This window comes from Nocardia sp. CA-145437 (assembly GCF_050956485.1).
In the GTDB taxonomy this organism is placed as follows: Bacteria; Actinomycetota; Actinomycetes; order Mycobacteriales; family Mycobacteriaceae; genus Nocardia.
Map to the genome: position 1 here is coordinate 4,596,925 of NZ_CP191204.1, position 57,671 is coordinate 4,654,595.

Here is a 57,671-nt window from a genome sequence, read left to right on the forward strand (position 1 = left end):
AAGCTCAATATGACCAATGTCGACGACCCTCGGGCCGGGAATCACGAGCGGTATCGCGCCGCACTCGAGATGGCCGAGTACGCCGAGCGGGTCGGGTTCGCGGTGGTGAATGTCGAGGAGCACCACGGGTCGGGCACCGGGTGGCTGCCCGCGCCGCTGCTGATGGCGGCGGCGGTGGCGGCCCGTACCGAGCGGATCCGGATCAGCATCGGGGCGTTGATCGTGCCGCTGTACGACCCGGTGCGTCTGGCCGAGGATCTGGCGGTGCTCGACAATCTGGCGGGCGGGCGGCTCACCGTTCTCGCCGCGATCGGGTACCGGCCGTCCGAATACGCCGCGCTCGGAAGGGATTTCACGCGGCGCGGCACGCTCATGGACGAGGCGCTGGAGATCATGCTCGCGGCCTGGCGGGACGAGCCGGTGCGGCGAGGCGGGCAGTCCTTCGAGGTCACGCCCAAACCGTTCAGCAAGCCGCATCCGCAGCTGCTGGTCGCCGGAATGAGCCCGGCGACCGCGCGGCGGGCCGCGCGCTTCGGGCTCGGGCTGGCCCTGCCGTTGCCCGCGCCGGAGGTGGAAGAACTCTACGAGCGGGAGCTGATCCGCTGCGGCACAAGCGGTTACATCCACAAACCCGAGCCCGACAGCCGCCACACCCTGCTGCACGAGGATCCGGATCGGGCCTGGCACGACTTCGCCCCGCACATTCTCACCGAGATCCGCGAGTACGCGTCGTGGGGGCGCGAGGGCATTCACCGCCCGCACGACGCCGTGCCGGATTCGGTCGAGTCCCTGCGCGCCCACGGCTATCTGGAGATCCTCACCCCGGCGCAGCTGCGCGACCAGATCGCGGCCGGGCGCACCGAGATCCTGATGAACCCGCTGATCGGCGGCCTGCCGATCGAGGCGGGCTGGGACAGCCTGCGACTGCTCGGCGAGGACGTGCTGTCCCTCACCACCGTTCGATGACCCGACAACCGGCAAGAGGAAATTCATGACAGATCTGCGCCCCGGGCGGCTGACGGCCGCCGCCAGGAAATTCCTGACCTGGGACGAGAATCCCGCCGTCTTCGGCGTCACCATCCCCTGCCCGGTCCCGGTCGGCATGGGCCTCGAGGACGCGCGGAAGCTGATCAACACCCTGATCGACACCCACGAATCGCTGCGCAGCCGATACAGCTACGGCGAGAACGCGTCCTGCGAGATCGAGCCCGAGTCCGGCGGCGTCATCGACCCCGGCCGCGTCGACGTGCGGACCATCGACATCGAGCACCTCGACGCCGAGGCGCTCACGACCCTGATCCAGGAGCAGTCCGCCGCGGCCAATCTCCGGCTGGACCCGACCGCCGGGAAGATCGTCACCGCGGTACTGCTCACCCGCTCCTTCGACGTGAGCATCCTGCTGTTCACCGCCCACCACATCGCCATCGACGGCATCTCCATGTGGGTCCTGTGGGAGGACATCGCCACCTACGCCCGGCAATGGGAGGCGGGCGAGGAGATCGCGCTACCGCCGGAACCGATCACCGGATCGGAGTGGGCGGAATTCCTCGACGAGTACGCGAAGACCCGGGTCGGCGAACGCGACTACTGGCTGGCCGCCTCGGATATCGAACCGACCACCCTGGACCGGCCCGCCACCCCGAAATCGGCGCACTTCGACGGCGTCATCGACGGCGCGCTGGCACAGCGGCTGCTGGTCGAACTGCCCGCGGCGCTCGGGGCCAGCTACACCCGGATCCTGCTCGTCACACTGGGTTTGGCCATCGAGGACGCGACCGGCGTGGCCCGGCCCATCACCGTGCAGAAGCACGGCCGCTACAGCCGCTTGCGGCCGGGCACCGACCTGTCGCGCACGGTGGCCTGGATCTCCGACGACTACCCGTGGCTGTTGCGCCCCGCCACCGGCACCCTCGGTGACCGGCTGCACGATGCCCTCGACGGATATCCCACGCACCCGGAGGATTTCACGCTGCTGCGCTGGCATCATCCCGAAAGCTGGTCGCATTTCCTGACTTTCAACTCGCCGAAGTTCTATTTCAACTTCCTCGGCGACGTGGGCGTGTGGATTCCCGACGCGCATTCGCGGGAGCAGGCCCGGCTCAAGATGTTCGACATGAGCCTGTTCCTGGGCACCAGCAAGCCCGAAGGCGTCGAGCAGGTGCACTATTCGGTGCACTCCCCCGACGGCGGGATCGGCGCGGACCGGATGCGGGCCATCGTCACCCGCTGGCTCACCATTATCGAGAGTGTGGAGGTCCGATGAGCAGGATCATTCTGGTCGGCATCGGCAGTCGCGGCGATATCGCGCCGTTGACCGGGCTGGGCGTGGGGCTGCGCGACGCGGGCCACGAGGTGGTGGTGGCCGCGCACACCCTGTTCGCGGAGCAGATCACCGGATGCGGGCTCGAATTTCGGGAGATGACCCACGATATCGACATCGACATGACCGATCCCGATGTCAATCGGCTCTCCGCGGGATGGAAGTTCTCCTCCCCCAAGGGAGTTCGCAGCCTGGGTCTGGGCATGATCCGCGCGCTGATCGACGAGCCCGCCGATGTCCTGCTGCTGCCGCCCCCCACGGAGTACGCGGGCCTGGCATTGGCCGAGGCCAAGGGCATCCCTTCGATCGGGCTGCGATTCCAGCCGTTGTCCGCCACCGCCGAGCACGCGCCGTCCGCGTACGGCGCTCACGATTTCGGCGCGCGCGGCAACCGGCTGGCCGCCGATTTCGGCGCCTGGTTCAACGACCGCTTCTACGCGAGCACCGTCGCTTTCTTCCGCCGCGAACTCGGGCTGCCCCCGATCTCGGTGTACGACCTGCGCCGGGCTCGGACCGCGGCGGGCTGGCCGATGCTCAACGGCTACTCCCCCAGTGTCGTTCCACGCCCGGCCGATTGGCGGCCGGGTCTGGAGGTCACCGGCTACTGGTGGCCGCCGCGCCCCGACGGCTGGGAACCGCCCGCCGAACTGACCGACTTCCTGGCCGCCGGCCCGCCGCCGGTGTTCATCGGTTTCGGCAGCATGGCCGACAGCACGGAAGGCACCGCCCGCACCGGCCGGATCATCGCCGCGGCCCTGCGCCGGGCGGGTGTGCGCGGCGTCGTGCAGAGCGGCTGGCTCAATCTCGACGTCAGCGGCGACGATGTGCTGACCATCGGTGAGGCCCCGCACGATTGGCTGTTCCCGCGCATGGCGGCGGTGGTCCACCACTGCGGCGCGGGCACCACCGCCGCGGGCCTGCGCGCCGGCGTCCCGGCCATCGGCGCGCCCGTCTACGCCGATCAGCCGTTCTGGGCGCAGCGCCTCATCGATCTCGGCGTGAGCCCGGCGACCATCCCGTACTCGAAGATGTCCGAGGACCTGCTCACCGACGCCCTCCGCCGCGCCACCACCGATACCGCGCTGCGCGACAATGCGACCCGGCTGGCCGCCCGGATCGCCGCCGAGGACGGGGTCGGCCAGGCCGTGAAGGCCATCGAGGCACACCTGGGCGCGCTGCGGAAGGGGTGACGTTGTAACTCGCCCCGCCCGGTCCACCCGCCTCCGCCGGGTCCAGCGGCCCGACTGTGGTTAGATAGCGCGCAGTTTCGCCTGGTAGTTGCTGTGCATCGAACCCTATTGGCTGCTATTCAGCGGTGGAGGCGGGCCTCTTGAGCGTGCTGCGCGGACATAAACTGCTCTACTCGAATCTGGCTCTGATCCTGCTACTCGCGGTCGGAGCCGGATATCTGTTGATCACTGTGGCGCGGGTGCAGAGACCGGGCAACACCTACTCGGTCATCGTGCAACTGGATCGCTCCGGCGGTTTGCAGGCCGGTAACGATGTGACCTGGCGCGGGTTCCGGGTCGGCTCGGTCCGATCGGTCGACATCATCGACGGCGGGGCCGGGATCGCGGCGACGGCCGACATCGAGAAGAAGTACCGGATTCCGGCCGACACCGAGATCGCGGTGGCGGCGCTGTCCGCCGCGGGCGAGCAGTACATCGATTTCCGGCCGCACACCGACGCGCCGCCGTTCCTGCACGACGGGCAGGTGGTGCGGTTCGACCCGAGCAAGATCAGCACCCCGACGCCGGTGTGGCAGACGCTGACCAACAGCAACGAGCTCATCGCCTCGATCGATCCGGACAAGATCGGGGTGATCCTCGATCAAATGGACATCGCGCTCGGCGGCGGACCCGATCAACTGCGCGGGCTCATCGAGGGATTGAGCGTGGCCACCACCGGATTGGACAACCGGCTCCCGCAGACCGTCAGCCTGCTGCAGAATCTGCAGGTCATCGCGGGAACCACCTCGCACGCCCAGCCGGATCTGGCCACGGTGACCCGCAATTCGTCGATCCTGGTCGAACAGGCCCGCGCCGCCGACGGCGAACTGCGCGGACTGCTCGATCGCGCGCCCGAGCAGATCGCCGTCCTGGACGGCACCCTGGACCGGAACATGGATCCGATCCAGAGCCTGGCCACCACCATGCGGGCCATCGTGCAAGCCGCGCTGCTGCGGCTGCCCGCGGTGCGGGCGCTGTTCCCGGCCCTCGTCATCGGCACCTCCGCCATGGGCGTGCCCGCGCACGACGGCGAGTTCTACACCATCCTCGACATCTGGAGCCGGCCGTGGTGCCAGTACCCGGTGCCGGCGCTGGCGGCGACCATCGCCACCGACCGCACCTTCGGACGCTGGAACTACTGCAACAATCCGCCCGACGACCAGCAGATTCGCGGATCCGCCAACGCGCCACGCCCGAACATTCCCAATAATGGCGCGCACCGGCCGACCGGCGTCGACCCGCAGGAACGCACGCTGCCCCCGGTCAAATGAACCCGCCGCCACACCCGGGAGCGGGGCGGATTCGGCGCGCCGTGCATTTCGAACGGGCGTGTCGGCGCGCCTGATGCGGTTTGTCCCGCCAATCGCTCTCGGCACCAGTCAGAATGATCTACCGGTACCCCTTGGTCCCGTGCTTGTGTCAACGGAAGAGTCCCTTCGCCCTGGCAGGCGAGTTCGAACAGGGCGGTGGGCAAGGCTAGGAGAGGGTCGAACGCGATGAGCAGCAGAAGTTCCCTCGGTTTGGCGGCGCGATCGGCGGTCTTCGCCGGTGTGGCGGCCGCAGGACTCGCGGCGGCGCCCGCGCAGGCCGAACCATTGTGGCCCGGTGGACCGGACGTGCCCGGTATTCCGGCGATCATCCCCGGCATCGCCCCCGGCGATGTCAACGCGCCCTGCGCGACGGCCGGCGCGCGCGCCTGCCTCAAGCTCAGCACCAACGAGGCGTGGCTGATGGACAACGGCAAGGTCATCTTCGGCCCGACCCCCATCTCCCACGGCATGCCCGGCTACGAGACTCCGCCGGGCGTCTTCCACGTCGCCTTCAAGAAGCCTTTCCACTGGAGCACCATGCACAACGCCCCCATGGAGTACGCGGTCTTCTTCAACGGCGACATCGCCTTCCACATCGGACCGGTCGACAAGAAGTCGCACGGCTGTATCCGGATGACCCCGGACGGCGCGCGGGAGTTCTTCAACTACCTGAACCCCGGCGACATCGTGGAAGTGGTTCCGTAGCAACACCTTCCGGTGGCACATCGGCGCGGGACCTCCCGCGCCGGTGTGCCACCGTTCTTTTCGGGCGAGGAATCAGGCGGCGCAGTTGTGGTACGCCGTGATCAGCCAGCGGTTCTCCCGGCGGACCAGGGTCCAGGTCGCGAGCACCCAGCGGTCGGCCGGGGTCTCGGTCTCACCGGCCATGAGAATGGCGGCGCGGCTGACCACCACGGCGGTGTCCGGGGCCGGGAACCGCACCTGCTGGGGTTCGTCCAGGACGCTGGAACCGCGCAGCGGGCCCGCGAATCCGGCGGCCATGCCGTCCCGGACCGCCGCGCGGCCGCTGCGGAACACGCCGGGCAGGATCGAGGTGGCGTCGGGGTCGTAGTCGGCGACGAACGTGTCGGCGTCATTGGCGGCCCAGGCGATGTAGAGGTCCTTCAGGACGGTCAGGACGGCGTCGCGGTCGGTGGTCTCGCGGACGGCGGTGTCGGTCATGGTTACTCCTCGGTCGGCGGCCGCCCGGTGTGGCGGCTCACGAGTACCTACCGGCGAGGCGCGCCCGATTCATCGCTCGCGGTGTAGAAAGTTCGGCAGGGCCCTGTTTCGACCGGTGGGGGCCGGGTTTCGAGGAGTGAGAGCATGGCGGACGCCGACTTCGCGGCGCGCACCGACCGATATCGGCGCGAATTGCTGGCCCATTGCTACCGCATGCTCGGGTCGGTGCAGGACGCCGAGGATCTGGTGCAGGAAACCTATCTGCGGGCCTGGCGCTCCCGCGACAGCTACGACGAGACCCGGGCCGGGATGCGGACCTGGCTGTACCGGATCGCCACCAATGCCTGTCTGACCGCGCTCGAACAGCGTGGGCGGCGGCCCATGCCGTCGGGGCTCGGGCACGCACCGGGCGACGATCCGCGCGAGGAGCTCGTGCATGGCGGGGAAATCCCGTGGCTGCAACCGATTCCGGATGTCCTGCTCGGCGATCCCTCCGATGCCGCCGTGGCGCAGGGCAGTCTGCGGCTCGCCCTGGTCGCCGCCATGCAGCAGTTGCCCGCGCGTCAGCGGGCGGTGCTGGTGCTGCGCGAGGTGCTCGACTGGCCCGCCGCCGACGTGGCGCAGGCTCTCGACATGACCCCGGCGGCCGTGAACAGCGCGTTGCAGCGGGCGCGGAAAACTCTCGGCCAGAACGGTATTCGCGAGGACGAGGTGACCGAGCGGGCCGAGCAGCGCGCCGTGGTGGACACCTACGTCACCGCCTTCCGCAATGCCGACCTGAGCGCCCTGGAGAAGCTGCTGTCCCACGACGTGATCATGGAAATGCCGCCCATGCTCAATTGGTACCTGGGCCGCGCGGCCTATGTCGGGTTCATGGCGCGGGTGTTCGAGTGGAAGGGCTCCGATTGGCGGCTGGAGCCGGTGTGGGCCAACGGCCAGCCCGGCCTGGCGGCCTATTCCCGCGACGGCGACGGGTACGAGCGGCACACCCTGCAGGTCTTCACCGTGCGCGACGGTCTCATCACCAATCTGATCGTCTACCAGCTCGACGAGATCTTCGACCTGTTCGGCATGCCGCCCCGGCTGACCTGAGGCTCAGTCGTTGTCACCCGCGGTCAGCAGGCCGTGCTCGTGCGCGAAGGCGGCGGCCTCGGTCCGGCTGGCGACGCCCAGCTTGGCGAGAATCCGCGAGACGTGCACCCCGGCGGTATTGGCGCTGATGAACAATTCCGCCGCCAGCGCGCGATTGCTCAGGCCCTTGGCAACCAGGCGCAGGACGTCGAGTTCACGTGCGGTCAGGCCGTGGCGCCCGGACATGGTGCCGCGCTTGGCTTTCGGGGCGCGCTCGGCGGATCCGTCGAGCGGGAGGCGGGCTCGCTCGGCCACCGCTGTGGCCGCAGTGGCCAGCGGGACCGCGCCCAGCGCGGCGGCGATGTCGAGCGACTCCCGCAGCGCCGACGCCGCCTCGATCCGATTGCCTTCGGCCGCTGCCGCTTCCGCGAGACCCAGCAGGGCGATGGCCACATCGTAGGGCCGTCCGACGCCGCGCCACGCCGCGACGGCCTCCGACCAGCGGGCCGCGGTGCCCGCCAGGTGCGCGGTGAACGCGGCACGCTGGGCGGCGTCCACCGGCGACGCTGTCGGGAGCGTGTCTCCCAGCGCGAGCAGTTCCGGTGGCGCTCCGGTGATTCGGGCGCCGAGCACCACCAGCGGCCACGCCTCGTGCGGATGCGCGAACAGCGTCCCGACCCCGTCGCCGCCTTCGAGTACCCGGATCAACTCCATCGCCGCCGCGCCCTCGTCGTCTCCCACCAATGCCAGTGTGGAGTTCAAAGCCGCCAGTTCGAGTCGATACTGCGCCGCCCACCGACTGTCCCCCAGCAGCCGCGCGGCGGTGACGGCCCCTTCCCGAGCCGCCACGAAATCCCCGGTGGCCAAGGAGATCCGCCCGAAGCACACCAGCAACGCCGCCCTGCTCAACGGCGGCAACTGCGCGAGCTGCGTCTCGTCGACCACCGCCCGCGCCTCGTCCCACCGCCCCAGGGCCGCCAGCGCCTGCCCCCACTTCACGAACAGAATCGGCGCCGACTCCGCGAACCGGAACGACTCGTGCGCCGCCCGCAACCCCTGCCGCACCGCGGCGATGGCCGCCTCGTACCGCCCCGCCCCCACCAGCACCGCCGACTCCCAGGTGGCCACATCCACCACGATCCGCGCATCCCCCGCGAGCGCCGCCGCCCGATGCGCCCGCGCGAAATGCTCCAGCGCCCAATCGGTGTCACTGGCCGCGCCGGCCTTACCGTCATCGGTCGTGTCGGCCGCCAGGGAGCCCCCGGCGGCCGCAGCCCCCGCCAGGCCCAGGTGCGCGTGCGCCCGCGCCACCAAGGCGTCCGCGCCGAGCCGCCGCGCGATGGCCAGGGCCTCGCGGGCGTGGGCCGCCGACCCGGCCGCGTCGCCTTGGAACACCCGGGCGGCAGCCGATTGCACCAACGCCTCGGCTCTCTCGAGACTGTCCGGGGTCTCGGCCATGAGCGACAGCGCCCGCTCGAGGTCCGCTCCCGGCCCGGTCCCGGTGGTCGCACGCAGGTAGGCGCGCCGCCGGTACATCCGGGCCGAGCGCTCGGAATCGACACCGGCATAGTCGATTTCGCCGACCGCGCTCGCGACGGTCCCGCCATCCAGGGGCAGCGGCGGACGCTCGCCGACCGCGTCGTCGTCCTGGCTCCATACCGGCAGCGTGGCGGGTGCGGCGGCGGCCGCGGGGGCGAGGAGGGCCAGGGCCGCGTCGGCGGCGGCGATGCCGCGTTCGGTGGCTCCGCAGGCGACGGCGACGTCGACGATCTGTTCCAGGACGGACAGTTTGGTGGTGGGGAGGATCTCGGTGGGGGCGGGGACGCGGTCCCAGAGGGCGAGGATTTGTTCGAGGAGGCGGAGGCGTTCGGGGTGGGTGGCGGGGACTCCGGCGATGGCGGACCAGTAGGCGCGCAGCGCCCGGTCGAGGTCTCCGGCGGCGCGGGCGTGGCGGGCGAGTTCGGCGTGGGATTCGGAGTCGAGGGTGTCGCCGCGGGCGTGCAGGGCCGCGGCGGCGCGGGTGTGCAGGCGGGTGCGCTCGATGGGGAGCAGGTGGTCGTAGATGGCCTGGCGGATGAGGCCGTGGCGGAATTCGTAGCCGGTGTCGGTGGTGAGCAGCAGGTGGCGGTCGACGAGTTCGCGCAGGGCGCCGGGTAGTTCGTCCGGGGGTAGGTCGACCGTCGCGGCGAGGAGGTCGTGGTGGATCGGGGAGCCGAGGACTGCGGCGGGGGCGACGACGGCGAGCGCCTGCGCGGACAGACCGGTCTGGAATCCGAGCAGCAGGTCGGCGAGATCGGCGGGGAGTTCGTCGGGGCACTGGCCCAGCGCCTCCACGAACAGCGGGTTGCCGCCGCTGCGGTCGAAAACCTTGGCGATGAGCTCGGTTCCGGGTTCACGCCCGAGCAGGGCGGCGAGCTGGCGGCCGACCTCGTGCCGGGTCAGCGGATGCAGTTCCAGGACGTGCACGCCGGGGTTGCGGCGCAGTTCGGCGACCAGTCCGCGCAGCGGCCCCGCCTCACCCGGCCGGTAGGTGCCCACCAGCAGCGCATTGGCGTCGGCGAGATTGGCGGCCAGAAAGGTGAGCAGCTCCCGGCTGGCGTCGTCGGCCCAGTGCAGGTCCTCGAGCACCAGCACGACGGGCCGGGCCATCGCCAATTGCTCCAGCAGTGTGAGGATTTCACCGAACAGCCGGATCCGATCGGCCTCGGGCGCCGCGCCGCCGGTGTGGACGGCCAGCTGCGGCAGCCAGTTGGCGAGCGCCGGATGCGACGGCAGCAGCGTCGCCACCGCCTCACCGCCGAGTCGTTTGACGAGTCCGCGCAGCACGGTCAGGAACGGCGCGTAGGCGACACCCGCGGCGCCGAGTTCGGGACATCGGCCGAGCAATACCAGCGCGTCGCCGCCGAGTCGCTCGGTGAACTCCGCGACCAGCCGGGATTTCCCGATCCCGGCCTCGCCCGCGATGAGCACGGTCTGCGTGCCGGCATCACCAACCGCCTCGACCACCGCGGACACCTCCGCGGCCCGACCGACCAGGACACTGCTGCCGGGGAAACTCACCACGCCACGATCATGCCGCACCTTCGCATTTCGCCCAGCCCGGACACAAAATAACGAATTGTCGTGATGTGGCCACCCGGTCTTTATCGGAAAACTCGATGGCATGAGCGACACCGAGAACCGCGCCATCCACCCCTTCGTCATCGACATCCCGCAAGCCGACCTCGACGACCTGCGCGACCGCCTGACCCGCACCCGCTGGATCGACGAGATCCCCGGCATCGGCTGGGAGCGCGGCGTGCCCACCGCCTACCTGCGCGAGCTCGCCGCCTACTGGGCCGAGAAGTTCGATTGGCGCGCGGTCGAGACCGCACTCAACGCGCACCCGCAATTCACCACCACGATCGACGGCCAGCGCCTGCACTTCCTGCACATCCGCTCGGCCCGCCCGGACGCGACCCCGCTGCTGCTGATCCACGGCTGGCCGGGCACGCCCGCCGACTTCCTGGACCTGATCGGCCCGCTGACCGATCCGGCCGCCCACGGAGACCCCGACGCCCCGGCTTTCCACCTGGTCATCCCGACCCTGCCCGGTCACGGCTTCTCCGGCCCGCTCACCGAAACCGGCTGGCACGACGGCAGAGTCGCCGCCGCCCTGGCCGAGCTGATGGCGCGCCTCGGCTACGACCGTTACGGCGTGCAGGGCGGTGACCACGGCGCGTTCGTGGCCCCGCGCCTGGCCCGCGAGCACGCCGGCCAGGTGATCGGTGTGCACGTGAACGCCCTGGTCACCTTCCCGACCGGTGATCCGGCCGATATGGCCGCGCTCAGCGAGGCCGACCGGAAGCGGCTGGCGGGCATGAAGCGCTTCCAGGACGACGGCTCGGCGTACATGAACCTGGCCGGTTCCCGCCCGCACACGCTGGCGCAGCTGCTGGCGGATTCGCCCGCGGGACAGCTGGGCTGGATCGTGGAGAAGTACCAGGAGTGGACCGACGAGCGTCACGAGTTGCCCGAGCAGGCCATCGACCGCGACCGGATCCTGACCACGGTGGCCGTCTACTGGCTCACCGACACCGCGCGCAGCGTCGCCGACTACTACTTCGAGCGCTTTCACGACCACACCATGTTCATGCCCAAGCCGAAGGGCACGGTGCCGACCGGTGTCGCGGTGTTCGCCAACGGCGACTACGCGATTCGCCGATTCGCGGAGCAGGCTCACCATGTCGTGCACTGGTCGGAGTTCTACTCCGGTGGCCACTTTCCCGCGCTCGAGGTGCCCGACCTGCTCGCGGGTGACATCCGAGCCTTCTTCGCGGGCCTGACCAGCTGAACCAGCGGCGGCCAGACATCCTCGGCCCCACCGCCGCCCCGATGACCGCACTGTCGCCCCAACGCGCAGTGCGGTATTCGCCGTTGTGAGGAGCGGTCACGCATATTGCCGCGAAACGTGACCCCGGCTACAGTTACGGTCCAGTAGGAACGCCAGCGTTCCCAGACTGCTGTGGAGGCAACGCGCATGATCAAGGCAACGCAACCCCTCACGGCGGCACCGATTTCCGGACCTCTGCGCGATGCGCGCGGTCTCTCGGCCGCCCTCGTCGCACATTTCGCCGAACACGTGGCCCGCTGCGGCACCCTGCCCGGGGACGCGCTGCGCGGCGAGGTCACCACCGTCACCCGCACCTGCCTGGAACTGGCCGCCGGCGTCCTCGAGGGCCGGGACGTGAGCGCCAAGATCGAACGGCTGCAACGCGCGGGCGCGGACTGGGCGCGCGAGGGCATTCCGATCGGCACCATCCACCGGGCGGTGCACGACGGCTTCGCCCTGGGCTTCGATCTCATCGTCGACGCCACCGGCCCCGAGGACTACGCCCGGCTCGCCGTGACCGCGCGCCGCCTGTTCGAGGTGCTGGCCATGGTGGATTCGACCTTCGCGGTGGCCTATGTGCGCGAGCACCGCGCGGTGGTGGCCGAACACCACACGGCGGTGCACACCGTGGCCTCGGCACTGCTGGCCGGGCATCCCGCCTCGACCATGGCCCGCGCGGGCGGGATCGAGATCGACGAGTCGTATCACGTGCTGGCCCTGAGCATTCCGCCGCATCCGGGGGAATCCGACACCCGCGTGGACGGCGAGGTGGTGGCGCGGCGCAAGCTGCGGCGCATCCAGTCCGAGTTGGCCCGCCGCGGCGACGGCCGGGCGCTGTCGCTGCTGAGCGCCGACGGCGGCACCGTGCTGCTGCCCGCCACCGCCGCGACCGGGGACGAACTGGCCGACCTGATCTCCGGATTGTCCACGGCCGCACAGGTTCCGGTGACCGCCACGGTGATCCACGCGGAGACGCCGCGCATTCCCGAGGCCGCCGAGCAGGCGCACGAACTGCTCGACATGGTGCACCGCCTGGAATGCGTACCCGGCCTGCACCGCTTCGACGACCTGGCCATGGAATACCAGCTGACCCGCCCCGGCCCGGCCCGCGAATATCTCGGCACCCTGCTCGATCCGCTGGACGCGCATCCCGAACTGCTGGAAACCTTGCGCCGCCATATCGGCAACGACCTGAGTCGACGGCATACGGCGCGCTTGCTGGGCGTGCACACCAATACCGTCGACAATCGGCTCAAGCGGATCGGGCAGCTGACCGGATTCGATCCGGCGCAGCCGTCGGGGCTGTGGTATCTGCGGTCGGCGCTGGTGGCGCGCAGTTACCGGAAGTCCGATCGGGTGCGGATCGGGCGGCCCGACACCATGGTCGCGACCAGTGCCGCCAAGTGACCGTGCTCGCGCACGGCGCGCCGGGAGGCGGCGACCGACCACACGGTACGCACCTCGGACGGCGGTAGCGGGCGATCGGCGAGGCGATCGGCCAGCCAGTCCACCATCACGGGAATGGAGATGAACTGCAACGGCAGATGCGTGCTGAGCCGGTCGCGCAGGTAGCGCACGTGAGCGCCGCGCTCGTGGTAGCGCCGCACGTGGGCGTCGACGTCGGCGACCGCGATCACCTCGTCGTTGACACCCTGCACGACCAGCAACGGCATGGCGGGAGCCTCGGCGCCGGGGCGGATGTCGTCGAGGACGGCCCGCATCTCGGGGCGGGTCAGCAGCGCGCCGAGCCCACCGCGAATGTGCCGGTTGGCGTTTCGCCCGGCGTAACGGGCCAGCAGCGGGAAGGTGGCGATGGATTCCGCGTTGTCGAGCAGCCGCAGGTACTCCTGCGACACCAGGCCGCGCACGCAGCCGTCGAGTTCCGGGTAGGCGCGGCGCAGACCGGAGGTGAACACCATGGCGAACCCCGCGAAGGGTGAGCCGTTCAGCCGGACGAACGCCTCGGCGGGATCGCCCACCGGTGACCCCGCGACCGCGCCGACGATGTCGAGTTCGGGCGCGTAGCTCGCCGCCAGCTCCGCCGCCCACACGGTGGCCAGTCCGCCACCGGAGTAGCCCCACAACCCGATTCGGGTCCGGGGAGACAGCCCGAGCGGCTCGAAGCGCAGGGCCGCGCGCAGGCCGTCGAGCGCGCGGTGGCCCGGCTCGCGGGCCGCGCCGAAGTGGCCGTTGAGGCCCTCATGGTCGGGCACCGACACCGCCCACCCCCGGGCCAGGGCGGCGGCGATGAGCGGGAACTCCACCTGCGGGATCGCCCCGAGCGCGCGGGCGCCGTGCCGTAAAGCGTAGGAGGGGAAGCATTTCGGGGCGACCGCGTCGATGGCGCACTGGAACGACACCAGCGGCCGCTCCACGGCCGGGTCGGCGTCCCAGGGCAGCAGGACCGTGGTGACCGTCGCCTCGGGCGCACCGTCGAGATCGGTGCTGCGGTAGAGCAGTTGCCAGGCTCGCACGCGCTGCGGAATGCGTCCGAACAGGGCCAGCCGCACGGGCCGCGACCTCAGGATGGTGCCCGGCGCGACGGACGCCGGGTCGATCGGCGATCGATAGAACGGATCCTCCCCCGGTAGCAGCGGTCTTCCGCCGACCACCTCCGGTTCTGTTGTGACACTGCTCGTTTCGATCGCATCGCCGATCGTCATCGTCGTCCTTTCCGTACCGCAGCGGCTAGATGTGGCCGCTGCCGCCGATCATCCAGGGGTTGAAGGTGCAGACCAGGGCCGGGTGCGCGACCGGGTCGAGGGCGCGCAGGGCGATCGAGGCCGCCCGCGGCGAGTACATGACGGTCAGGTGGTCGGACACGTCCTCGGGGCAATCCTGTTGCAGCGTGATGTTTTCCACGCTCGCGTCGGGGCCGGGGGTGAGGAAGGTCCACTCGTAGGGGTTGGAGATCTCGTCGTGGCGGGTGCCGACGGCGGTGTATTCGACCCCGGGCACGGTGTCGCCGTCGGCAGTGAGCCTGGCGTAGAACGGCGAGCCGACGACCTGCTCGGTATTGGCCTGGCCGATCAACGGCTGATAGAAGCCGAGAATGTTCACCCCGAGGTTGGTGATCACCCGGCCCAGCGTGGCGATGCCGAGCAGCGAGGTGCCGTGGCTGGTCGCGCCGAAGCTGACGACCTTGCGTACCTTGCCCTGCCCGCCTTCGAATTTCAGGTACTGGCTGGTGACCGGCCCGCCCTGGGAGTGCGCGATCACGTCGACCGCGGGCGCGCCGGTGGCGGCCAGGACGCGATCCACGAACCCCGCGAGCTGCTTCGCCGAATCCCCCATCGGCCCGACGCCGAAGCGGCCCGGCAGGATCGGCCCGATGCCGCCGCCCCCCAGGGGTGTCTCCCGGCCGAAGTTGAAGGCGAAGACACAGAATCCGGCCCGCGCGACCTGCGGCGACAGGAACGCGAAGCTGTCGTAGGTATTGAGCCAGGTGCCGTGCACCAGCACCACCGGCCGTGGATGTTCGGCGCTCGGCTTGCAGTTCCAGTCGTTGGCGCCCGGCGGCGCGGCGTCCGGGTGGGTCAGCCCGTAGGCGAAAGCGCCCAGAAAGGCCGACATCTCCGGACCCACGCCCACGGTGTCGGTGGCGGTGCTGACCACCGCCGAGCCCGAGGAGCTGCCCGCATCGGGCGCGGCCTCGGGTTCGGAGCTGGCCACGCCGGTGGCGAAGGCCACGGCGAACGCGGTGACGGTGGCGAACACGGCGCTGCCGCGGGTACGGATGGTCGGTCTCATGAACTCTCCCCTACGGTTCTGCGAACCCGACCGAACGCGTCGAATTCCCTTGCGACCGTAAGAGCGGGCCACCGCCCGTGTCACCGGCGTTGTGCCAGGTGACAGCGTGTGCGGTCCGGACCGCCCGGGGATTGTGGCGGGGAACAGCGGTCAGGACGCGGGGGTGCTCGCGATGGTGACGGCGGTGCGGGTGAACAGCGGCACCAGTTCCGGCAGCGCCTGCGCGCCCTTGGTGTGCAGGCAGGCGCGCACCCGGTCGTCGATCCCGCCGAGCAGCATGTCCACCATCTCCCGATCCGGTTCGGCCACCAGATCGCCGTCGCGCACCCCGACCTGCGCCACCGCCATGATGTAGTCGGCGAATCGGTCGTGCACGCGCAGCCGGTGGGCCACCAGACCCGGTCCGGCGGCGAGGGTTTCGACATACAGCGCGCGGGCCGCGCCGGGCTGGACGGCGAGGAAGCCGAGATAGATCTCGAAGGAGATCCGCACCCGGTCCGCGAAGGTCACGCCTTCGAGCCCGGTGACGGTGTCCTTCAGTTGTTCCAGCGCGGCCCCGACCGCGAGATCGTAGGCGGCGGCGAAACATTCGTCCTTGCCGCCGAAGACGGAGTAGAAGGTGCGGCGCGCCACCTGCGCGCGGGTCACGATATCGGCGACGGTGGTGGCCGCGAAGCCGAGCTCTCCCACCGCTTCCAGGACGGCGGTGCACAAGCGCTGGTATTGCGAGGCCTCCACCTGCTCGCGGGTCAGCCCGTGCCGGCCACGCGGCAAGGGTCCCGGTTCACCGATGGTTTCCACACTCACGTCCCCAGGATAGGTTTCCACGTCACCGAGCGACTAACGGTCCGGCCGATACCACAGTGGTTCGTCCATGATTCCCTGTCGGACGAGGGGGCACGCATGGGGCCCAGGGTATAGGTACCGACTGGTCTTGATTGTTTGTCGAGGTGGACGGGCTCACCCGGCCCGGCCTGCGCGCCACTCCCGGTAGGCGAGCCGGGAGCACACCGCGCACGGTCGGTAACCGGCCGCGATGGCGGTCGGCTCGTCGGCGAAGAACACGCGATGGGATACGTAGCCGCCGCGGGCCAGGGCGCGCAGGGCGGCCGGACAGTCGAGGCGGCCGTAGATCTTCAAGCGGCGATGGCCACCGAGGACGCCGGGCGTGCGGCTGCGGTACGGGCGGCCGTCCACCCCGAGCAGGATGTACTCCCTGTCACGCACGATCTCCCTGTCACGCACGGTCTCACTGTCGCGCTCGGTCTCGCGCATGGTCAGGCGTCGTGAAAGACGAGGCCGAGGGTGCGTCGCCGCCCCGATCGGACCAGGCTCACGCCGTGTCGCATGGGCGCGGCCGACCAGCCTCGGGTGCTACGGACCGGACGGTCGCGGGTGGTGAAGACGAGACCGTGCCCCTGCGGCAAGGCCATCGCCGCGCCGCGCGATTGGGCGCGGGGCCGCTGCTCGACCATGAGGAACTCGCCGCCGGTGTAGTCCACGCCGGGGACATCCAGCCCGATCACGACCTGGAGTGGAAACACCATGTCCCCGAACAGGTCCCGGTGCAGGGCATTCCAGTCGCCGGGTCCGTAGCGCAGCAGGATCTGCGAACCCTTCGTCTGCCCGGCCCGCTGACACTGGGCGATCCAGTCCTCGAGCCGGTCCGGCCAGGTGCCGGGCCGTGCCAGCCGGGCGGCCCAGTCCCGGGCGATGGGTAGCAGCATCGGATAGAGGGCGGCCCGCAATGCCGCCACGGGCTCGGGCAGGTCGTGGGTGAAATAGCGGTACTCGCCGGAGCCGAACCGGTGCCGGGCCATGTCGACCGTCGACCGGAAGTGGTCCTCCACGTCGTACAGTGCCGCGAGCGTGCGGCATTCGCCGGCGGTGAGCAGTGGCCCGGTGAGCGCGTGCCCGTACGCGTCGAGCTCACCGGCCAGGGCCGCCCAGTCCTGATCGGCGACCCCGGCCGCGGCGCCCCCGATGACGGCGGTCATCATGCGGCCCGCTCGAGCTCCAGCAGCAGCTGCTTGCGTTCGATGCCCCCGGCGTAGCCGGTCAGCGACCCGTCGGCCCCGATCACGCGGTGGCAGGGACGCACGATGAGCAGCGGGTTCGCGCCGATGGCCGAGCCCACCGCGCGCACCGCCGCCCGGGGCGCGCCGATCCGGTTCGCGATCTCCCCGTAGGTGACGGTGACGCCATACGGGATCTGGTCGAGGGCCTGCCACACCCGGCGCTGGAAATCGGTGCCGCGGCCGCCCATCCGGAGGTCGAAACTGTCCCGCTCCCCGGCGAAATAGGCGGTCAGCTGCTCGACGACGTCGGCGAAGGCGTCCGCATCGGCCTCCCAGTCGCCTTCCACCAGAAGGCTTTTACTGCCCGCCATCGACACCGCGGTCAGTTCCACCCCGTTCCCGCGCCGCTCGCCGGCGAGCAGCAGCTCGCCGACCGGGCTGGCCATTGTCGTGTACACGCTCATCGCTTCCTCCTGCGTCGTCTCGTTCGCTTCCGTCCCCTACTCTGGCCCAGCCGATCCGAGATGACCGGCGGGAATCGGCCATCGCGTTTCCGGCCTCGACGCGGGCGGCTCGTACCATGGGCCCATGGCTGCCGATTCGGTCGTTGTCGCCGGGACCTTGGTGGATGTCACCGTGCCGACACTGCCGGGCCGCTGCCCCGGGGTCAGCATGGCCGGGTTCCGGGCGCGCGCGTCGGGCCCGGACCATCTGCCGGTGGTGCCGTTCCCGGCGGTGACGATGTTCATCGACCTCGGGGACATGGTGATGGCCGAGGATGCCGGCGGGAGCCGGGCCGCGGGCAGCGGCGTGGTGGGCCTGTGCCCGATCGGGGTGTACGGGCAGGCGCAGAAGGTGGACCTGCTGCAGGTGCGGCTCTCGCCGGTGGTGGCGTACGCGACGCTGGGCGGCTCGCCGGAGGTGTCCGGTGGCGTGATCGGGCTCGGCGAACTGTGGGGGCGCGAGGTCGAGCTGCTGCGCGAGCGCATGCACGAGAGCCGTTCCTGGGACGAACGATTCGCGATCCTGGACGACGCCTTGACCGCGCGGCAACGGAGCGGACCTGCCGTCGACCCGGAGGTGAGCTACGCCTGGCGGCGAATCATCCTGAGCGGCGGGCAGATTCGCGTCGAAGCACTGGCCGACGAGATCGGGTGGAGTCGCAAGCGATTGTGGTCGCGATTCCGAGCCCAGATCGGTCTGACGCCCAAGCGGGCCGCGCAGCTGGTCCGATTCGACGACGCCACCCATCGGCTCGCCGCGGGCAGCAGCGCCGCGCGGGTGTCGGCGGAGAGCGGATACGCCGATCAATCGCACTTCAGCCGGGAGACGATGACGTTCGCGGGCCTGACGCCGACGGCTCTCGCCGACGCGCCGTGGCTGGCGGTCGACCCGGTCGCGTGGGCGGGCGGGCGCGCGCTGAGTCGCGCCGGGAACATTTCTTCAATACACCCCGACGAAACCCGCCGATGCTGGGATCCATGTCCAGACACGACGGTGAGAACCAGACCCGGCCCGGCAAGTACGACCAGCCACCGCGCGGAATCCGCATCCTGCACTCGTTACGCAAGGACCCCGACTGGGAGGCCCTGACGCCCGAGGAGTTGACCGCCCACGTGGCGGGGGCGAATCGCCTGGCGGGTTCGAAGCTCATGCGAGTGGTCACCGGGATTCCGGCGCGCGGCGCCAGCATCGAATGGCAGCAGGTGACCTTCCCCGATCGCGCGGTCCCGATCCGGGTGTACCGTCCGGTCGGAGAGCACACGGGCGCCCTGCCGCTCGTCCTCCACGTGCACGGCGGCGGCTTCGCGGGGACCGCGGCCCAATGCGATTGGGGCAACAGCCATCTCGCGGCCGAGCTGCCCGCCGTGATCGTCTCCGTCGAGCATCGCCTGATCGCGCCGGACACCCCGCTGACCGCCGCCGTCGATGACGACTGGGATGTGTTGCGGCACATCCTGAATCAGCCCGGCGAATGGGGCATCGACCCGGCGCGCGTCATTCTCGCGGGCGAGAGCGGCGGCGCCTTGATCAGTGCTCTGACCGCGATCCGAGCCGCCGCGACCGGGCTGCCCCTGCTGGCGCAGGTGCTGATCAACCCGGCCTTCGACCTGACCGACACCATGTTCGACTACCCGACGATGACCCGCTACGCCGAGACCCCGACCTTGAATCTGCCGCGACTGAAACTGTTCCGGCGCTTGGCCGTCCCGCCGGGCGAGGACCCGCGCCCGCTCTCGCCGCTGTACGCCGACCTCACCGGCCAGCCGCCCGCCCTGGTCGTGATCCCGACCCTGGACCCGCTGGCCGACCAGGGCCGCCGCTACGCCGAACGCCTCCACGATTTCGGCATCCCCGTCCAACTGTCCGAGTACCCGGGCGCGCCGCACGCTTTCATCGCCATGCCCGGTCTGGTGCCGCAGGCCAAGGCCGCCCGCACCGATATCACCGCTTTCCTCCGCGCCCGCCTGTCCGACTCGATCACCACCCGCAGCACACTCCACAGGTAAACTTGCAAGTTTTCCTTCCTTGTGCCACCTTGGGAGGGTGAGCTCGAACGCAGAGGCCGGTCCATCGGCCGACGTCACGGCCGCCGCGAGTGAACTCCGCGTCGTGGCCAGCCGGCTGCTGCGCCACCTCCGCTCGGCGCGAGCCGGTTTCGAGATGACACCCTCCCAGGCCGTGGCCCTGAGCCGTCTCGGCCAGGAAGGCCCTCTCTCGGTCGCCGACCTGGCCCGCGCCGAGCGCGTGCGCCCGCAGTCCATGCGCACCACCCTGGCCGCCCTCGAAGACCGCGACCTGGTCACCCGTACCCCGCACCCCACCGATCAACGGCAGATCCTGCTGTCCCTGTCGGCCGAGGGTGAACGCCTCCTGCGCCTGGCCCACCACGCCAAGGAGGACTGGCTGGCGACCGCCATCACCACCAAACTCTCCCCCGCCGAACAGGATTCGCTGATCGCCGCGATCCCCCTGCTGGCCCGCCTGGTCGAGGACTGAACCCGATTCCCCACTCCCACCGAAGGATCCCGCTGTGACGGACACTCTCCTGGACCCGAATTCCGCCCTGGTCCTCATCGACCTGCAGCGCGGCATCGTGGCCGCCCCCACCCTGCCGCACCCCACCGACGACGTGGTCGCCAACTCGGCGGCCCTCGCCAAGGCCTTTCGCGCGTCCGGCCTCCCGGTGGTCCTGGTCCGAGTCTCCTTCTCCCCCGACGGTTCCGACCTGCCGCCCGGCCGCACCATGCAACCCGCCGGCGCCTTCACCCCGCCCCCGGGATGGGACGAGATCCTCCCCGACCTGGACCCCCACCCCGCCGACATCCGAATCACCAAGCACCAGTGGGGCGCCTTCCACGGCACCGACCTCGACCTCCAACTCCGCCGCCGCGGCATCACCACCGTCGTCCTGGGCGGCATCGCGACCAGCATCGGCGTCGAATCCACCGCCCGCGCCGCCCACGAGCACGCCTACAGCGTCGTGATCGCCACCGACGCCACCTCCGACCGCGACCCCGTCTCCCACGCTCACTCGGTGGAGAAGATCTTCCCCCGCCTGGGAGTCACCGCCACCACCGAGGAAATCCTGACCGCCCTGCCGATTCGGTAGAGCCGATCCACCCGGGCGACCCGGCCGCGATCCACCCTCATCAATGCCGGATGACTACGTAGTCGGCTAGTAGTCTGCATCGCGACGGGCACGGAAGGTGGTCGGGCGCGTGATAGCGAATCTGACTGTTCTGATCGGCGTGGTGGCGGTGTCGGCCGGGGTCTTGTTCGCGGGCGCTCGGGCGGTGCGGGTTGCGCCGGAGGCTGTCGAGCGGATGCCCTATCTGTCGGGGGCCGCGGCTGTCGAACATGCCGTGTCGCGATTCCATGTGCGCTGGTACACGATCACGATGATCTTCCTGGCGTTCGACATGGAAATGGCGTTCATGTATCCGTGGGCGGTGGTCGTGGGCGAGATCGGGGCCTCGGCGGTCGTGGAGATGTTCGGATTCCTGGCGGTGCTGCTGATCGCGGTGCTGTACGCGTGGCGGGAGGGGGCGCTGCGATGGACATGAGCGGGTGGCTTCGGCGGCGGATCGCGGTGGCGCCGCTGGTGGCGGTCGCGCCCGGGGGCACGGAGACTCGGCTCGCGATCGAGCGGGTGCTGCGCGAGAACGGGTGGCGACAGGCCGAAAGCCCGGCTGCCGCAGATCTTCTGGTCGTCGCCGGAACGGGCGGGGACGAGTTCGAGGCGGCGGTGAGGCGAATCCACGAGGCCATGCCGCTACCTCGACTACGGATCGACGTCACCGACCCCACCACGGCTGCGGCCGCTCTCGCCGGCGCGGCGACAGACCTACGCTCGCGACGCGCGGCGTCGCCGGGTGAGCATGCCGGCCACTCCCTGGAGATGGGCGGGCACGGCGAACACCGAGGCGACGAGCCGCCCGGGGATATGCCCGACCACAGTGCGCATGCGGGAAACGACGAGCACGCCTCCCACCCACCGCACTCCACGCAGGACATGCCCGATGTGCACGCTGGACATTCGACCGCGATGGGTGAGGCCGACGACCACGACGCGCACGGCGGGCATACGGATCACGGCGGGCACGGGGCGCACGGCGGGCACGGCGGTGGGATGCCGCTGCCGGGTGGGTTGGTGATGGCGGATCGGGAGGCCGATCGGGATGGGCTCGCGCTGGATGTGCTGACGGTTTCGTTGGGGCCGGTGCTGGTGGATTGGCCGGGCGGGTTGGTGGTGAGGGCGCGGTTGCAGGGGGATGTGGTTTCGGGAGTGACGGTTTCGGTGCCGGGGGCGGGGCATGGGGGCGAGCCGTATTGGCTCGGTCCATGGTTGCGTGCCGAGCGCGGGGAGGCCGTGGGGGAACGGGAGTTGCGGCGGTGGCGGGCCGCGCGGGCATTGGATGTGGTGGCGACGCTGCTGGAGGTCGCCGGGTGGGAGGACGCCGCGGCGGCGGGACGGCGGTTCCGGGATGACGTGCTGGCGGGTGTGGGGAGCCCGGGTGCGCAGCAGCACGGGGACGGGCACGGCGCGATGGATCATTCGCCGGAGTTGTTGGACAGCAATCTGTTCGCGGTCGATGCGGGGCTGGATCGGTGGGCGCGGCGGGTTGCGCGGTCTCGGGTACTGCGGTGGTCGCTGCGCGATGCCGGGCGGGTCGATGGGGGCGAGGGGGCTCCGCCGGGGTTGGTGGGTGATACCCATGATCGGCTGCTGGCCTGGGTCGCCGAGGCGGTCGGGGGTGGTCGGGTCGCGGACTTCACCTCGGAGGCACGGGAATTCGTCGCTCTCGAACGGGCGCGTAATCGGTGGATCGTGGAACACCTCCCGCGTCTGCTGACCGGGGCGGAGTTGGGGGAAGCGCGGTTGATCGTGGCCGGGCTCGGGGTGGATGTCGAGGTGGCCGTATGGGATGCGGCCGGGGCGGGAGTCGCGCATGGTTGAGCTCGCGCCGTGGTGGATGGCCGCGGTGCTGCCGGTGCTGGTGTTGGTCCTCGTGTGGGGTGTGGAGACCGCGGAGGCGTTGGCTCGGGCGAGGGTCTCCGGCGCGGACGCTGCGGTCGCGGCCTTCGCGCCGCTGCGGTCGGCGGCATTGCTCCTGGTTCAGCAGCGGCGGCGGATCGTCGGGTCGGATGTATTGCTGGGGCGCGCCGCTGGTTTCGTGTTGCTGGTGGCTGCCCTCGGCGCTGCCGCGCTGGTTCCGATCGGCGCTCGTGTGGTGCTCGATTCCACGGTGAGCCTGGCCTGGTTCAATGCGCTCGAGATCGGGTCGTGGGCGGCGGTGTGGCTGGCCGGGTGGGGTGCGAATTCGGCGTTCTCGCTGGTCGGCGGGTATCGGTTCGTCGCGCAGGGGCTGGCTTACGAGTTGCCGCACATGTTCGCGCTGATCTGCGCGGCGGTCGCGGCCGGGTCGCTGAGTGTCGCCGATATCGTTGCCGCGCAGCAGGATCAGTGGTTCGTGGTGACCATGCCGGTGGCGTTCCTGGTCTATCTGCTGTCGGTGCCCGCGATGTCGTTCAGCCCGCCGTTCGCCACTGCCCTGGGGCGGGATATCGCGGGTGGCGCGGTGGCCGAGCTGTCGGGCCCGGATCGGCTGCTCGTGACCCTGTCCCGCCGAGCGCTTTTCGTCGCCGGGTCGGCGATGGCGGTGCCGCTGTTCCTGGGCGGCGGCGCGGGTCCGTGGCTGCCGGGCTGGTTGTGGTCACTGGTGAAGACGGTGGCCGTGCTGGCGGTGCTGCTGTGGGTGGGACGCCGGTTCCCCGCGATTCGGATGTCGCGCTACATGGAGGTCGCGTGGATCGTGCTGCTGCCACTGATTCTGCTACAGGCCCTGGTCGTTTCGGTCCTGGCATTGTGAGACGGGAGGACGCGACATGTGGTCCCAGGTGATCTTCTGGCTGTGCGCGGTGGGCGCGGTGGCTTCCGGGATCGCGGTGTTCCGGGTGGACTCCATGGCGCGCGCGACCTTCGCGCTGCTGCTGTCGTTCGTGTTCGTGGCGGGCACGGTGCTGCTGGTGGATCTGGCTTATCTGGGTGTCCTGATCATCCTGATGATGATCATGGAGATGCTGATCATGGTCGTCTTCATGATCATGTACATGATGAACCCGGCGGGTCTGATGCCCATGACCATGGTGCACAACCGCACAGGCGCGACGGCCATCTCGGCCACCGTGTTCGCCGCCTTGACCGCGGTGGCGCTGCTGGTCGACTGGCCGACCCGCGACCGCGCGCTCCCGCCGGACCCGACCGCGTCGCTGGGCGAGGCGATCATGGGTTCCAAGATGCTGGTGATGATCATCGTCGGCCTGGTGCTGTTCACCACGATCGTGGCCACGGTGGTGCTGGCCACCCATCGCGGCCGTTACGACCGCTTCGGGGATCGGCTCGACCGCCGGGTCCCCGATGATCCCGTCGAAGGAGGTGTCGGCCGGTGAATCTGCCCGAATTCCTGGTCCTGGCGGCCACCCTGTTCAGTGTCGGACTGTTCGGCGTGCTGTCCCAGCAGTCCATCGTCATGATCATGATGGGCCTGGAGCTCATGATCAACGCGGTCATCGTGGCCGCGGCCGCGTTCTGGTACTTCGCCTGGCCCACCGCCGACGCCCAGGTCCTGGTGCTGGTGGCGGTCACCGCCATGGCGGTGGAGATGGCGGCGGGTTTCGCGGTGACCACGGCCATCTTCCGGGCCCGCGATGTCGACATGGTCGACTCGGCCGCGGATCTGAAGGGCTGAGCCCGTGCTGTGGTGGCTGATCGCGGTTCCCGCCCTGAGCGGCGCCGCGCTGCTGCTGTGCGGCCGTCGCGCGGACCGGCTCGCGCCCGCGGCGGCGGTGACGGTCGCCGCGGCGACCCTGGGCCTGGCCATCACGAATGCCGTTCACCGCCAGCATGTTTCGGCCCCGTTCCTGGCGGGCGCACCGATCCGCCTGGGTGTGGACGGGCTGTCGGCGGTCCTGATCGTCACCGTGGCCGCGGTCGTGCTCTGTGTCCTGCTCTTCGCCGCGGGTGATCTCGCCCCGTCCGAACCCCGGGCCCGATTCCACGGCCTGATGCTGATGTTCGCCGCCGCCATGCTCGCCACCGTGACCGCGCAGACCCTGCTCACCCTGCTGTTCGCCTGGGAGCTCATGGGCGCGGCCTCCTACGCCCTCATCGGTTTCCATTGGCGTGACGAGCAGCGCGCGGCCTCGGGCCTGGTGGCGTTCCTGACCACCCGCACCGGCGATCTCGGCATGTATCTGGCCGCCGGCGCGACCCTCGCGGGCGGTTCGGCGGCTCTCGCGCTGGACGCCATGCCCGCCCTGTCCGACGGCTGGCGTGACGCCGCGGCGGCGGGCATCGTGCTGGCGGCGCTGGGCAAGTCGGCGCAGCTGCCGTTCAGCTTCTGGTTGTCGCGGGCCATGGCGGGCCCGAGTCCGGTGTCGGCCCTGCTGCATTCGGCGACCATGGTCGCGGCGGGCGCCTACCTGCTGATTCGCCTGGAACCGCTGCTGGCCTCGACCGGCTGGGCCGGTCCGGCGACCGCGTGGGCCGGCGCGCTGACAGCGGTGGCGCTCGGCGCGGTCGCGGTGTGCCAGCGGGATCTCAAGCAGTTGCTCGCCGCCTCCACCTGCGCCCAGGTCGGGTTGATGGTGCTGGCCGCCGGGTCGGGAGCGATGGTCGCGCGCCGGGCCGCCGACGTGACGGCCGACGGTGGCGGAATCGCTGCGGGCAGTGGCCATCTGGTGGCGCACGCGGCGGTGAAGAGCCTGTTGTTCCTGGCGGCGGGCGCGTGGCTCACCGCCCTGGGCACCAAGCAGCTCGCCGGGCTGCGTGGCGCGGCTCGCGCGTACCCCCTGGTGGGCGTGCCCTTCACGATCGGCGCACTGGGTCTGGCGGGCGTGCCGCCGTTCGCCCTGTGGCCGACGAAGGACGCCGTGCTCGCGGTGTCCCGCGAAGTCTCGGCTCCGCTCCATGTGGCGGGTTTCGCCGCGGCCATCCTGGGGGCGGTCTACGCCGCCCGAGCCCTGACCCTGGTGTGGCTGCCGAAGACTCCCGGCAGCGAGAAGGTTTGGGACACCGAGGAACCCGGTACCCGCAGGGTGAGTCCAGCCGAGTGGCTGCCGCCGGCGGCGCTGGCGACCGCCGTGATCGCGGGCGGCGTCGCCGTCGCACCCAGCGTGCACGACCGGTTCGCCCGCATCGTGCACACGGGCGCGGCCCCGGCCGCCACGTGGTCCGGGCTCGCCCTGTCCGGCGCGGTCGCGATCCTGACGGTGGCCGTCGTCGCCACGCGGATCCGCCGCCGCGGCGACCTGCCCTCCCCCGCCGCGGCGGCGAACTGGCTCGGCCTCGAAGCCGCCGCCCGGAAATTGGTGGCCACACCGACTCTCGCGCTCGCGAACCTCCTCGCCGTGTTCGACGATCGCGTCCTCGCCCGCGGCATCCAGCTCGCCGCGACCTGCGGCCTGTCCGCCGCCCGCACCGTCGACCGCCGCGTCGAGGGCGCGATCGAGGCCGCGGTGTCCGCCATCGCCGCCGCCGCCCGCGACCTGGGCCGCTGGGCGCGCCGCCCGGAAACCGGTCTGGTGCACCAGTACTACGCGCAAGCGGTGGTGGCCCTCATGGTGCTGGCGGTCGTGCTGATGGTGCTGCGGTGACCCTGCCGCGACGAGAGACGAGGTGAACGTGCTCAGCGTTCTGGTGTTCCTGCCGCTGCTGGCGGGCGCGGCGCTGCTCGCCGTGCCCCGGCTGAGCGACGGCGTCGTCCGCGCGGCCTGGGTGGGTGCCGGTGTCGCCGAGGTCGCGCTGACGGTGGCGCTGTGGATCGGCTTCACCCGGAACCCGCCCGCCGCGGGCGAATTCGCCTACGAGGCACACCACACCTGGATCCCCACGCTGCGCTCCGGCTACCACATCGGCGTCGACGGCCTCAGCCTCCCGTTGGTCTCGCTCACCACCGTGTTGTTCCTGGCCTGCGCGTGCTACGCCTGGCGTCGCCGGGATCGATTGCGCTGGTTCGCGGCCCTGTTCCTGTTCCTGGAGTCGGTGTGCCTGGGCGTGTTCGTGTCACTGGACCTGGTGCTGTTCTTCGTGTTCTTCGATCTGACGATCGTCGGCATGTACTTCGTCATCAACGGCTGGGGTCACGAGCGGGCCCGGCAGGCTGCGTTGCAGTTCTTCCTTTACACCTTCGTCGGTTCGCTGGCCCTGCTGCTGGGTTTCATCGTGCTGTACCTGGCCGCGGACCCGCACACCTTCGACATGGTCGAGCTGACGGCGGCGAACCCACTGGCGGGCAATACGGCTCGCGGCGCGGTGGCGCTGGCCGCCATCGGCGTGGGCCTGGTGATCAAGACGCCCACGTTCCCGTTCCACACCTGGCTGCCGCTCGCGCACACCGAGGCCCCGGCCGAGGGTTCGGCCATCCTGGCGGGCGTCCTGCTCAAGCTGGGCACCTACGGTTTCCTGCGGATCGCCATGCCGCTGCTACCGGAGGCGTGGCGGCGCTACGCCCTGGTCCTGGTGGTCATCGGCGTGATCAGTGTGCTCTACGGGGCGCTCGTCGCGATGGCGCAGCGCGATGTCAAACGCATGATCGCCTACACCTCGGTCAATCACATGGGGTACGTGGTGCTGGCGGTCGGCGCGGCGGGTTTGGTGGCGGGCAATTCCGAGCACACGCGCACCCTCGTGATCACCGGCGCGGTCACGCAGATGGTCAGCCACGGCCTGATCACCGGCGCGCTGTTCCTGCTCGCCGGCGTCCTCTACGAACGCCGCCACACCTACGAGCTGGACGCCTTCGGTGGACTCGCCGGGCAGGCGCCGGTGTTCGCCGCCGTCACCGCGGCCGCGTTCTTTGCCTCGCTGGGCCTACCGGGCTTCTCGGGATTCATCGCCGAGTTTCAGATCTTCGTCGGATCCTTCGCTCCCGCACCGGTGTTCACGGCGCTGGCGTTCCCGGGCATCGTCATCACGGCGGCGCTGCTGTTGCGCGCCTATCAGCGGCTCTTTCTCGGAGCCCCGCGCACGGAGGCGAGCTTCGCCGATTTCACCGCGCCCGAGGCGATCTCGATCATTCCCCTGATGGCGCTGTCGGTGGCGATCGGCATCGCGCCGCGCGTGCTGCTGGATGTCGTGGAGCCCGCCGCCCGCGCTCTCGGCGTCCTGGTGGTGCGCTGATATGGGCGGGATGGGACCGATGTCCGAGGACATGATGGTCCAGGACCTGCTCACCCTGATTCCCGAAGCGGCGCTGGCGCTTTCCGCGGTCCTGGGACTGGTCCTGGGTTCCTTCCTGCCCCGGGACAGGCAGTGGCCGGTGCGCCTGCTGGCCGCGGCGGGCGCGGTGACCGCGATCGTCCTGACGGTGAAGGTCTGGAACGACCCGGCCGAGACCGTCTTCGACGGCAGCTACAGCATCGACGTCGGCACCCATGCCGTCCGCGTGACCGTCGCGGCCTCCCTGCTGATCCTGCTGGCCCTGTCGCTACCCGGAACCCGCGCCACCGCACGCGAATCCGAGTTCATCGTGCTGCTCACCCTGACCGGTGTCGGCACGATCCTGCTCGCCGGAGCCACCGATCTGCTGATCCTCATCAGCGCCTACCTGCTGGCCAGCATCCCGCTCTACGCGCTCACCGGATTCGGCAAGGACGCCCTGGGTACCGAGGCGGCCTTGAAGTTCTACCTGTTCGGCGCGCTCTTCGGCACCACCATGCTCTTCGGCGCGGTCCTGGTCCTGGGCGCGGGCGGCGCGACCGCCTACCCGATGCTCATGCGGACGGCCGCCACCGCCCCGCGCGCCGCGCTGGGGATCGGCGCCGTCGCGGTGCTGGGCGGACTGCTGTTCAAGGCGGGCGCGGTCCCGGCCCACTTCTGGGTTCCCGATGTCACCCAGGGCACCCGCCCGGAGGTCGCGGCCCTCGTCACCACGGTGCCGAAACTCGGTGCGGTCGTGGCCATCTACCGGCTCGCCACCGAAGTCCTCGACGCCGGGGATCTGGACTGGCGCATCCTGGTCGCCGTGATCGCGGCCGCCACCATGACGCTCGGCAATTTCGCGGCCTTCTTCCAAACCGATGTCCGCCGCCTGCTCGGCTATTCGACCATCTCCCAGGTCGGCTACCTGCTGGTCGGTGTCGCCGCCGCGAACCGCTCCACCCTGGCCCTCGGCGGCGTCCTCCTCTACCTCGCCGCGTACGCGCTCACCAATCTCGGCGCGTTCGCGGTCGTCTGCGCACTGCCCCGCCTGCGCACGCTCACCGACTACACCGGGTTGCTGCGCGCCCGCCCCGGACTCCTTGTCGCACTGGTGGTCTGCCTGCTCGGCCTGGTGGGCACCCCGCCGACGGGCGTCTTCCTCGGCAAGCTCACCGTCTTCACCGCCGCCTTCGACGCGGGCCTGGCCTGGTTGGTGGTGATCGCCGTCCTGAACGCGGTGGCCAGCGTCTTCTACTACCTCCGCTGGATCATCCCGGCGCTGAAGGGACATGCGGACCTGCCCGCCTCCGCACCGATCCCCCGCGTCACGGCCTACCTCGCCGCGGTGGGCTCCATCGTCGTCGGCCTGCTCGCCGGTCCCCTACTCGACGCCTTCGAAGCCTCCCCGCTCGCACACTGATTCACCGATCCCCCCGGAGTGGCGGCCACCGCCACTGCACCCGGCCGGGCAAGATGACCCTATGGAACGAGTGCTCGGCATCGGCGGCTACTTCCTGCGCGCGAAGGACCCCGACGCCCTCGGCGCCTGGTACCGCGAGAACCTCGGCCTCGGCGGCGACGAGCACGGCCTGTGGCAGCAGGAACCCGGTCAGACCGTCTTCTCGACTTTCCCGGCCGACACCGATTACTTCGGTTCTCGCGACCAGCAGACCATGCTCAACTTCCGGGTCCGCGACCTGGACGCCATGCTCGCGCAATTGCGGGCCAAGGGCGCGAACGTCGCCGAGGAGACCGAGGACATGGAGGGTGTCGGCCGATTCGGCTGGGTCACCGATCCCGAAGGCCACCGCATCGAGTTGTGGCAGTCGGCCTGACCCTCCGCTCGGTCAGACCGAGACCGGCTCGGGCAGGCGCTCTTCCTCGCGGCGCACCGGCTGATCCTCCTGCGGCCCTTCGATATTCAATTCCGGCAGGATCCGGTCGAGCCGGCGCGGCAGCCACCACGCGGCCCGGCCCAGCAGGGCCAGCACGGCGGGGACGAGGGTCAGCCGCACCGCGAACGCGTCCACCAGCACACCCACGGCCAGCGCGAAGGCGATCGGCTTGATCATGGCGTCGTCGGTGGGCACGAACGAGGCGAAGACCACGACCATGATGGTCGCCGCCGCGGTGACCACCCGGGCATTGTGCCGGGTGCCCTCCACGATCGACCCCGTCGCGTCGCCCTCGCGCAGCCACTGTTCGCGAATGCCGGAGACGAGGAACACCTCGTAGTCCATGGCCAGCCCGAACAGCACACCCACCAGGATGATCGGCAGGAACGCGACCACCGGTCCGGTCTTGGCGACACCGAGAAGATCGGCGGCCCAACCCCATTGGAACACCGCCACCGTCACCCCGAGCGCGGCCGCGACCGACAGCAGGAAGGTCAGCGCCGCCTTCACCGGCACCGCGATCGAGCGGAACACCACGACCAGCAGCAGCAGACTCAACCCGACCACGACGCCGAGGAACGGGAGCAGCGACGCCGAAAGCCGTTGCGAGACATCGATGGTGACCGCCGTGTCACCGGTGACGGCCACCCGGGCGCCGGGGACCGCGGCGGGGGCCTGGCCGCGGATCGAGTGCACGAGGTCGGCGGTCTGCCGGGATTCCGGCGCGCTGCCCGGGACGACCAGAACCAGCGACTGCCCGGTCCGCTGCGTCGACTGCGGCGGCGCCACGAAGGCGACGTCCGGCAGCCCGCGCACGGTCTCGGCCACCCGCGCGGCCGCTCCGGCATCACCGCCGGCGTCGACGACCACCACGAGCGGGCCGTTGAATCCGGGACCGAACTTCTCGGAGATGGTGTCGTAGGCCGCGCGCTGCCCGGTCGTAGCGGCCGCGGATCCATTGTCGGGCAGCGCCATTCGCAGGGAGGCCACGGGAATCGCCAGCACGATCAGCGCTCCCGCCACCGCCGCCACCGTCAGGATCGGCCGCGCGGTGACCAGGCGAGCCCAGCGCGCACCCAGACTGTTCGCGCCGGTGGTCGCGGCCCGGCGCTCGGCCCGCGACCCGGCCGGCGGCGTCAGCCGAGGACCGGCGAATCCGGCCAGCGCGGGGAGCAGGGTGATCGCCACGGCGACGGCGACCAGTACCGCGCCCGAGGCGGCCAGGCCCATGACGGTCAGGAATGGAATCCCGATGACGCTCAGCGCCGCGAGCGCGATGATCACCGTGGTTCCGGCGAAAACGACCGCGCTGCCCGCGGTCTGGTTGGCCCGCACGACCGATTCTCGGGGCGAGAGCCCCGTGGCCAGCTGCGATCGATGCCGCGACAGAATGAACAACGCGTAGTCGATCCCGACCGCCAGCCCGAGCATGAGCGCCAGCGTCAGGGCGGTCGAGGACACCGGCACGACCGCGGCCACCCCCAGCAGCCCGCCCACCGTCACGGCGATGCCGAAGATCGCCGACAGCAGAGGCATCCCGGCCGCCAGCAGCGATCCGAAGGTGACGAGCAGCACCAGCACGGCCACACCCAGGCCGAGGACTTCGGTGAGACCCGGTTGCATCTGGCCGACGCCGTACACGGTGCCGCCGACCGACACGTCGAGTCCGGCGTCCCGCGCCGAGTCCGCGGACCGCTCCACGGTGGTGCGGGCGGCGTCGCTCACCTGGGAGCGGTCACCGGTGAAGGACACCATCCCGATCGCGGTCCGTTGATCGGGTGAGATCGTTCCCGCCTGCTGCGGCGTCGTGACCCCGACCGCGCCCGGCGCGGTTCCGGCGGTCTCCAGGGTGTGCGCGATGGCCGCGCGGTAGGGCGCTTCCGAGATGAGGTGACCCGGCGGCGCGGTGAAGACCAGTTGGGCCGTGGCCCCCGCCGCGCCCGGCGCGGTCTCGGCCAAGGTGTCCAGCGCATGCTGCGATTCGGCCCCCGGCACGGTGAACCGGTCGTCGAGGTGGCCGCCCCCGACGGCGGCGCCACCGATCACGGCGATCAGCAGCGCGATCCAGATCGAGACGACCAGGCCCCGGCGTCGGAAGGCGAAGTCGCCGATCCTCCCCAGCACTGCGCTCATGGTTGATTCCCCTCGTGCAGACACGAATGTTGACGGGTGTGAACTTTATGGGTGTTAACTTGCCATCGAATCTGTACAGGTGTCAACATCAATGTCGTGGCCATCACTGAAGACGCGCCGCAACGACCCGCTCGCGAGGCCCCCTACCATCACGGGGATCTGCGCAACGCCCTCGTTCGCGCCAGCGCGGAGCTCGCCGAGATCGGCGGGCCCACCGCCGTCACCGTTCGCGCCGCCGCCCGCGCGGTCGGCGTCACGGCCACGGCCGCCTACCGCCACTTCAAGGGGCAGGAGGAGCTGCTGGCCGCGGTCCACGACCGAGCGGCCGAGGCCCTGTTCGAGGCCCTCGACACGGCGATGAAAGGCGTTCCGCAACAACCGGACCCGACCGCCACCGCCATCGCCCGGCTGGCGACCGCCGGCCGCGCCTACATCGAGTACGCCGACAGCGAACGCGGCCTGTTCCGAACCGCCTTCTGCACCATCGACATCAACATCGACAAGGACGTCACCGAGGACCCGATCTTCCAGCTGATCGGCGTCGGACTGGACGCCCTGGTCACCGTGGGCTTCATGGATCCCCGCCAACGCCCCGGCGCCGAATTCACCGCCTGGGCGGCGGTCCACGGCCTGGCGACCCTCCTCATCGACGCCCCCCTGGCCGACGCCACCGACGCCGATCGGGAAGCGGCCATCCACCACGCGATCGCCACCGTCCTGCGCGGCCTCGCGACCGGCCCCCGCGCCGAGCCCTACCGCTCGAACGACCCGCACATCGCCCTTCCGGTCTGAACCGGCGCGGTTCGCCGGGCGGCGGCGTCGGCATCAGCGGTACGAAAGTCAGCCGTACCTCGAAACTCATCCACATCCCGATATTCGAAGTCGGGGATTGCGCGAATGGGTATACGGTGACATCGTTCGGAACTGATGACGTTGTGACATAAGGTGTCTGAGTCACATCGAGTGAATCGCCTGTTGCGCCGGAACGTTTCCCGGCGATTACCAGCGGTGAAATCTTGATTTCACGGTCCGGTCACGAATGCGCGGACATTCGAAATCGGCTCCTGAACAATCGAATTCCAACCGATTGGAACTCGATCGACAGGGTGCGATCACTCCCGTACGATCTGGCCATACGGGGAGAACCGGCCGGTCGAACGGGGGAATCGGAGTTGAGGAGTCGCTTACCGGCGACCATTCGCAATGCCGCGGAATGGACGCGACGCCTGGCGCGCACCGCACCGGGTGTCATCGGCGCGGTGGGCGCGACCCTCGCCCTGCTCGCCTTGATCGGCGGCCTGGTGACGGCGAATCAGCAAAGCGCCAAGCTCTCTCGCCACGACACCGTGCTGGCGCACACCGAGCCGCTGGCGAATGCCGCGCAGCGCCTCTACGTGGCGCTGTCGACCGCCGACGCCGCGGCCTCCACCGCGTACCTGTCCGGCGGCATCGAGTCGCCCGAGGTCCGGATGCGCTACGAGAACGCGCTCACCGACGCGGCGGCCGCGCTGGCCGAGGCCACGACCGGCGCCTCGGACAACGAGACCCGCACGATCCTCGCCAAGATCTCGTCCGAATTGCCCAATTACACCGGCTATGTCGAGGCGGCCCGCGCCAATAACCGCCAGGGTCTGCCGGTCGGTTCCGCCTACCTGCGCCAGGCCTCGGCCCTCATGCAGGGCTCGCTGCTGACGAACGCGGCCGAACTGGAGGGCATCCGCCTCGACCAGCTGCACCGCGACCAGCGCGCCATCACCGGCCTGCCGCTGTGGAGCGTCGGCCTGCTGGTGCTGTTGCTGGCGGCGTGCGGCTACGGTTCCTGGCTGCTGGTGAACCGCACCAACCGCTGGATCAATCCGGGCGTGGTCACCGCCGCGGGCCTCACCGTGATCGCCCTGCTCTGGATTCTGACCACCACCATCGCGGCCTCCGCGTCGATCGACACCGGCGCGACCGCCCGCTTCGAGAAGATCGCGCAGGCTCGGATTCTGGCCCAGCAGGCCCGCACCGAGGAGACCCTGCAACTGATCACCCGCAGCGACAGCAAGGCCAGCGAGGACCGCTTCGCCGCGGGCAGCGCCACACTGCGCGCCGATCTGAGGGATCTGGTGAGCGCGGACTCGCCCGCGTCCAAGGCTTTCTCCGGCTGGCAGGACGGCCATCAGAAAGAAGTGGCCGCCTACCTGAGCAATAACTATCGGGGCGCGGTGGACCAGACCGTGAAGGCCGACGGCACCGGATCCGCCGCGCAGTTCGCCGCCCTCGATGCCGCCTTGAAGACCGAACTCGAGCGCACCCGCCAGGAAGTGCGCGACGATGTGAACACGGCCGGAAACGCTCTCACCCTGAGTCCCCTGGGCACGCTGACGCTCCTGCTGGCGGCGGCGGGCTCGATCGTCGTCGGGGTGTGGCCACGGTTGAAGGAGTTCTTGTGAAGCGGATGCGGATCATGGTGCTGGCGGCGGTAGCGCTGCTGGCCGCCGCGTGCGGTTCGACGCCGGAGGCTCCGCCCTTCCAGCTGCCTCCCGACAATCGACTGCCCGCGGGCGCGAAGGTGCTGACCGCGGGCCCCAACCAGCGGGTCGACCAGTCCTGCAACCCGACCGCGAGCCTGCGGCCGCAGGGCCCGCAGCCGCAGCCGGGTTCCATGCCGGCCGGATCGACCATGGCGGCCATCGTCGCCAACGGCAAGATCCGGGTCGGGGTGAACCAGAACGAATTCCTGTTCGGCTACCGCAATCCGGCGACCGGCGAGATCGAGGGCTTCGACATCGATCTGGCGCACGAGGTGGCCAGGGACCTGTTCGGCGATCCGGACCGGGTGGAGCTCAAGCCCATCGAGACCGCGAACCGGGTGCAGGCGCTGACCAAGGGCCAGGTCGACATGGTGGTCCAGAGCTTCACCGCGACCTGCGCGCGCCGCAAGGACATCCAATTCTCCACGGTCTACTTCGAGACCGACCAGCGGGTACTGGTGACCAAGGGCTCCGGCATCCGCTCAGCCGCCGACCTGGGCGGCAAGAAGGTGTGCGGCATCCCCAACTCGACCACCCTCGACGCCGTCTTCGCGCTCCCGCAGCGCCCCATCGTGATCGGCATCGACAACTGGCTGGACTGCCTGACCGCGCTGCAACAGGGCGAGGTCGACGCCGCGAGCACCGACCTGCCGCTGCTGTACGGCCTGAAGATCCAGGACCCGAATCTCGAGGTGGTCGGCGACGCCATGGCCTCGGACAACTACGCCATCGGGATCCAGCAGCAGGCCACCGATTTCGTGCGCTTCGTCAACGGCGTGCTGGAGCGGGTGCGCAACGACGGCACCTGGCAGCGGCTCTACAACAAGCGGCTGAGCGTGCTCGGGCCGTCCAACGGTCCCCCGGCGCCCAAGTACAGCGATTGAGTTCGGCCATGCAACCGAATCCGGGGCACATTCTCAGCGTCGCCGAGATCGACCGCGACATCGCCGAGCGGGCCCGCGAGATCGAGATCATCGCCGCGACCCTGGTGGAGCTGGACAAGCATCCCGGTCTGGTCCTGCTGCGGCGATTCCCGCCCACCGGCGTGACCGAGCAGCGCTGGGCTCCGGCCCGCGCGGCGCTGGAACTGCTGTGGGAGGACTTCGGCCGCCTGGGCACTGTGCTGGATCACGCGCGGTCCGCGCGGGCCCGGCGGCGACTGGACGCCCTCGACCGCGAGGAGCTCACCCGGCTGCTGCGCGGGCAGCCGATCGAGCTGGCGCGCACCGCGATTCCCATGTCGCAGCGCGCGCTGGGCGGGCCGCGCGAACAGGTCCAGCTGATCGGGATCGCCGAGCTGCTCGAGCGGATGCACGCGGCCTTCCCGCTCGTGGTGCGGGTGCTCGAAGCCGTGGAGGCGGTCAACGACCGGGTGATGTCCGAGGTCGCGCCGCTGCGCGCGGAACTGGACCGGGTCGGCTCGCCCATGCCGCAATTGCGGTCGCTGGCAGCCGATCTCGACGAACTGTCGGTGCAGGTCGCCACCGATCCCCTCGCGCTGGCGCCGGACGCACTGGACCGCCGGTTGACCGAGCTGTCGCGCCGCATGCGCGAGGCCGCGGCCGTCCTGGCCGATCTGCGGGCCATGTCCGCGGACTGGGACACCGCGGTCGAACGCGTCCGGACGCTGATCGACGTGCTGCGCAAGACCTATGAGCGCGCCGACCACGCGCGCGCCGAAGTGGAGAGCATCATCCTGGCCGCGCCCCTGCCCCGCCACGCCGACGACAGTTCCGTCTACAGCGCGGAATTGACCGCGCTCGACGCCGAGCAGCCCACCCCGGCCGCGCTGTGGGAACTGCGCCAGCGCATCGCCGCCGCCCTCGACACCGCGACCCGCAACGAGCAACTGGCCCAGGGACTGCTCGACCGGCGACTGGAACTGAAGGGACGCTTCAGCTCCTATCGCGCCAAGGCCGCGCGCCTGGGCGTCAGCGAGGAACAGGATGTGCTGGCCTCGAGTCGCATCGCTGCCGGACTGCTCGCGCGCCGGCCCTGCGACCTGGCCGCGGTCACCCGCGCCATCACGGACTACCGCCAGCTCATCGCGCACAAATCGGGGAGGCGATCATGAACTGCACCGAGCCCGGCTGCACCGGGACCATCGAGGACGGGTACTGCACCGTCTGCGGCACCGCCCCGAGCCCGGGGGCGGGCACCGGGGGCGGATCGAGCGCGGCCGGGGGCTCCGGGGCCGCCCCGACCGGGAGTGTGCCGGGCTCGGCGACCGGCAACCCGGTCACGAACACGGGCACGGGCATCCCGACCGGCGCGGGCGGCGCGGCGTCGGACAGCTGCACCGAACCAGGTTGCACGGGAACGATTCTCGACGGCTACTGCGATGTCTGCGGCAGCGCGCCCGCTCCGGTCTCGGTGACGGCCACCACCGCGCAGGCCGGTAGCGCGACCACCGGCACCGGATCCACGGCGACCAGCCGGGCCTCCCGCAGTGGGCGCTCGGTCCGCACCGGCCGCTCCGGTTCCTCCGGCGCGAGCCGCGGCCGCCTCGGCGCGGGCATGGTGAAGGTCCCCTCGGTCCCCCGCCGCGATCCCACCGAAGCGGTCCTCGCCGACCCGGAAGTGCCCGAGCACCACCGTGATTGCGGCAAGTGCGGCCGCCCGGTCGGCCGCAGCCGCAATGGGGAGCCGGGCCGGGCCGAGGGGTTCTGCGCGCATTGCGGTACCCGCTTCTCCTTCACCCCCAAGCTGTCGAGCGCCGATCTGGTCGGCGGCCAGTACCAGGTGCTGGGCCCGCTCGCGCACGGCGGCCTGGGCTGGATCTATCTGGCGGTGGACCACAAGGTCGACAACCGCCCGGTGGTGCTCAAGGGCCTGCTCAATACCGGTGACGCCGACGCCATGCGGGCGGCGGTGGCCGAGAAGCGTTTCCTCGCGCAGGTCGATCACCCGAATATCGTGCGGATCTACAACTTCGCCGAGGACACCGGCCCCGACGGCAAGCCGGTCGGCTACATCGTCATGGAGTACGTGGGCGGCAAGTCGCTCAAGCAGATCCTGCGCGAGCAGCGCACGGCCGATCAGCAGTATCTGCGCCCCGCGCGCGCCATCGCCTACATCCTGGAGATGCTGCCCGCGCTGGAGTACCTGCACGATCGCGGCCTGGCCTACTGCGATTTCAAGCCCGACAACGTGATGCAGACCGAGGAGCAGCTCAAGCTCATCGACCTGGGCGCGGTGATCGGCCTGCACGACCAGACCGAAACCATCTACGGCACACCGGGTTACCAGGCCAAGGAGATCGCGCAGACCGGGCCGACGGTGGCGTCGGAGGTGTACACGGTGGGCCGCACGCTGGCGGCGCTGATCATGCGGATCCCGCCGGTGAACAACGAGCTGGGCCCGCTGCCCGGCCCGGACGCCGAACCGCTGATGGCCCGCCACGAGTCGCTCTACCGGTTCCTGCTGCGCGCCACCGACATCGACCCCGACGCGCGCTTCACCTCCATGACCGAGATGGGCGATCAGCTCACCGGCGTGCTGCGCGAGGTGTTGGCCCGCGACGACGGGCGGCCCCGGCCGGGGTTGTCCACCCGGTTCGGCCCGCCGCGCGCGGTATTCGGCGTCGGCGACCAGCTAGCCGATGATCCGCGCGACATCATCGCCGCGCTACCGGTCCCGCTGATCGATCCGGGCGACAGCGGCGCCGCCCTGCTCGCCTCGACCAGCGCGGTCACCCCCGAGGACCTGGAGCGCGAGATCAACGCGGGCCTGCAGTCGGTGGTCACCGGCCAGGCCAAGTCGGTCGAGATCCCGCTCCGATTGATCCGCGCCGCACTGGAATTCGGCGACGCCGACGACGCCCTGCGCCGCCTCGACGAGGTGGAGTCCACGCTCGCCGGGGACTGGCGGCTGACCTGGTTCGCGGGTCAGGCCCGCCTGCTGCAACGCGATTGGGCCGCCGCCACCGCCGAATTCGACGCCCTCTACAGCGCGCTGCCGGGTGAGGCGGCCCCGAAGCTGGCCCTGGCCGTCACCGCCGAGCTGCTGGCCGCCGACGGCGCCACCGCAGAAGCGGCCCGCGCGGAAGCCTATTACGACCTGGTGTGGCGTACCGACCGCACCTTCACCAGCGCGGCCTTCGGCGCCGCCCGCTCGCGCCGCGCGGCCGGTGACAACCCGGGCGCGGTCGCGGTGCTGGATCAGGTCGACGCCGCTTCGGCGGTGCACACCGAGGCGGGTGTCACCGCCGTCGAGACCTTGCTGGCCGTGAACGATCCCGCCGAGCTCACCGAACAACTGGTGCGCGACGCGGGGACCCGGATCGGCAAGCTGACCCTGGACTCGAAACGCCGCGCCGCACAGGCCCGGCTGCGAGTCCTGGACGCGGCGCTGCGCTGGCTGCGCCACGACGGACCAGATAAGCCGGGCAGAGTGCCCACCGACCACTCCCCGCTGCTGGGGGTGGCGCTCGATCAACAAGGGGTACGGACCGGTTTGGAACGCTGCTATCGCGATCTCGCGCACGAGACCGACGACATGTGGGAGCGCATCGCCCTGGTGGAACAGGCCAATGCCGTGCGCCCGAGGACGCTGCTGTGACGGCCCGCTGCCCGCGCTGCGGCACCTTCGCCGCGGACACCGACCGCTTCTGCGAGGCGTGCGGGAGCAAACTGGGGGTCCGGCTGATCGCACTGCCGCCCAGGGAGTTCCGGCCCGGTTCCGGCTCCACGGTGCCGGTGGCCGACGCGGCCCGCGCTGCGCGCCGCGAGGGCGGGGACGGCGCCGGCTTGGCGGCGGGTCCCGCGCCCGACTGCCACGGCTGCGGGGGCACGGCGTTCGATCCGGACGGCTACTGCGCCAGTTGCGGTGAGCTGGGCCCGGAGCGCGATCGCTTCGAAGCGGATCTGGGCACGGCGTGCTTGGTGACCGATCGTGGTCTGCTGCATGCCCGCAACGAGGACGCGGTCGCCGCGGCCGTGCTCGACAGCTCGTCACCGGATCGTCCCGCCACCGCGGTGATCGCGGTCTGCGACGGGGTGTCCACCTCCGAGGATCCGCAGGCCGCCTCGGGCGCGGCGGTCCGCGCGGGCCTGGACGCCACCCTGGCCGCACTCGCGGCCGACCGGTCCGCCGAGGAGTGCGCCCTGGCCGGGCTGACCGCCGCCGCCGACGCGGTCACGGCCGTGGGCACCCCGGACGGCAAGTCCCCGTCGTGCACCTATGTCTCGGCGATCGTGCAGTTCCAGCCCGACGGCGGCGCGGCCGTCACCGTCGCGAACGTCGGTGACAGCCGGGCCTATTGGCTGCGCCCCGGCGACGACTCCGAACGGCTCACCGTCGATGACACCCTGGCCCAGGCCATGGTGGACAACGGCCTGCTGGACGCGGCCACCGCCATGGACGGCCCGCACGCGCACGTGCTCACCCGCTGGCTCGGCGCCGACTCCGAACACCAGTGGTCCCCCAGTTGCGTGCGCACCCTGCGTACCAGCGAACCCGGCGTGCTGCTGCTGTGCAGCGACGGCCTGTGGAACTACCTCCCCGAGGCGGCGGCCCTGTCCCGCTTCACCAGCTCGCTGCCCGCGCTGCCCGCGGCGCGCGCCCTGGTGGAGCACGCGCTCGGCGCGGGCGGCAAGGACAACATCACCGTCGCGCTCGTCCCCGTCCCATCCCTAGCACCGTCAGGAGACACTCCGTGACTTCCGCTGAGAACCAAGGCCTTTCGGTCGCGGTCGACCAGAACGAATTCCTCGCCGAGGGCGCGCGCACGGTCGACGCCATCGTGACCGTGGAGGCCACCGACGATCTGGTGGTGTCGGTGGCGCCCGCGCCCCGGGTCGAGATCCTGATCATCGACACCTCCGGCTCGATGGGCGGCGCGGGCAAGTTCGCGGGCGCGCGCCAGGCCACCCTGGCCGCCCTGGACGTCATGCCCGACGGCACCCGGTTCGCGATCGTGGAGGGCACCGACAAGGCGCAGGTGGTGTTCCCGCACAGCGGCGCGTCCGCGGTGGCGAGCCGGCAGGAGCGCGCCAATGCCCGTCGCGCCCTGGACAAGCTGTCCCCGCACGGCGGCACCGCCATCGGCACCTGGCTGGGCCTGTCGCGGCTGATCGCCAAGCAGCACCCGGGCGCGATGGTGCACGCGATCCTGCTCACCGACGGCCGCAACGAGCACGAGACGCCGGAGCGGCTGGCCGAGGAGATCCAGTTGTCGACGGGTGTCTTCACCTGCGACTGCCGCGGCGTCGGCGCGGACTGGGAGCCGAACGAGCTGCGCGCCATCGCCTCCGCGCTGCACGGCACCGTTGACATCGTGAAGACCGCGGACCAGCTGGCCCAGGATTTCGCGGCCATGATGGAGACCTCCATGGAGAAGGCGATTCCGGAGCTCACGCTGCGGGTGTGGACGCCGGTGGGCGCGCGGATCGCGTTCATCAAACAGGTCGCGCCGTTCATCGAGGACCTCACCGCGCGCCGGGTCGAGGCGGGTCCGCAGATCGGCGAGTACGGGCTGGGTTCGTGGGGCGCGGAGGATCGCGACTACCACGTGCAGCTCGACGTCGAGCCCGCGGCGGCCGGTCGGGAGAAACTGACCGCACGGGTGAGCGTGCTGGCCGACGGCGAGATCCTCGGGCAGGGTCTGGTGAAAGCGGCCTGGACCACCGACACCGACAAGTCGGCGATCATCAGCCGCCGCGTCGCCCACTACACCGGCCAGGCCGAACTGGCCCAGACCGTGCAGGAGGGCCTGGCCGCGCGCAAGCAGGGCGACTTCGCCACGGCCACCGCCAAACTCCAGCGCGCCTACCACCTGGCCACCGAGTCCGGCAATGAGAACACCGCCAAGCTGCTGCTCAGCGTGGTCGACGTGGTCGACGAGCGCACCGGCACCATCCGGCTACGCAACAAGGTCGATCCCGCCGACGAGATGGCCCTCGACGTGCGCTCCACGAAGACGGCCCGCGTCCGCAAGGAGCCGTGATGGCGTTCTGCACCGACGGGCACGAGACCACCGCCAGCGATTACTGCGACACCTGTGGTGCGCCGGTCGGGGACGGGTCGGCCACCGCCGCAACGCCTCCGGCGCTGTGCCCGTCCTGCGGGGTGCCTGCCGAGGGGCGGTTCTGTGAGAACTGCGGGCACGATTCGGCGCTGCCGCCGCCACCGCCCGCGCCGACCACGACGGGCGGGCACGAGCGGTCGGCGGGGACTGTCGCGGAGCCCGAGGGGTCGACCGCTCAGACCGAGGGCGAGACCCGGCAGAGCCCGAACGGGGGCCCGGTCTGGGTGGCGACGGTGACCGCCGATCCGGGGCACTACGCGCGCATGCGGGCCCAGAAGGGTCCGGACCTGGACCGGGTCGACTTTCCCGACTACTACCCCGATCGCCGAATCCCGTTGCGGGGGCCCAATATCCTGATCGGGAAGCGCAGTGTCTCGCAGGGTGTGCACCCGGATATCGATCTGTCGGTCGCGCCCGCCGATATCGCGGTGTCGCGGTCGCACGCGATCCTCCATATCAGTGGCAGCACCTTGACCGTCACCGATCTCGGGTCCACCAACGGCACCTGCATCAACGAGAGCCCGACCCCGATCGCGCCCAAGACCGCCATTCCCCTGCGGGACGGCGATCGCATCCACGTGGGCGGCTGGACGACCATCACCCTGAGCACGGAACAGGACTGACCCCACCAATTCGGGCAATTCGGCAAACTTGGACCGTCGTCCAGGTTAGGCTCCCCGCTCTATGAGCCTGACGCGCCGAGACTTCGCCCGCACCACCCTGGCCGCCGTCGCCGGCACGGTCGCCACCGGCCTGACCGGCGCGGCGGCCCAGGCGATTCCGCACGCCCGGACCGTGGCGGCGGCCCCGCAGGCGTGGATGTCGGCACTGGCCGACACCACGCCGCTGCTGCGCCTGACCATTCCCGGCACCCACGACTCCTGCGCCACCGATCCGGCCAACGGCACCGAATGGTCCCACACCCAAAACTGGTCGCTGCCCGACCAGTTCGCGCACGGCATCCGTTTTCTCGACATGCGCTGCAACGGTCTGCAGGACCACACCTCCGACTCCTTCGGCGTCTACCACAGCGGCTTCTACCAGGGCATCACCTTCGACACCGTGCTCGATCAGTGCCGGACCTTCCTGGCCCGCAATCCGAGCGAGGTCCTGATCATGCGGGTCAAGAAGGAGGACGGCACCAATAACGACGTGGGCTCGAACTTCGAGCGCATCTTCAACGGCTACCTGGACGCCAAGGGCTACCGCTCGCTGTTCTGGCTGGAGAACCGCTTCCCCGCACTGGGCGAGGCGCGCGGACGGATCGTGCTCATCGCGCAGTTCGCGAACTCCCTGGGCTGTCTGCAGTGGCCCGGCGGCGACAACGGCGTGTTCAGCACCGATCGGATCTACCTACAGGACCGGTACAAGAACAAGGGCCTGGCCGGACTGGATTCGGGCTCCTCGAACTTCGGCTCGTCGGGCGGCGACAAATTCGATTACGTCCGCGACTGTTTCGACAAGGCCGCCGCCGATCCCGCCAACACCGTCGAGTACATCAACTTCACCAGTTTCGCCGACAACGCCTGGCCCAAGGACAATGCCGCTGCCATCATGCCGAAGGTCGACGCTTACCTCACCGCGCACCGCGGCCAGGCCGCGCACTACGGCATCGTGCCGATGGACTTCCCCGACCGCTACCCGTCGGTTGTCACCCAGTTGATCGAAAAGAACTTCGCCTGACGCGATCTCGCCGGCGGTCACCACCGCGGCCACCGTGGTGGCCGTGGTGGCCGTGGTGGCGGATCTCTGATCCCGCAATCGATCTCAGCGCCGTAGCAGCGTCCAGAACATCCAGATCCCCGCACCCAGCGCGAAGGCGACGACCAGCGCCATGCCGACCAGCGGGGCGAAGGTGGCGAGGTCGGCCGGACCGCCCACGCTCGCCTGGATCAGGAATCCGGCGGCCACGGGCCCGATGAGCAGCAGCCCGATGAAGGTCAGCAGCAGGGCGGCGATAGCCAGGGTTGGCAACTTACCAGCATTCTTCATCTGTCCTCGAATCCATGTCTCGTGAGATGCATTCGAACAAGATCAACCTAACAGTTTCTGCATGTCAGAGTGGTCACCGAAACGCAAAGGTCACCTCGACCGACGTCCGGCGACAGCCGGTGCGACCCCTAGTGACACCCGAGTCCGACATTTCGATAATTTTCAGCAAATCAACCTCGCATTATCAGCGCTGCACACGCAGCGTGCGATGGAGAATAGTGCGCAATTCCCGCGCTTGGTCGGCACCCCCGGCACCGGTCAATTCCTCGGGCAGCCGGTGCAATTGCCGCAGGGTCCGGCTGGCGTGCGTCTCGGAGGCGATCGCGAGCGCGTGCCGGGCCGCCTCCAGCGCCTGATCGGCCTGACCGGTCCATGCCTGCGCCACCGCCAGCAGCGCCAGACCTCGCCCCAGATCGCGGCGATCCTCGATCTGCCACAGCGGCAGCGCTTTCAGCAGGGTCTCCACCGCCGCTTCCGGCTTGCCCAGGTGCACCCAGCTGTTCGCGGTTTCCATGCGAATGAATTCCGGTGTGCAATAGCCGGTCAGATCACGTCCCCCGCGGCGGTATCGGCGGTGGCTTCCCAGGCCTGCCCGATGGCCCGATCGGATTCGTTTCCCTCCCTTCGCAGCGCGTGCCCGTGCGCCAATTGCAGCAGCGCCAGCGTGCGCACCCGGGGCAGCTCGGCGGAATTGCGCAGCGCCGCCCGCGCCAATTCGATCGCGATCGCGGGATTGCCGGATTCGACGGCGATATTGCTCTGTCGCACCAGGGTGTAGGACCGCAATCGCTCGTCGCCGCATTCACCGGCCAGTGTGGCGGCCCGCCCGGTCCATTCGCTCGCCATCGCGAGATCGCCCGCGTCCTGGTACAGCCAACCGAGTGGCCTCGGTCCGCCATTGGGACGTTCCAGCCGCGGCAGCCGCTCGCGGCCCCGCTCACAGGGTCCGCACTGCTCGCCGGTGTTGTCGCGTGCCAGGCGGCCACCGCAGCGGATACACGACTTCGCACCTGAACTCACCCGCATCCCACCTACCTGCCGAATCCCGACGATCGAACGGATGGCGCGTACCCGAGCAACCATTCGATGCTATCGGACCATTCGCACACCCAGATCAATTGGCGCGGAATGGATTATCGGCTGTGAGTGCACAGGAATAGATCAGACGCGACCGGCGGCGGCTGTTCGCCGCACTGACAGCGGTCGCAGCCCAGCAGGTCGCCGGTCAGGCATTCACTGTGCACCCGCACCAAGGGAATTCCCGCCGCCCCGGCCGGGGGCTCCACGACGAAGGCCACGTGCTCGCCAGGATCCTCGAGGTGGTCGAACGTGACAACCTCTGCCGCACAATCGACTCCGCGGCGCAGTGCCACGGGCACCCTGGCCCGTACGGTCGCGATCGGGGTCGTCGCCCTGTCGAGCTTCAGCAAATCAGCACTCCCACGGTTGCTCGTGCCCGTCATTCTGATGCTGCACAAGACTGGAGTCACGCTATTACTCCGCAACCCTTCAGCAGCTTCACAGCAATCTAATGGTCATCGCCATTGACAACGGGTGACACGCCAGCGTCGACGCGTGACATGCGATCGGCGACAGGCCGTTACGCCGAGAAGCTATCCAGCGGCACACTCACCGGCGGATTCGCCGCCGGGCGCACGGACAGCACGTGGTCACGGTATTCGCGAGGAGTCAGACCGGTCTCGGCACGGAACACGCGATAGAAGTTTCGGTCACCGGTGAAGCCGCAGGCGACGGCGATGGCCGCGATCGTGCGGTCGGGGGCCGCGACCAGCAGTTCGCGAGCGCGCTCGGCGCGCATGCGGCGCAGCAGCATCATGGGGCCGCCGTCGATATCGGCGAAGAGCCGGAACAACTTGCGCCGCGAGAGTCCGCAGGCGACGGCGATCCGGTCGGGCGTCAGCTCCGGGTTGCCCAGGTGCGCCTTCAGGAAGGCGATCACCTGCTGGCGTAGGAGGGCGTTCGCGGCCGATTCGTCCGGCGGCCGGCCGCCGCCGAGGGCCAGTCCGGCCGCGAGCAGCCCGATGCCGGAGTTCAACATGACCGTATTGCCCAGGGCCTCGGGCGACAGGTGCACCAGCCGCCGGAAGAAGTCGATCACCAAGGCTTCGTGCCCGATCGGCTGCAACCGTCCGGCCGACGGGAATTCGTCGTCACGCAAGCCCGCGGCGCGCAGCAGCAGGTCGCGCCGGACCCGGATCATGATGCCCTCGTACCCGGTGGTGATCGCCTCCTGCGGCCGCTCGCCGTCGACCAGGACCATGGTGCCCACCGGGGAACGCAGATAGGTTCCGCCGCAACGGACGTCACAGACGCCGGCGGTGGTCAGGCAGGCCAGCACGTACGGCTCGTCGGAGGCGGCGATGTGGCGCTGGGTGCGGCGCGCGATCGTGTCCGAATTCGCCACTCGGGCGATCGATATCGGCTCCGAGCGCACGCAGGGATCGAGTACGCCGTGGAACGGTTCGTCCGAGAGCGGTTCCATCGAGCATTTCACCATCGATTCGCTCAGGATGGACGCCCAGAGATCGAACGCTTCCTGCGCGGAGGCCCCGGCGGTCGAGATGCGCTGGCCACCCACCGTCACGTCGTAGGCATTCATGGGGCAATCCTGCCAGCAACCCTCGCGCCGCCGGGCCGACCCAGCAAACGAACCGAATGGTCTTGTGCGGCTAGCGAAGTAGATTGACCAGTTGCCGGTAAGCCGCGCGTGTCGGCGGGGCCAGCCGCCTCCAGCTGACCGGACCGCCCGAGCCCAGGTGCGTGTCGTAGGGAATCTCGGCGACCGCGCGGACCACGTCGCCCAGATACTTGCGCACGTGCTCGGTGACCAGCGGCCCGTCCTTGGGGTGCTGGCGGGTGACCACGATGACCGCGTCGGCCAGGTGGTACTGGCTGTAGTTGTCATCGAGCCAGATCAGCGCCGGTTTGAGCCGGTTCACCGCATCGGGGCGGGCGGCCAGGGTGATCACCAGCGAGATGCGCGAATCGCTCAGCAACGGCGCGACCACGCGGCTGGTGACCGGCGCGCCACCGTCGTACACGGGCAGGCACCCCGCCTCGACCAGGTCGCGGTGGACCGAGGAGTAGGTCTCACGACGGGGCAGCGCTTCGGGTCCGCGCGGCAGAACGCCTACGCCCGAGCTGTTTTCGCCGCAGCTGTCGATGACCGTTGACGGCAGGCTGCGGTGCGCCATGTTCAGCCAGGACTGGACCGTGCCGGCGGCGTCGATGGTGTCGCACCCGCGCGCGGCGAGGTCACCGCCGGTGGTGGTGGCGTCCACGACCACCGGCGAGTGCTCGCCGTAGTCGTAGGCGGCCGCGCCCGCGATGCCGAGCGCGGTGGTGGTCGCGCCGGAGCCGCCGGAGCTGCCCAGCACGAGCACGGGCGGCAGGTCGGCCCACAGCAGGTAGCCGTTGCTCGGATGCATGCGCACCATGTCGGTGGGTCCTCCGGGCGGGGCCGGACGCAACAGCAGGGACAGGTCGGTGGGTGTGGAGGACAGGGCCGCGGGATGATCCGGGAAGTTTTCGGACATCGCTAGATTCCTTTGGTGCGAGCGGCAGTCGATACTGCGGAATCCGTGTGGTCACCACGTCGCGCGCAGCCGGCCCCTGCGTCTCGCCATCAACGCCCCCACCGCGTCGACGAGCTGCCCCTGCGCTTCGACATCTTTCGAAGCCTGAAGTTGATTTCCCCCCGATACCCCCTACCGCCCTGAAGTCGATCAAGAGTGCAAAAAGGTTGCTGTGCAGCCCCTTTCGATGTCGCCAGATATTACATGATCTTGTCAACAATGCATCCGGATCGATAGCCCTGCAGAATCGCTGGCACTGAATGTCAGAGGTCCGGCCGCGAACGGCCGGACCTCCGGGGTGGATGCGTGTTATCAGCCGATGTCGGCGGTGAGCGGCAGCGCGGTCACCGAGGTGCCGACGTACAGGGTGAAGGAACCGGGTTCGACGGCCCAGCCGTCGGCGGTCCAGTGCTCGAACGCGCGCCTCGGCAATTCGATGGTGGCACTGACGGATTCACCGGCGCCCGCCTCGATCACCGCGAATCCGGCGAGCCAGCGCACCGGGCGATCGACGGCGCTGCCCGCGCGCGACAGGTACGCCTGCACGACCTGACGACCGGCGCGCGCCCCGGTGTTGCGGACGGTGACGGTGGCGGTGCGGCCGGACACCGTCAGCTCGTCGAGCTCCCAGGTGGTGTAGCCGAGTCCGTGGCCGAACGGATAGGCCGGGGCCACACCGGATTTCAGCCAGGCCCGATAGCCGATGTGAATGCCCTCGGAGTACGGCAGCGCGTTGTCGGGCCCGGGCTTGGTGTCCAGCACCGGGACATCGGCCATCGTCACGGGCCACGTGGTCGGCAGACGGCCGCCGGGTTCGGCGACACCGGTCAGCACGTCGGCCAGCGCCGCACCGAATTCCTGGCCGGGGAACCAGGTGAGCAGGACCGCGGCGACATCGTCGCGCCACGGCATCTCCACGGGGGAACCGGAATTCACCACCACGACGGTGCGCGGGTTGGCCGCGGCGACGGCGGCGACCAGGTCGTCCTGACGGCCGGGCAGGCGCAGCGTGGTGCGGTCGAAGCCCTCGGATTCGATCTGCTCGGTGGTGCCGACCACGACCACGGCCACGTCGCTGGTGCGGGCCAGATCGAGGGCGGCGGCGAACTCGTCGTCGTCGGAGCGGCGCGGACGGCCGACCGCGCAGGTGATGCCCATGGCGGGGAAACCGCCGCCGGGCGCCATGCGCACCAGGATCTCGACCTCTTGCCCCTCGGCGAGGGTGCGGGTCACGAAGCGCTGCGGCGGATTCAGCAGCATCTCCACCGGATCGGCGCCGTCGGGCAGCACGGTCTCCTCGAGCGCCTGCTCGCCGTCCAGCGCCAGGGTCAGCGCGCCCACGCCCGCGAAACCGATGCGCCACTCCCCCGCGACGTCGGCGCGTAGCCGCCCGCGCAGCTCGATGACCGTGGCCCGCACCGCATTCGGGTTCCCGAACAGCATGAGGTTGCCTGCGGCGCGGTGTTCGGTGTCGAGCACGGTGTCCTCGCCGAGGTACCGCAGCGACAGCCCGGGCTCGCCCGTCTCGGGATCGGTGACCAGGTCCAACGGGATCGGAATCATGTTCTCGCTCAGGTGGACGCCGGGGGTGTACACCACCGGCAGCACCTCGGAGAGCCCCTGCAGCGGCGAGGTGGTGTGCGCCGGGATCACGGTCGCGCTGCCGCCGCCCATGAACCGCGGTTCGGCGGCGGCGGAGCCGAGCAGCGCCACCCGGGCGGGCGCGCGCAGCGGCAGGGTGCCGTCATTGCTCGCCAGCACCATGGCCAGCGCGGCGGCCTCGCGCACCAGCTGCCGGGACTGCTCGTCGGTGAATGCCGGGACGGGCGTGGGGGTTCCGTTCAGCGCGCCGACCCGTTCGGCGAAGCGCAGGATGCGCCGCACCTTGTCGTCGATCGCGGATTCGGGGACCCGGCCGTCGCGCACGGCCTGTTCCAGCGGCGCGCCCCACAGCTCCCACGGGCCGGGCATGGCCAGATCGTTGCCCTTGGCCGCGCCGAGGGTCGAGCGGACGGCGGTCCAGTCCGAGACCACCACGCCGTCGAAACCCCACTCGCCCTTCAAGGGTTCGTCGAGCAGGTCGTTCTCGGTCATGGTGGTGCCGTTGACGGAGTTGTAGGCCGCCATCACCATCCACGCGCCCGCCTCCACGGACCGCTCGAACGGGTACAGGTACAGCTCGCGCAGGGTGCGCTCGTCGGCGATGACGTCGGCGGTGAAGCGCTCGGTCTCGGAGTCGTTGGCGACGTAGTGCTTGGGGCACGCGCTCACCCCGTGCGCCTGCACCGCGCGCACGTAGGCGTCGGCCATCTCGGCGGTCAGCATCGGATCCTCGGAGAAGCATTCGAAATGCCGTCCGCCGAGCGGGGATCGGTGCAGGTTGATGGTCGGGCCGAGCACCGCGTACACGTCCTTGCGGCGTGCCTCGGCGGCGATGAGCGCGCCGATGTCGGTGAGCAGGTCGCGGTCCCAGGTGGCGGCCAGGGCGGTGCCGGAGGGCAGGCTCACCGACGGGTCGCGCTCGTCCCATTGCTCGCCGCGCACGCCGGACGGGCCGTCGGAGACCGGCATGTCGGCCAGGCCGATGCTCTCGTCACCGGCGAAGCGGAAGAAGTTCGCGCCCGAGACGAGCCGGATCTTGGCGGGCAGATCCAGTTTCGCGAGCAGGTCGTCGACGGCGTCGGTCATGCTCGTTCCTTCCAGAAGGTCACCAGGTCCGCGCAGACCCGGTCTGGGACGTCCTCGTTGGGCACGTGGCCGGAGCCGGGGTAGACGGCGGTCCGCGCGCCCAGTTGGGCGGCGAAGCGCTCGTGCACCTCGGGGGCCCACAGGTCATCGGTGTCGCCGTAGGCCACCAGCAGCGGCACGCCCGAATCCCGCAGCACCGCGGGATCTTTCACCGGCGGCTCGGCCATGCAGGTGAGGATGCCGACGATATTGGCCTGCTTCGTGCGCAGGATCCGCTCGCGCAGGAACTCCTGGCGCTGCGGCGAGGGCTGCTGGTCGGCCTGCGCCATGACCGCGCTCATCTGCTGCCAGATCACCTCCTGCCCGCCGGCTTCCACCAGCTGCGCGATCAGCAGCGGCGGCGGGAAGTTGATGTCCTCCACCGAGGATGGGCCCGAGGCGAGCAGGGTGAAGGTGCGGAACCGTTCGGGGCGCTCGATCACCGCGACGCGGGAGACGTAGCCGCCGAAGGAGTGCCCGACCAGATGGATGGGCTCGTCCGGCGAGATCTGGTCGACCACGCCCTGGAGGTCGCCGACGAAATCGGCCAGGGCGTAGCCCGAGACCTCGTCGGGGCCCTCGGACTCCCACTGCCCGCGCTGGTCATAGGCGACGGCCCGATAGCCGGCGTCCGCCAGCAACGGCAGCATCTCCTCGAAGTCCTCCTTCGAGCCGGTGAAGCCCGGCACCAGCAGCGCGGTGCCGCGGTATTCGGTCCCGGCGGGCGGCGCGGCTTCCCAGGCGGCCAGTTTTCCAGCGGCTCCCCGCAGTGTGAACGGCGTGATCAGGGCCTGACTCATCCGGCGATCCCTTCCCTCGTACTGCCTTGTACGGCTGGCCCCGAGTGTGCCAGCGGATACCGCGTTTACCGAGTGACCATTAGGTAACGTTATGCTTTTGTGACCATAGTCAGGTTTTGCCTGATCAACACGCTTGACTAGTGTCCCACCACATGACGCCCCACCCCCGACGCCGCGGCCGGGGCGACGACCGCCGCGAGCAGATCATCGACGTGGCCCTGAAGGCCTTCGCCGACAACGGCTATCGCAGCACCTCCATCGCCGAGATCGCCGAACGCTGCGGCCTGTCCCAGCCCGGGGTCCTGCACTACTTCCCCAACAAGGCGGCGCTGCTGTCCGCGGTCCTCGATTACCGCGACCGCCTCGACTACGACCGGCTGGGCTTCGATCAGCAGCTGCGCGGCAAGGACGCCCTCGTGCGCCTCGCGCAGCTGGTGGATCACAACACGCACGTGCCGGGCCTGGTTCGGCTGTTCACGGTTCTCACCAGCGAGGCCGTCACCGTCGATCATCCCGCGCACGGGTGGGCCCAGAACCGCTACCGGCGACTCCAGGACTATCTGGGCGCGGCGCTGGAGGCAGGGCAGGCCGACGGCAGCGTGCGCGCCGACATCGACCCCGCGGCGGTCGCCCGGCAGGTCTTCGCCATGATGGACGGCCTGCAACTGCAATGGCTGGTCGACCCGGACCGGGTCGACATGGCCACGCTCTTCCGCGCCTACATCGACGAGCTCATCGCCTGGATCTCATAGGGGCGCAGACAAATCCGACATAGGTGCCGGAAGCGGCGAATCAGGCTAGGCCGAGTCCGCCGCGTACTGGTACTTGCCGCGGTCCAACTTGCGGACATTGCTGTTGTCACGCTGCGCCATTCGGCCCAGCGCCACCGCGACGTGATGCCGGGCGCTGATCGGCAGCTCCACGCCGCGACCCTGCAATGCCGCGATCACCTCGGCGGGGGTCCAGGTCTGCTCGGGATGCTCGGCAAGGAAATCGGCGACCACCCGCGGCAGCGAGCGGTTCTGTTCCGGCGCGGGCGCGCCCGGTTCGGACGGCGGAGCGTCCTGGTACTGCTCGTCGCGGGCCGTGTCCAGCCAGTTGGCGACGGTCAGCAGTTTCGAGCAGGCCGCACGCAACTCCGCACCCGGCGAACGGATGTCGCCGAGGTTGTACATCGCCTGGTAATAGCGACCGATGTTGGTGAGCATCTCGATGACCTGCTGCTCGGTGTCGGCGACGATGGCTTCGCTGCTGCGACCCGATTGCGCGGCCGCCGCCACTGCTCCCACGTCCACGTCCGGCGTTCCCCTTTGCTGTTGACCGGTTGCTTCCAGTACCCGGTGGATGCAAGACAGCCCAGACAGTAGCCGGGGCCGCCCACCGAATTGTGAAAGACTACAAGGTCATTGCCACGTCCGGCGACCCAACGGCAGGACCATGATCGAAAAGCCCGACTCGCGCGAGCACGACACGCCGAACGTTTCGGAGCGGACGCCTATCGCGATATCACCTCCGTGGGAGGCACGCTCGAACCCGGTGAGAACTTCGCCGGCTACCAGATCTTGCGAAAGCTGGGGGCCGGCGGAATGGGCGCGGTCTATCAAGCCCGAGACCGCGACCTGCCACGATTCGTGGCCCTGAAACTGCTGACCCTGCCCGGCGGCGAACGCGAACACCGGGCCCGGTTCCAGCGCGAGGCCGATACGGTTGCGCGCCTGCAGCATCCGAACATCGTCACCGTCTACGCGCGCGGCGAGGAAGACAACCGGCTGTGGATCTCCATGACCTTCGTCGACGGCAGCGACGTGGCGCGGGCACTGCGCGAGGGACCCATGCATCCGGCGCGGGCCGTGCGCATCATCGCCGAGACCGCGGCGGCCCTCGACCACGCCCACGACACCGGCATCCTGCACCGCGACGTGAAACCGGCCAATATCCTGCTCGCGGACGGGCGTCCGGAACGGGCCGTGCTCACCGACTTCGGCATCGCCAAATCCCTCGACGAGAGCCGACAGCTCACCCAGAACGGGGAGATCCTGGCCAGCTTCCAGTACGCGGCCCCGGAACGGCTCACCCGGCCCGGGGAAGCCGATCGGCGCGCCGACGTGTACTCGCTGGGGTGCACGCTGTTCCACATGCTGACCGGAGAGGCGCCCTACCCCGGGCAGAACGTCGGGCAGATCATCTACGGGCACGCCTACGAGCCGGTGCCGATGCCCTCGGACCGGAACCCCACGCTGCCACGGGGTTTCGACGAGCTCATCGCCCGCGCCATGGCCAAGGACCCGGAACGGCGCTTCGACACCTGCACGCATCTCGCCTGGGCGGCCTCGCGAATCCTGCGCCGGCCGGGGACGCAGCGGACCGCCCCGGCGGGGACGGTGCACGTCAGCGGGCCCAGATCCGGTGCGAGACAACCCGAGCGCAATGCCGCCACCATGCCTCCGGCGCCGCTGCCGATTCCGATCCGGCCCGGCAACGGTCCCGCCACCACGCGGCCGGAGCCGGAACCCACTCGGCTGAACGGCGGTCCGGGACCCGCTCGAGTGAACAGCGGACCGGCTCCGGCTCGCCTCAACAGTGGGCCCGCGCCCACTCGGCTGAACACCGGGCCCGCACCTGGCCGGGTGAACACCGGGCCCGACCAGGCGCGCTCGAGTACGGGACCCGCACCGACCCGGCTGATGACCGGACCCGCACCCATGCGCGAGACCACCGGGCCCGCACCCGGTTCGAGCAGCACCGGGCCCGCGCCGACCCGCTTCGTGACCGGGCCCATGCCGTCCGATGTGAGCGGGCGTCATGATGTTCCCGGTATCGGCACTCGCACCGGGTCCGGCCCGGGTCCCGGGACAGGCACGGGCGCAAGCGTTCCCGGCAAGCGCCGCGGCCCCGGCCGGATCCTGCTGGCCGTGGCCCTGGTGGTCACCATCGCGGTCCTCGGGTACCTGCTGGTGCGCGCGGGCGACGGTCGTCCCGGACCGAGCAACGCGGCGGCCTCGAACACGCCCACCATCACGGCGACGACCACCGGGGCGGTCACGACCGAACCGTCCACCACCACAGAGGTTCCGCAGGTCACGACCGCGCCCTACACGCAGCCGACCACGGCGGCCCCGTACACGCCGCCTCCGGTCACATCCCAGCAGCCGAAAACCGTTCCGGTGCCGGATGTCGTCGGGTCCGCGATCGCGCAGGCCAAGGCGCGCTTGGAGAAGGACGGGTTCGTCGTCGAACAGGTTCAGCGCGAGGACAAGAGCGCGAAAGGCACTGTCCTGGAAACCTCCCCGGCCGCCGGGACCGCGAAGCCGGTCGGCTCGACCGTCAAGGTGACCGTGTCCTCCGGGCCCTCGACCACCACGACCATCACCGTGCCCACTCTGATCGGTCTCTCCCCCGCCGCCGTCACCTCCGCGCTCCAGGCTCTCGGCTGGCACGGCAGCGTCGCGAAATCCACCGGGACGACCAACGATTCCACCAAGGACGGCAAGGTGATCGCGCAGAACCCGGCAGCCGGAGCCTCGGCGACCCCGGACCAGGCGATCACCATCACCGTCGGCGCCTACACCCTCACCTCCACCAGTCCGGTCAGCTCGACGACCCCGGCCGCCGGCTGAACCTCTGGCCGGTGCTCGCCCTGTCCATCATTCGCCGCTCACGTCGGTGACCGATCCGCGTACGGGCGGCTACCAGATGTTCCAGCTGGTTCGCGCGCGCATCGACTCGATCTCCTTGGCGATCGTCTCGAGCCGGGGTACCAGTCCCTGGAAATACCGCCGCGCATCACAACTCTCACCGCACCCCTGATGCACGGTCAAACCCCGCTGCGCCGCTTGCAAATTCATGACGGGATAGTCGGGCGCGTCGTGCGAAATCACCCTCACGACCGCACCCCCATCCCCCGCGCAGCCGCATTGATCACGGCAATTGCCTGACGTTTCCTGGCGCACACTGACATCGAGCACCCCTCGTGTACCCGCAACACGTCCCGCGCGTACGCGCTCGTCATGATGGTCACCGCTTCATGGCCCTCGATCGGTATGCGGAACATGCTCGACTCCGATTGTCGGCGTGGATGTTTGAGTTCCCCGTCGTTGGGGTGCGTCAAGTAGACCACTTATCGAATCGCGGGTGGAAAGTTTCCGACGCGGCGGTGGTCCGTAATTCTCTCCATTCCAAAACAGCGCACCATCGATAGTGAGGCTTCGGGAATGACCCGTTCGACCGTCAGATCACGTGCCCCACATCGGTTTTCACCAGTCGATCCAGGGCGCGCTCGGCGAGGGCGGCGATCGTCATCGACGGATTACAGGCCGCGGTATTGCCGGGCATGAGGGCGCCGTCGAGGACATAGAGGCCGGACTGGCCGAGGACCCGGCCGTCCAGGTCGCAGACCGCGCCCATACTCGCGCCGCCGAGAGGGTGCCACGTGGAGGGGAACGCGAGGTTGGTGTCGAGCAGGGTGCTCGACGGGTCGGCGATGCGCTGGACGGCGGGGCCGATGTGGTTGTTCTGGATGGTGGCGTCGCCGTCGGCGGGCCAGTGCAGGGTCGCGGCGTCGGCGGCGGAGTCGTAGCGGAATTCGCCCCGGCCGGCGCTGACGCCGTAGCCGACCATCATGGTGCTGTGCGCGTCCACCGACAACGGCGGGATGGAGGCCTGGATGACGGTGTGCGCGCCGTCCGGGTCGTCCCAGTTCAGGCTGCCGTAGACGACGGGGCCGCCCTGCGCGAGGCCGAATTCCTCGGTGGGGGCGGTCCAGACGTAGATGCGGTCGGCATTGGTGCCCCAGCCGCGGCCGAGCTGGTCGGGCAGATCGGGGATCTGCCCCTTGGCGGCCGCGCGCACCAGCAGGCGGGTCGTATTGAGGCTGCCCGCCGACAACACCAGGGCATCGGTGGTGAGGATCTTGTTCTCCAGCACCGTGCCGGCGGTGTCGGTACGGTTCACGTGCACGGTCCAGCGGCCGTCGGGCGCGCGCTCGATATCGGTGACCTCGTGCAGGGTTCGCACGGTGACCCGGCCGGTGGCCTCGGCGGCGGCCACGTAGGTGACGTCGACGGTGTGCTTGCCGCCATTGTTGACGCCGAGTGAACCGGCCCCGTTGGTGTAGGAGGCTGCCATCTCGCCGCGCAGTTCGGCGAGCGCGTAATTCCAGTCGATGGGCATGGGGATCTTCGACACGGGCAGCCCCGCATCGCGGGCGTGCTCGGCGAAAACCCGGGCCGCCTTGTAGTTCGGCGTCTCGACGAGTTCGTCGGGTGCGACGGCCAAGCCCAGCATGCGTGCGACACGGGGGTAGTGGACGGTGTCGAGCTCCGCCCAGTCCAGCCCACCGGGGAAATGAGTACTGAACACCGCCTCGGTCGGCTGCAACGACATGCCCTGGTACACCAGCGATCCGCCGCCCAGTCCGGCCGCGCACAAGGCCGTCATGTTCTCGCCGGGCACCGCCTCCACCAAACCGGTGTACTTGTCGAAAGCGACCGGCCTGCCGAACAATTCGGGACTCGACCGATGCCACAGCATCCGCTTGTCCGGTGCGGTGGCATTGGGGAACGTGGTGGCGTTCGGACCGGTCGGCCACCGCATACCGCGCTCCAGCAGCAGCACCGGCACCCCGGCCTCGGCCAGGCGCAGCGCGGTCACCCCGCCGCCGAACCCCGAGCCGATGACGATGACCCGATGCTCCTCCCGGGTGAGCTCGACCCGGTTGATCCGGGCGGCGATGCCCGCGCGGGCGGCGGGTGCGCTCGCGAGCAGGGCGGCGGTGGCGGCGACTCCGGACAGCAGGGAGCGACGCGAGATTTCAGACATGGGACACCTAGGTGATCGGCGAGAAGGGAACGGCGGCGGGAATTCTCAGGCGAAGGCGCAACCCGAGAGCGGTGTGCCGTTGAGCCGGTCCATCAGATAGCCGATCGCATTGTTGGTGCCGAAACCGTCGATCAATTCCGGTCCGAAGTGATTGGGAATCGTCGCACCCGACAGGATGGGCGGCAATTCGTTGGTGCGGAAGCTGACCGTCGCACCCGCGGCGCACCAATCGCTCGCCAACTGCTTGGCCTGACCGTAGGGGACGGTGTCGTCATTGACGCCGCTGGTGATCAGCACCGGGGCGGCCGGGGTCAGCGATCCGATCCGCTGCTGCCGCAGAATGTCCTGGATCGACGGGATTTCGCGCATGTGGTCGACGAGCGGCCGCTGATCGACGGTGAAGGCGTTGGTGCGCAGGAACGGATGCAGCGCGATCACATCGCCGATGCACGCGTTCGACAGTTCATCGAGCAGACCCTGCCCGGCGGGCGTCACCCGAGAATTGAATTCGGGTCGTAGGTCCGGGTACCGGTCCAGGAAGCCGTTGAGCGCGAACCCGACCGCGCCACCGATCAGACTGCCCTCGATCCGGTCCAGGATCGCCGACAGATCCGCGGTCGGCGCGCCCGCCCAGGCGCCCTTCAGGTTCAGTTCCGGCGCGTAGCTCGGCTGCATCTCGGCGGCGGCCGCGCTCGCTCCGCCGCCCTGCGAGTACCCCCAGAACGCGAGCGGCGTGTCCGCCCCGGTGCCCGCGAGCCGGTTCGCGGCGCGGGCGGCATCGAGCACGGCGTGCGCCTCCTCGATCCGGTTCGCGTAGGTGTGGATGCCGGGCGTGCCCATCCCGATGTAGTCGGTGACGAAGACCCGCGCGCCGAGCGCGTTCCAGGCGAACGCGGCCAGCACCTCCTGGTTCGCCGAGAAGGTCGGCGGGGTCAGGCTCGCGTACATGCCGGTCGGGAAGGCCAGCGACAGCGCGCACTGGTCACCCTGTCCGACCGTGCCCGGCGCGATCAGCACCGTCGGGCGCGGGCCCTGCCCCTGCCACGGGCGGCTGGAATCGATGAACGTGCCGGTCACGGCGACGGGCGTGTCGTTCTGGGTGCGGGAGGTGTACATGACCCGCTGCGCCGCCAGCGGCCAGGTCCCGTCGGCGGCGGGCAGCGCGGGCAGCACCGACATGCCCTCGGTCTTGATCACCGCGCCGGGAGCCG

At 70.1% G+C, this 57,671-nt stretch carries 52 protein-coding genes and 1 pseudogene (2 of these 53 only partly in view); 32 read left to right on the forward strand and 21 right to left on the reverse strand.

The genetic code is table 11. From position 1 onward, the window contains the following. The 5 genes from ACQPYY_RS21405 to ACQPYY_RS21425 all read left to right on the forward strand — a co-directional run. A protein-coding gene (locus ACQPYY_RS21405) for an LLM class flavin-dependent oxidoreductase (RefSeq protein WP_379104511.1) crosses the window boundary here: on the forward strand, positions 1-966 show its 3' portion. It extends 21 nt beyond the left edge of the window; only the last 966 of its 987 coding nucleotides appear in the window; its start codon lies beyond the left edge, outside the window; its stop codon occupies positions 964-966. A gap of 25 nt (positions 967-991) precedes the next feature. Next, positions 992-2,263 carry a condensation domain-containing protein gene (locus ACQPYY_RS21410; protein WP_433590733.1) on the forward strand — a complete coding sequence of 424 codons (1,272 nt, stop codon included), beginning with the start codon at positions 992-994 and terminating at the stop codon, positions 2,261-2,263. Beyond that, complete coding sequence (locus tag ACQPYY_RS21415) at positions 2,260-3,510, forward strand: glycosyltransferase (RefSeq protein WP_433590734.1); 1,251 nt, start codon at positions 2,260-2,262, stop codon at positions 3,508-3,510. Before ACQPYY_RS21410 ends, ACQPYY_RS21415 begins: the two co-directional genes overlap by 4 nt. A 146-nt stretch (positions 3,511-3,656) precedes the next feature. Next, a complete protein-coding gene (locus tag ACQPYY_RS21420; protein WP_433594696.1) occupies positions 3,657-4,820 on the forward strand; it encodes an MlaD family protein in 1,164 nt (387 codons plus the stop codon). 225 nt (positions 4,821-5,045) lie between these two features. Then, complete coding sequence (locus tag ACQPYY_RS21425) at positions 5,046-5,564, forward strand: L,D-transpeptidase (RefSeq protein WP_357084405.1); 519 nt, start codon at positions 5,046-5,048, stop codon at positions 5,562-5,564. Between the two features lie 72 nt (positions 5,565-5,636). Here the strand turns inward: ACQPYY_RS21425 and ACQPYY_RS21430 are convergent, their stop codons facing one another. Then, on the reverse strand, positions 5,637-6,041 hold the full coding sequence (locus ACQPYY_RS21430; RefSeq protein ID WP_433590735.1) for an SgcJ/EcaC family oxidoreductase: 405 nt from the start codon (positions 6,039-6,041) through the stop codon (positions 5,637-5,639). Between the two features lie 141 nt (positions 6,042-6,182). Here ACQPYY_RS21430 and ACQPYY_RS21435 point away from each other — a divergent pair. After that, positions 6,183-7,133 (forward strand): annotated as a pseudogene (locus ACQPYY_RS21435) (sigma-70 family RNA polymerase sigma factor); the annotation flags it as partial. 3 nt (positions 7,134-7,136) lie between these two features. Here ACQPYY_RS21435 and ACQPYY_RS21440 read toward each other — a convergent pair. Continuing rightward, positions 7,137-10,175 (reverse strand): helix-turn-helix transcriptional regulator, encoded by a 3,039-nt coding sequence (locus ACQPYY_RS21440; protein ID WP_433590736.1) that lies wholly within the window; start codon positions 10,173-10,175, stop codon positions 7,137-7,139. Positions 10,176-10,275: 100 nt separating this feature from the next. Between ACQPYY_RS21440 and ACQPYY_RS21445 the strand changes: the two genes are divergently transcribed. Together ACQPYY_RS21445 and ACQPYY_RS21450 are read left to right on the forward strand one after the other, a co-directional pair. Continuing rightward, positions 10,276-11,445, forward strand: coding sequence for an epoxide hydrolase family protein (locus ACQPYY_RS21445; protein ID WP_433590737.1), 1,170 nt, complete (start codon positions 10,276-10,278; stop codon positions 11,443-11,445). A 186-nt stretch (positions 11,446-11,631) separates the two neighbouring features. Beyond that, positions 11,632-12,891, forward strand: a complete 1,260-nt coding sequence (locus ACQPYY_RS21450; protein WP_357277976.1) for a PucR family transcriptional regulator — start codon at positions 11,632-11,634, stop codon at positions 12,889-12,891. Here the strand turns inward: ACQPYY_RS21450 and ACQPYY_RS21455 are convergent. The 6 genes from ACQPYY_RS21455 to ACQPYY_RS21480 form a co-directional block, all read right to left on the reverse strand. Further along, the gene (locus ACQPYY_RS21455; protein ID WP_433590738.1) at positions 12,822-14,147 is read right to left on the reverse strand and encodes a lipase family protein; all 1,326 of its coding nucleotides are present in this window, start codon (positions 14,145-14,147) and stop codon (positions 12,822-12,824) included. The two genes, ACQPYY_RS21450 and ACQPYY_RS21455, sit on opposite strands and share 70 nt — an antisense overlap. 25 nt (positions 14,148-14,172) lie before the next feature. Further along, a complete protein-coding gene (locus ACQPYY_RS21460) occupies positions 14,173-15,234 on the reverse strand; it encodes an esterase/lipase family protein (protein ID WP_433590739.1) in 1,062 nt (353 codons plus the stop codon). 150 nt (positions 15,235-15,384) lie between these two features. After that, positions 15,385-16,041, reverse strand: a complete 657-nt coding sequence (locus tag ACQPYY_RS21465) for a TetR/AcrR family transcriptional regulator (protein WP_379104532.1) — start codon at positions 16,039-16,041, stop codon at positions 15,385-15,387. 153 nt (positions 16,042-16,194) lie between these two features. Then, on the reverse strand, positions 16,195-16,479 hold the full coding sequence (locus tag ACQPYY_RS21470; protein ID WP_433590740.1) for an Ada metal-binding domain-containing protein: 285 nt from the start codon (positions 16,477-16,479) through the stop codon (positions 16,195-16,197). Between the two features lie 32 nt (positions 16,480-16,511). Beyond that, positions 16,512-17,234 carry a 2OG-Fe(II) oxygenase gene (locus ACQPYY_RS21475; RefSeq protein ID WP_433590741.1) on the reverse strand — a complete coding sequence of 241 codons (723 nt, stop codon included), beginning with the start codon at positions 17,232-17,234 and terminating at the stop codon, positions 16,512-16,514. Beyond that, positions 17,231-17,716, reverse strand: coding sequence for a methylated-DNA--[protein]-cysteine S-methyltransferase (locus ACQPYY_RS21480; protein WP_433590742.1), 486 nt, complete (start codon positions 17,714-17,716; stop codon positions 17,231-17,233). The genes ACQPYY_RS21475 and ACQPYY_RS21480 overlap by 4 nt, the downstream gene beginning before the upstream one ends. 124 nt (positions 17,717-17,840) lie before the next feature. On the opposite strand from ACQPYY_RS21480, the gene ACQPYY_RS21485 reads away from it, so the two are divergent. The 13 genes from ACQPYY_RS21485 (at position 17,841) to ACQPYY_RS21545 (ending at position 29,792) form a co-directional block, all read left to right on the forward strand. Next, complete coding sequence (locus tag ACQPYY_RS21485) at positions 17,841-18,845, forward strand: helix-turn-helix domain-containing protein (protein ID WP_433590743.1); 1,005 nt, start codon at positions 17,841-17,843, stop codon at positions 18,843-18,845. After that, positions 18,734-19,762, forward strand: coding sequence for an alpha/beta hydrolase (locus ACQPYY_RS21490; RefSeq protein WP_433590744.1), 1,029 nt, complete (start codon positions 18,734-18,736; stop codon positions 19,760-19,762). Before ACQPYY_RS21485 ends, ACQPYY_RS21490 begins: the two co-directional genes overlap by 112 nt. A gap of 37 nt (positions 19,763-19,799) precedes the next feature. Continuing rightward, entirely contained in the window at positions 19,800-20,252 is a 453-nt protein-coding gene (locus tag ACQPYY_RS21495; RefSeq protein WP_433590745.1) for a MarR family winged helix-turn-helix transcriptional regulator, read from the forward strand. Positions 20,253-20,286: 34 nt separating this feature from the next. Further along, on the forward strand, positions 20,287-20,865 hold the full coding sequence (locus ACQPYY_RS21500; RefSeq protein ID WP_433590746.1) for a hydrolase: 579 nt from the start codon (positions 20,287-20,289) through the stop codon (positions 20,863-20,865). 109 nt (positions 20,866-20,974) lie between these two features. Next, positions 20,975-21,319 (forward strand): NADH-quinone oxidoreductase subunit A, encoded by a 345-nt coding sequence (locus ACQPYY_RS21505; RefSeq protein ID WP_433590747.1) that lies wholly within the window; start codon positions 20,975-20,977, stop codon positions 21,317-21,319. Continuing rightward, complete coding sequence (locus ACQPYY_RS21510; RefSeq protein WP_433590748.1) at positions 21,316-22,713, forward strand: hypothetical protein; 1,398 nt, start codon at positions 21,316-21,318, stop codon at positions 22,711-22,713. Before ACQPYY_RS21505 ends, ACQPYY_RS21510 begins: the two co-directional genes overlap by 4 nt. After that, complete coding sequence (locus ACQPYY_RS21515) at positions 22,706-23,626, forward strand: complex I subunit 1 family protein (RefSeq protein ID WP_433590749.1); 921 nt, start codon at positions 22,706-22,708, stop codon at positions 23,624-23,626. Before ACQPYY_RS21510 ends, ACQPYY_RS21515 begins: the two co-directional genes overlap by 8 nt. 16 nt (positions 23,627-23,642) lie before the next feature. Beyond that, entirely contained in the window at positions 23,643-24,206 is a 564-nt protein-coding gene (locus tag ACQPYY_RS21520) for an NADH-quinone oxidoreductase subunit J (protein WP_433590750.1), read from the forward strand. Further along, complete coding sequence (gene nuoK / locus ACQPYY_RS21525) at positions 24,203-24,505, forward strand: NADH-quinone oxidoreductase subunit NuoK (RefSeq protein WP_433590751.1); 303 nt, start codon at positions 24,203-24,205, stop codon at positions 24,503-24,505. Before ACQPYY_RS21520 ends, nuoK begins: the two co-directional genes overlap by 4 nt. Before the next feature lie 4 nt (positions 24,506-24,509). Next, entirely contained in the window at positions 24,510-26,411 is a 1,902-nt protein-coding gene (locus tag ACQPYY_RS21530; protein WP_433590752.1) for an NADH-quinone oxidoreductase subunit 5 family protein, read from the forward strand. A gap of 28 nt (positions 26,412-26,439) precedes the next feature. After that, entirely contained in the window at positions 26,440-27,936 is a 1,497-nt protein-coding gene (locus ACQPYY_RS21535; RefSeq protein ID WP_433590753.1) for a complex I subunit 4 family protein, read from the forward strand. Between the two features lie 19 nt (positions 27,937-27,955). Further along, positions 27,956-29,377 carry an NADH-quinone oxidoreductase subunit N gene (locus tag ACQPYY_RS21540; protein WP_433590754.1) on the forward strand — a complete coding sequence of 474 codons (1,422 nt, stop codon included), beginning with the start codon at positions 27,956-27,958 and terminating at the stop codon, positions 29,375-29,377. Positions 29,378-29,438: 61 nt separating this feature from the next. After that, the gene (locus tag ACQPYY_RS21545) at positions 29,439-29,792 is read left to right on the forward strand and encodes a VOC family protein (protein ID WP_379104566.1); all 354 of its coding nucleotides are present in this window, start codon (positions 29,439-29,441) and stop codon (positions 29,790-29,792) included. A gap of 12 nt (positions 29,793-29,804) precedes the next feature. On the opposite strand, the gene ACQPYY_RS21550 is transcribed toward ACQPYY_RS21545, so the two are convergent. Further along, complete coding sequence (locus ACQPYY_RS21550; protein ID WP_433590755.1) at positions 29,805-31,985, reverse strand: MMPL family transporter; 2,181 nt, start codon at positions 31,983-31,985, stop codon at positions 29,805-29,807. Positions 31,986-32,081: 96 nt separating this feature from the next. On the opposite strand from ACQPYY_RS21550, the gene ACQPYY_RS21555 reads away from it, so the two are divergent. The 9 genes from ACQPYY_RS21555 (at position 32,082) to ACQPYY_RS21595 (ending at position 43,211) form a co-directional block, all read left to right on the forward strand. Then, on the forward strand, positions 32,082-32,777 hold the full coding sequence (locus tag ACQPYY_RS21555; protein WP_433590756.1) for a TetR/AcrR family transcriptional regulator: 696 nt from the start codon (positions 32,082-32,084) through the stop codon (positions 32,775-32,777). Between the two features lie 380 nt (positions 32,778-33,157). Further along, positions 33,158-34,420 (forward strand): hypothetical protein, encoded by a 1,263-nt coding sequence (locus ACQPYY_RS21560; RefSeq protein WP_433590757.1) that lies wholly within the window; start codon positions 33,158-33,160, stop codon positions 34,418-34,420. A 5-nt stretch (positions 34,421-34,425) separates the two neighbouring features. Next, positions 34,426-35,385 (forward strand): glutamate ABC transporter substrate-binding protein, encoded by a 960-nt coding sequence (locus tag ACQPYY_RS21565; protein WP_433594697.1) that lies wholly within the window; start codon positions 34,426-34,428, stop codon positions 35,383-35,385. Positions 35,386-35,393: 8 nt separating this feature from the next. Further along, positions 35,394-36,575: a hypothetical protein gene (locus tag ACQPYY_RS21570; protein ID WP_433590758.1), complete on the forward strand. Its 1,182-nt coding sequence runs from the start codon at positions 35,394-35,396 to the stop codon at positions 36,573-36,575. Then, the gene (locus ACQPYY_RS21575; RefSeq protein ID WP_433590759.1) at positions 36,572-39,061 is read left to right on the forward strand and encodes a tetratricopeptide repeat protein; all 2,490 of its coding nucleotides are present in this window, start codon (positions 36,572-36,574) and stop codon (positions 39,059-39,061) included. Before ACQPYY_RS21570 ends, ACQPYY_RS21575 begins: the two co-directional genes overlap by 4 nt. Beyond that, the gene (locus ACQPYY_RS21580) at positions 39,058-40,161 is read left to right on the forward strand and encodes a PP2C family serine/threonine-protein phosphatase (protein ID WP_379104578.1); all 1,104 of its coding nucleotides are present in this window, start codon (positions 39,058-39,060) and stop codon (positions 40,159-40,161) included. Before ACQPYY_RS21575 ends, ACQPYY_RS21580 begins: the two co-directional genes overlap by 4 nt. Further along, positions 40,158-41,447 carry a vWA domain-containing protein gene (locus tag ACQPYY_RS21585; RefSeq protein WP_433590760.1) on the forward strand — a complete coding sequence of 430 codons (1,290 nt, stop codon included), beginning with the start codon at positions 40,158-40,160 and terminating at the stop codon, positions 41,445-41,447. The genes ACQPYY_RS21580 and ACQPYY_RS21585 overlap by 4 nt, the downstream gene beginning before the upstream one ends. Continuing rightward, complete coding sequence (locus ACQPYY_RS21590) at positions 41,447-42,151, forward strand: FHA domain-containing protein (RefSeq protein ID WP_433590761.1); 705 nt, start codon at positions 41,447-41,449, stop codon at positions 42,149-42,151. Before ACQPYY_RS21585 ends, ACQPYY_RS21590 begins: the two co-directional genes overlap by 1 nt. Positions 42,152-42,212: 61 nt before the next feature. Continuing rightward, positions 42,213-43,211: a phosphatidylinositol-specific phospholipase C gene (locus ACQPYY_RS21595; protein WP_433590762.1), complete on the forward strand. Its 999-nt coding sequence runs from the start codon at positions 42,213-42,215 to the stop codon at positions 43,209-43,211. A gap of 84 nt (positions 43,212-43,295) precedes the next feature. Here ACQPYY_RS21595 and ACQPYY_RS21600 read toward each other — a convergent pair whose 3' ends face one another. The 8 genes from ACQPYY_RS21600 to ACQPYY_RS21635 form a co-directional block, all read right to left on the reverse strand. Continuing rightward, positions 43,296-43,502 carry a hypothetical protein gene (locus ACQPYY_RS21600; RefSeq protein ID WP_379104590.1) on the reverse strand — a complete coding sequence of 69 codons (207 nt, stop codon included), beginning with the start codon at positions 43,500-43,502 and terminating at the stop codon, positions 43,296-43,298. Positions 43,503-43,704: 202 nt separating this feature from the next. Further along, the gene (locus ACQPYY_RS21605) at positions 43,705-44,034 is read right to left on the reverse strand and encodes a hypothetical protein (RefSeq protein WP_433590763.1); all 330 of its coding nucleotides are present in this window, start codon (positions 44,032-44,034) and stop codon (positions 43,705-43,707) included. Positions 44,035-44,063: 29 nt separating this feature from the next. Next, positions 44,064-44,540, reverse strand: coding sequence for a hypothetical protein (locus tag ACQPYY_RS21610; protein ID WP_433590764.1), 477 nt, complete (start codon positions 44,538-44,540; stop codon positions 44,064-44,066). 113 nt (positions 44,541-44,653) lie between these two features. Continuing rightward, positions 44,654-44,983: a hypothetical protein gene (locus ACQPYY_RS21615; protein WP_433590765.1), complete on the reverse strand. Its 330-nt coding sequence runs from the start codon at positions 44,981-44,983 to the stop codon at positions 44,654-44,656. A gap of 137 nt (positions 44,984-45,120) precedes the next feature. Beyond that, positions 45,121-46,140: a helix-turn-helix domain-containing protein gene (locus tag ACQPYY_RS21620; protein WP_433590766.1), complete on the reverse strand. Its 1,020-nt coding sequence runs from the start codon at positions 46,138-46,140 to the stop codon at positions 45,121-45,123. A 70-nt stretch (positions 46,141-46,210) separates the two neighbouring features. Next, positions 46,211-47,077, reverse strand: coding sequence for a MinD/ParA family ATP-binding protein (locus tag ACQPYY_RS21625; protein WP_379104597.1), 867 nt, complete (start codon positions 47,075-47,077; stop codon positions 46,211-46,213). Between the two features lie 351 nt (positions 47,078-47,428). Beyond that, positions 47,429-49,804, reverse strand: a complete 2,376-nt coding sequence (locus ACQPYY_RS21630; protein WP_433590767.1) for a beta-glucosidase family protein — start codon at positions 49,802-49,804, stop codon at positions 47,429-47,431. Beyond that, positions 49,801-50,643, reverse strand: coding sequence for an alpha/beta fold hydrolase (locus ACQPYY_RS21635; protein WP_433590768.1), 843 nt, complete (start codon positions 50,641-50,643; stop codon positions 49,801-49,803). The genes ACQPYY_RS21630 and ACQPYY_RS21635 overlap by 4 nt, the downstream gene beginning before the upstream one ends. Before the next feature lie 152 nt (positions 50,644-50,795). On the opposite strand from ACQPYY_RS21635, the gene ACQPYY_RS21640 reads away from it, so the two are divergent. Then, positions 50,796-51,395, forward strand: a complete 600-nt coding sequence (locus ACQPYY_RS21640; protein WP_379104603.1) for a TetR/AcrR family transcriptional regulator — start codon at positions 50,796-50,798, stop codon at positions 51,393-51,395. A 45-nt stretch (positions 51,396-51,440) separates the two neighbouring features. On the opposite strand, the gene ACQPYY_RS21645 is transcribed toward ACQPYY_RS21640, so the two are convergent. Further along, positions 51,441-51,938: a hypothetical protein gene (locus ACQPYY_RS21645; protein ID WP_379104605.1), complete on the reverse strand. Its 498-nt coding sequence runs from the start codon at positions 51,936-51,938 to the stop codon at positions 51,441-51,443. A gap of 219 nt (positions 51,939-52,157) precedes the next feature. Here ACQPYY_RS21645 and ACQPYY_RS21650 point away from each other — a divergent pair, with 219 nt between their 5' ends. Then, a complete protein-coding gene (locus ACQPYY_RS21650) occupies positions 52,158-54,260 on the forward strand; it encodes a protein kinase domain-containing protein (RefSeq protein ID WP_433590769.1) in 2,103 nt (700 codons plus the stop codon). Between the two features lie 69 nt (positions 54,261-54,329). Here ACQPYY_RS21650 and ACQPYY_RS21655 read toward each other — a convergent pair whose 3' ends face one another. From ACQPYY_RS21655 to ACQPYY_RS21665, 3 genes are all read right to left on the reverse strand, one after another. After that, positions 54,330-54,488, reverse strand: a complete 159-nt coding sequence (locus ACQPYY_RS21655; RefSeq protein WP_433590770.1) for a hypothetical protein — start codon at positions 54,486-54,488, stop codon at positions 54,330-54,332. A 382-nt stretch (positions 54,489-54,870) separates the two neighbouring features. After that, positions 54,871-56,460 (reverse strand): GMC oxidoreductase, encoded by a 1,590-nt coding sequence (locus tag ACQPYY_RS21660; protein WP_433590771.1) that lies wholly within the window; start codon positions 56,458-56,460, stop codon positions 54,871-54,873. A gap of 45 nt (positions 56,461-56,505) precedes the next feature. Next, positions 56,506-57,671 carry the 3' portion of a lipase family protein gene (locus ACQPYY_RS21665; protein ID WP_433590772.1) on the reverse strand. It continues 163 nt past the right edge of the window, so the window shows 1,166 of its 1,329 coding nt (coding positions 164-1,329); its start codon lies off the right edge, out of view; its stop codon occupies positions 56,506-56,508.

Coding starts and splice junctions, on each gene's coding strand:
- ACQPYY_RS21640 (WP_379104603.1), top strand. CDS start 50,796: ATGACGCCCCACCCCCGACGCCGCGGCCGGGGCGACGACCGCCGCGAG.
- ACQPYY_RS21590 (WP_433590761.1), top strand. CDS start 41,447: ATGGCGTTCTGCACCGACGGGCACGAGACCACCGCCAGCGATTACTGC.
- ACQPYY_RS21550 (WP_433590755.1), bottom strand. CDS start 31,985: ATGAGCGCAGTGCTGGGGAGGATCGGCGACTTCGCCTTCCGACGCCGG.
- ACQPYY_RS21625 (WP_379104597.1), bottom strand. CDS start 47,077: ATGTCCGAAAACTTCCCGGATCATCCCGCGGCCCTGTCCTCCACACCC.
- ACQPYY_RS21450 (WP_357277976.1), top strand. CDS start 11,632: ATGATCAAGGCAACGCAACCCCTCACGGCGGCACCGATTTCCGGACCT.
- ACQPYY_RS21520 (WP_433590750.1), top strand. CDS start 23,643: ATGTGGTCCCAGGTGATCTTCTGGCTGTGCGCGGTGGGCGCGGTGGCT.
- ACQPYY_RS21655 (WP_433590770.1), bottom strand. CDS start 54,488: ATGAATTTGCAAGCGGCGCAGCGGGGTTTGACCGTGCATCAGGGGTGC.
- ACQPYY_RS21415 (WP_433590734.1), top strand. CDS start 2,260: ATGAGCAGGATCATTCTGGTCGGCATCGGCAGTCGCGGCGATATCGCG.
- ACQPYY_RS21485 (WP_433590743.1), top strand. CDS start 17,841: ATGGCTGCCGATTCGGTCGTTGTCGCCGGGACCTTGGTGGATGTCACC.
- ACQPYY_RS21410 (WP_433590733.1), top strand. CDS start 992: ATGACAGATCTGCGCCCCGGGCGGCTGACGGCCGCCGCCAGGAAATTC.
- ACQPYY_RS21615 (WP_433590765.1), bottom strand. CDS start 44,983: ATGACGGGCACGAGCAACCGTGGGAGTGCTGATTTGCTGAAGCTCGAC.
- ACQPYY_RS21490 (WP_433590744.1), top strand. CDS start 18,734: ATGTCCAGACACGACGGTGAGAACCAGACCCGGCCCGGCAAGTACGAC.
- ACQPYY_RS21430 (WP_433590735.1), bottom strand. CDS start 6,041: ATGACCGACACCGCCGTCCGCGAGACCACCGACCGCGACGCCGTCCTG.
- ACQPYY_RS21425 (WP_357084405.1), top strand. CDS start 5,046: ATGAGCAGCAGAAGTTCCCTCGGTTTGGCGGCGCGATCGGCGGTCTTC.
- ACQPYY_RS21515 (WP_433590749.1), top strand. CDS start 22,706: ATGGTTGAGCTCGCGCCGTGGTGGATGGCCGCGGTGCTGCCGGTGCTG.
- ACQPYY_RS21460 (WP_433590739.1), bottom strand. CDS start 15,234: ATGAGACCGACCATCCGTACCCGCGGCAGCGCCGTGTTCGCCACCGTC.
- ACQPYY_RS21575 (WP_433590759.1), top strand. CDS start 36,572: ATGAACTGCACCGAGCCCGGCTGCACCGGGACCATCGAGGACGGGTAC.
- ACQPYY_RS21570 (WP_433590758.1), top strand. CDS start 35,394: ATGCAACCGAATCCGGGGCACATTCTCAGCGTCGCCGAGATCGACCGC.
- ACQPYY_RS21540 (WP_433590754.1), top strand. CDS start 27,956: ATGTCCGAGGACATGATGGTCCAGGACCTGCTCACCCTGATTCCCGAA.
- ACQPYY_RS21445 (WP_433590737.1), top strand. CDS start 10,276: ATGAGCGACACCGAGAACCGCGCCATCCACCCCTTCGTCATCGACATC.
- ACQPYY_RS21475 (WP_433590741.1), bottom strand. CDS start 17,234: ATGATGACCGCCGTCATCGGGGGCGCCGCGGCCGGGGTCGCCGATCAG.
- ACQPYY_RS21605 (WP_433590763.1), bottom strand. CDS start 44,034: ATGGAAACCGCGAACAGCTGGGTGCACCTGGGCAAGCCGGAAGCGGCG.
- ACQPYY_RS21635 (WP_433590768.1), bottom strand. CDS start 50,643: ATGAGTCAGGCCCTGATCACGCCGTTCACACTGCGGGGAGCCGCTGGA.
- ACQPYY_RS21630 (WP_433590767.1), bottom strand. CDS start 49,804: ATGACCGACGCCGTCGACGACCTGCTCGCGAAACTGGATCTGCCCGCC.
- ACQPYY_RS21510 (WP_433590748.1), top strand. CDS start 21,316: ATGAGCGGGTGGCTTCGGCGGCGGATCGCGGTGGCGCCGCTGGTGGCG.
- ACQPYY_RS21660 (WP_433590771.1), bottom strand. CDS start 56,460: ATGTCTGAAATCTCGCGTCGCTCCCTGCTGTCCGGAGTCGCCGCCACC.
- ACQPYY_RS21620 (WP_433590766.1), bottom strand. CDS start 46,140: ATGAATGCCTACGACGTGACGGTGGGTGGCCAGCGCATCTCGACCGCC.
- ACQPYY_RS21455 (WP_433590738.1), bottom strand. CDS start 14,147: ATGACGATCGGCGATGCGATCGAAACGAGCAGTGTCACAACAGAACCG.
- ACQPYY_RS21480 (WP_433590742.1), bottom strand. CDS start 17,716: ATGAGCGTGTACACGACAATGGCCAGCCCGGTCGGCGAGCTGCTGCTC.
- ACQPYY_RS21565 (WP_433594697.1), top strand. CDS start 34,426: ATGCGGATCATGGTGCTGGCGGCGGTAGCGCTGCTGGCCGCCGCGTGC.
- ACQPYY_RS21545 (WP_379104566.1), top strand. CDS start 29,439: ATGGAACGAGTGCTCGGCATCGGCGGCTACTTCCTGCGCGCGAAGGAC.
- ACQPYY_RS21595 (WP_433590762.1), top strand. CDS start 42,213: ATGAGCCTGACGCGCCGAGACTTCGCCCGCACCACCCTGGCCGCCGTC.